50 protein-coding genes, 5 tRNA genes and 1 pseudogene (1 of these 56 running past the window's edge) are annotated in these 57671 nt (G+C 55.3%); 32 read left to right on the top strand and 24 right to left on the bottom strand.

Going from position 1 to position 57671, the window contains the following annotated elements; translation table 11 throughout:
- The 5 genes from ACMWL8_RS16430 to yiaK all read right to left on the bottom strand — a co-directional run.
- Positions 1 to 800 carry the 5' portion of an FGGY-family carbohydrate kinase gene (locus ACMWL8_RS16430; RefSeq protein WP_045260075.1) on the bottom strand. The gene continues 706 nt to the left of window position 1, outside the view, so only the first 800 of its 1506 coding nucleotides appear in the window; its start codon is at positions 798 to 800; the stop codon falls past the left edge of the window.
- A 76-nt stretch (positions 801 to 876) separates the two neighbouring features.
- Entirely contained in the window at positions 877 to 2196 is a 1320-nt protein-coding gene (locus tag ACMWL8_RS16425) for an MFS transporter (protein WP_045260033.1), read from the bottom strand.
- Positions 2197 to 2238: 42 nt separating this feature from the next.
- A complete protein-coding gene (locus ACMWL8_RS16420; protein WP_045260032.1) occupies positions 2239 to 3165 on the bottom strand; it encodes a DUF4862 family protein in 927 nt (308 codons plus the stop codon).
- 26 nt (positions 3166 to 3191) lie between these two features.
- A complete protein-coding gene (locus tag ACMWL8_RS16415; RefSeq protein ID WP_045260031.1) occupies positions 3192 to 3659 on the bottom strand; it encodes a YhcH/YjgK/YiaL family protein in 468 nt (155 codons plus the stop codon).
- A 10-nt stretch (positions 3660 to 3669) separates the two neighbouring features.
- Positions 3670 to 4668: a 3-dehydro-L-gulonate 2-dehydrogenase gene (gene yiaK, locus ACMWL8_RS16410; protein WP_045260030.1), complete on the bottom strand. Its 999-nt coding sequence runs from the start codon at positions 4666 to 4668 to the stop codon at positions 3670 to 3672.
- Between the two features lie 224 nt (positions 4669 to 4892).
- Here yiaK and yiaJ point away from each other — a divergent pair, with 224 nt between their 5' ends.
- Complete coding sequence (gene yiaJ, locus ACMWL8_RS16405; RefSeq protein WP_041911625.1) at positions 4893 to 5711, top strand: IclR family transcriptional regulator YiaJ; 819 nt, start codon at positions 4893 to 4895, stop codon at positions 5709 to 5711.
- A gap of 4 nt (positions 5712 to 5715) precedes the next feature.
- On the opposite strand, the gene avtA is transcribed toward yiaJ, so the two are convergent.
- Positions 5716 to 6972, bottom strand: a complete 1257-nt coding sequence (gene avtA, locus ACMWL8_RS16400) for a valine--pyruvate transaminase (protein WP_045260029.1) — start codon at positions 6970 to 6972, stop codon at positions 5716 to 5718.
- 201 nt (positions 6973 to 7173) lie between these two features.
- Positions 7174 to 9204, bottom strand: coding sequence for an alpha-amylase (locus ACMWL8_RS16395; protein ID WP_045260028.1), 2031 nt, complete (start codon positions 9202 to 9204; stop codon positions 7174 to 7176).
- 314 nt (positions 9205 to 9518) lie between these two features.
- Here ACMWL8_RS16395 and ACMWL8_RS16390 point away from each other — a divergent pair, with 314 nt between their 5' ends.
- Positions 9519 to 10343, top strand: a complete 825-nt coding sequence (locus tag ACMWL8_RS16390) for a protein bax (protein WP_045630274.1) — start codon at positions 9519 to 9521, stop codon at positions 10341 to 10343.
- A 38-nt stretch (positions 10344 to 10381) separates the two neighbouring features.
- On the opposite strand, the gene xylR is transcribed toward ACMWL8_RS16390, so the two are convergent.
- The 4 genes from xylR to xylF all read right to left on the bottom strand — a co-directional run bounded on the left by xylR (position 10382) and on the right by xylF (position 15359).
- Positions 10382 to 11560 carry a D-xylose utilization transcriptional activator XylR gene (gene xylR / locus ACMWL8_RS16385; protein WP_041911622.1) on the bottom strand — a complete coding sequence of 393 codons (1179 nt, stop codon included), beginning with the start codon at positions 11558 to 11560 and terminating at the stop codon, positions 10382 to 10384.
- A 33-nt stretch (positions 11561 to 11593) separates the two neighbouring features.
- A complete protein-coding gene (xylH, locus tag ACMWL8_RS16380) occupies positions 11594 to 12775 on the bottom strand; it encodes a xylose ABC transporter permease XylH (RefSeq protein ID WP_028015066.1) in 1182 nt (393 codons plus the stop codon).
- Positions 12753 to 14294 (bottom strand): xylose ABC transporter ATP-binding protein, encoded by a 1542-nt coding sequence (locus tag ACMWL8_RS16375; RefSeq protein ID WP_063155184.1) that lies wholly within the window; start codon positions 14292 to 14294, stop codon positions 12753 to 12755. The genes xylH and ACMWL8_RS16375 overlap by 23 nt, the downstream gene beginning before the upstream one ends.
- A 72-nt stretch (positions 14295 to 14366) precedes the next feature.
- Positions 14367 to 15359, bottom strand: coding sequence for a D-xylose ABC transporter substrate-binding protein (gene xylF / locus ACMWL8_RS16370; RefSeq protein ID WP_045260026.1), 993 nt, complete (start codon positions 15357 to 15359; stop codon positions 14367 to 14369).
- A 371-nt stretch (positions 15360 to 15730) separates the two neighbouring features.
- Here xylF and xylA point away from each other — a divergent pair, with 371 nt between their 5' ends.
- The 4 genes from xylA (at position 15731) to ACMWL8_RS16350 (ending at position 20132) form a co-directional block, all read left to right on the top strand.
- Positions 15731 to 17053: a xylose isomerase gene (gene xylA / locus ACMWL8_RS16365; RefSeq protein WP_088204493.1), complete on the top strand. Its 1323-nt coding sequence runs from the start codon at positions 15731 to 15733 to the stop codon at positions 17051 to 17053.
- A gap of 61 nt (positions 17054 to 17114) precedes the next feature.
- Positions 17115 to 18569 carry a xylulokinase gene (xylB, locus tag ACMWL8_RS16360; RefSeq protein ID WP_045260024.1) on the top strand — a complete coding sequence of 485 codons (1455 nt, stop codon included), beginning with the start codon at positions 17115 to 17117 and terminating at the stop codon, positions 18567 to 18569.
- A gap of 103 nt (positions 18570 to 18672) precedes the next feature.
- Positions 18673 to 19212, top strand: coding sequence for an isochorismatase family protein (locus tag ACMWL8_RS16355; protein WP_028015071.1), 540 nt, complete (start codon positions 18673 to 18675; stop codon positions 19210 to 19212).
- Positions 19212 to 20132: a GlxA family transcriptional regulator gene (locus ACMWL8_RS16350; protein WP_045260023.1), complete on the top strand. Its 921-nt coding sequence runs from the start codon at positions 19212 to 19214 to the stop codon at positions 20130 to 20132. The genes ACMWL8_RS16355 and ACMWL8_RS16350 overlap by 1 nt, the downstream gene beginning before the upstream one ends.
- Here ACMWL8_RS16350 and ACMWL8_RS16345 read toward each other — a convergent pair.
- Complete coding sequence (locus ACMWL8_RS16345) at positions 20125 to 21120, bottom strand: acyltransferase (RefSeq protein ID WP_045260022.1); 996 nt, start codon at positions 21118 to 21120, stop codon at positions 20125 to 20127. The two genes, ACMWL8_RS16350 and ACMWL8_RS16345, sit on opposite strands and share 8 nt — an antisense overlap.
- A gap of 182 nt (positions 21121 to 21302) precedes the next feature.
- Here ACMWL8_RS16345 and ACMWL8_RS16340 point away from each other — a divergent pair, with 182 nt between their 5' ends.
- From ACMWL8_RS16340 to glyS, 3 genes are all read left to right on the top strand, one after another.
- Complete coding sequence (locus tag ACMWL8_RS16340) at positions 21303 to 21608, top strand: YsaB family lipoprotein (protein WP_028015074.1); 306 nt, start codon at positions 21303 to 21305, stop codon at positions 21606 to 21608.
- Positions 21609 to 21768: 160 nt separating this feature from the next.
- The gene (gene glyQ / locus ACMWL8_RS16335; RefSeq protein WP_003860141.1) at positions 21769 to 22680 is read left to right on the top strand and encodes a glycine--tRNA ligase subunit alpha; all 912 of its coding nucleotides are present in this window, start codon (positions 21769 to 21771) and stop codon (positions 22678 to 22680) included.
- A 9-nt stretch (positions 22681 to 22689) separates the two neighbouring features.
- The gene (gene glyS, locus ACMWL8_RS16330) at positions 22690 to 24759 is read left to right on the top strand and encodes a glycine--tRNA ligase subunit beta (protein WP_028015075.1); all 2070 of its coding nucleotides are present in this window, start codon (positions 22690 to 22692) and stop codon (positions 24757 to 24759) included.
- A gap of 93 nt (positions 24760 to 24852) precedes the next feature.
- On the opposite strand, the gene ACMWL8_RS16325 is transcribed toward glyS, so the two are convergent.
- Both ACMWL8_RS16325 and ACMWL8_RS16320 read right to left on the bottom strand, forming a co-directional pair.
- A complete protein-coding gene (locus tag ACMWL8_RS16325) occupies positions 24853 to 25230 on the bottom strand; it encodes a hypothetical protein (RefSeq protein ID WP_301538619.1) in 378 nt (125 codons plus the stop codon).
- Positions 25191 to 25415: pseudogene (locus tag ACMWL8_RS16320) on the bottom strand (hypothetical protein); the annotation flags it as partial. The pseudogene ACMWL8_RS16320 and the gene ACMWL8_RS16325, both read right to left, overlap by 40 nt.
- Positions 25416 to 26210: 795 nt before the next feature.
- Here ACMWL8_RS16320 and ACMWL8_RS16315 point away from each other — a divergent pair.
- Entirely contained in the window at positions 26211 to 27830 is a 1620-nt protein-coding gene (locus ACMWL8_RS16315) for an ABC-F family ATP-binding cassette domain-containing protein (protein WP_045260021.1), read from the top strand.
- A gap of 38 nt (positions 27831 to 27868) precedes the next feature.
- On the opposite strand, the gene ACMWL8_RS16310 is transcribed toward ACMWL8_RS16315, so the two are convergent.
- Positions 27869 to 28156 (bottom strand): HTH-type transcriptional regulator, encoded by a 288-nt coding sequence (locus ACMWL8_RS16310; protein ID WP_028015078.1) that lies wholly within the window; start codon positions 28154 to 28156, stop codon positions 27869 to 27871.
- A gap of 331 nt (positions 28157 to 28487) precedes the next feature.
- On the opposite strand from ACMWL8_RS16310, the gene ACMWL8_RS16305 reads away from it, so the two are divergent.
- Both ACMWL8_RS16305 and cspA read left to right on the top strand, forming a co-directional pair.
- Positions 28488 to 29198, top strand: coding sequence for a DUF3053 domain-containing protein (locus ACMWL8_RS16305; RefSeq protein ID WP_045260020.1), 711 nt, complete (start codon positions 28488 to 28490; stop codon positions 29196 to 29198).
- A gap of 247 nt (positions 29199 to 29445) precedes the next feature.
- The gene (gene cspA, locus ACMWL8_RS16300; protein ID WP_003860775.1) at positions 29446 to 29658 is read left to right on the top strand and encodes an RNA chaperone/antiterminator CspA; all 213 of its coding nucleotides are present in this window, start codon (positions 29446 to 29448) and stop codon (positions 29656 to 29658) included.
- A gap of 58 nt (positions 29659 to 29716) precedes the next feature.
- Here cspA and ghrB read toward each other — a convergent pair whose 3' ends face one another.
- The 6 genes from ghrB to ACMWL8_RS16270 form a co-directional block, all read right to left on the bottom strand.
- Positions 29717 to 30691, bottom strand: a complete 975-nt coding sequence (gene ghrB, locus ACMWL8_RS16295) for a glyoxylate/hydroxypyruvate reductase GhrB (protein WP_045260019.1) — start codon at positions 30689 to 30691, stop codon at positions 29717 to 29719.
- Between the two features lie 26 nt (positions 30692 to 30717).
- The gene (locus tag ACMWL8_RS16290; protein WP_028015081.1) at positions 30718 to 31998 is read right to left on the bottom strand and encodes an MFS transporter; all 1281 of its coding nucleotides are present in this window, start codon (positions 31996 to 31998) and stop codon (positions 30718 to 30720) included.
- A 118-nt stretch (positions 31999 to 32116) separates the two neighbouring features.
- Entirely contained in the window at positions 32117 to 33055 is a 939-nt protein-coding gene (locus ACMWL8_RS16285; RefSeq protein WP_045260018.1) for a sugar kinase, read from the bottom strand.
- A gap of 3 nt (positions 33056 to 33058) precedes the next feature.
- The gene (locus ACMWL8_RS16280; protein ID WP_414751605.1) at positions 33059 to 33808 is read right to left on the bottom strand and encodes a sugar phosphate isomerase/epimerase family protein; all 750 of its coding nucleotides are present in this window, start codon (positions 33806 to 33808) and stop codon (positions 33059 to 33061) included.
- Between the two features lie 103 nt (positions 33809 to 33911).
- The gene (locus tag ACMWL8_RS16275; protein WP_028015084.1) at positions 33912 to 34928 is read right to left on the bottom strand and encodes a LacI family DNA-binding transcriptional regulator; all 1017 of its coding nucleotides are present in this window, start codon (positions 34926 to 34928) and stop codon (positions 33912 to 33914) included.
- 114 nt (positions 34929 to 35042) lie between these two features.
- Positions 35043 to 35705, bottom strand: coding sequence for an OmpA family lipoprotein (locus ACMWL8_RS16270; protein WP_008502762.1), 663 nt, complete (start codon positions 35703 to 35705; stop codon positions 35043 to 35045).
- A gap of 211 nt (positions 35706 to 35916) precedes the next feature.
- On the opposite strand from ACMWL8_RS16270, the gene ACMWL8_RS16265 reads away from it, so the two are divergent.
- The gene (locus ACMWL8_RS16265; RefSeq protein ID WP_045260074.1) at positions 35917 to 38196 is read left to right on the top strand and encodes a molybdopterin guanine dinucleotide-containing S/N-oxide reductase; all 2280 of its coding nucleotides are present in this window, start codon (positions 35917 to 35919) and stop codon (positions 38194 to 38196) included.
- On the opposite strand, the gene ACMWL8_RS16260 is transcribed toward ACMWL8_RS16265, so the two are convergent.
- Together ACMWL8_RS16260 and tag are read right to left on the bottom strand one after the other, a co-directional pair.
- Entirely contained in the window at positions 38159 to 38605 is a 447-nt protein-coding gene (locus tag ACMWL8_RS16260; RefSeq protein WP_028015086.1) for an N-acetyltransferase, read from the bottom strand. The two genes, ACMWL8_RS16265 and ACMWL8_RS16260, sit on opposite strands and share 38 nt — an antisense overlap.
- Complete coding sequence (tag, locus tag ACMWL8_RS16255) at positions 38583 to 39164, bottom strand: DNA-3-methyladenine glycosylase I (RefSeq protein ID WP_045260016.1); 582 nt, start codon at positions 39162 to 39164, stop codon at positions 38583 to 38585. Before tag ends, ACMWL8_RS16260 begins: the two co-directional genes overlap by 23 nt.
- A gap of 159 nt (positions 39165 to 39323) precedes the next feature.
- Between tag and ACMWL8_RS16250 the strand changes: the two genes are divergently transcribed.
- The 14 genes from ACMWL8_RS16250 (at position 39324) to dppF (ending at position 55597) form a co-directional block, all read left to right on the top strand.
- Positions 39324 to 39866 carry a lipase gene (locus tag ACMWL8_RS16250; protein ID WP_045260015.1) on the top strand — a complete coding sequence of 181 codons (543 nt, stop codon included), beginning with the start codon at positions 39324 to 39326 and terminating at the stop codon, positions 39864 to 39866.
- 236 nt (positions 39867 to 40102) lie between these two features.
- Positions 40103 to 41305: an MFS transporter gene (locus ACMWL8_RS16245; RefSeq protein WP_045260014.1), complete on the top strand. Its 1203-nt coding sequence runs from the start codon at positions 40103 to 40105 to the stop codon at positions 41303 to 41305.
- 355 nt (positions 41306 to 41660) lie between these two features.
- A complete protein-coding gene (gene lpfA / locus ACMWL8_RS16240) occupies positions 41661 to 42185 on the top strand; it encodes a long polar fimbrial major subunit LpfA (RefSeq protein ID WP_045260013.1) in 525 nt (174 codons plus the stop codon).
- A gap of 84 nt (positions 42186 to 42269) precedes the next feature.
- A complete protein-coding gene (gene lpfB, locus ACMWL8_RS16235; protein WP_045260012.1) occupies positions 42270 to 42968 on the top strand; it encodes a long polar fimbrial biogenesis chaperone LpfB in 699 nt (232 codons plus the stop codon).
- Between the two features lie 22 nt (positions 42969 to 42990).
- A complete protein-coding gene (lpfC, locus tag ACMWL8_RS16230; RefSeq protein WP_045260011.1) occupies positions 42991 to 45519 on the top strand; it encodes an outer membrane usher protein LpfC in 2529 nt (842 codons plus the stop codon).
- Between the two features lie 17 nt (positions 45520 to 45536).
- A complete protein-coding gene (lpfD, locus tag ACMWL8_RS16225; RefSeq protein ID WP_045260010.1) occupies positions 45537 to 46607 on the top strand; it encodes a long polar fimbrial protein LpfD in 1071 nt (356 codons plus the stop codon).
- Between the two features lie 5 nt (positions 46608 to 46612).
- Positions 46613 to 47140, top strand: a complete 528-nt coding sequence (gene lpfE, locus ACMWL8_RS16220) for a long polar fimbrial protein LpfE (protein ID WP_045260009.1) — start codon at positions 46613 to 46615, stop codon at positions 47138 to 47140.
- A gap of 253 nt (positions 47141 to 47393) precedes the next feature.
- On the top strand, positions 47394 to 49088 hold the full coding sequence (gene eptB, locus ACMWL8_RS16215) for a kdo(2)-lipid A phosphoethanolamine 7''-transferase (protein WP_045260008.1): 1695 nt from the start codon (positions 47394 to 47396) through the stop codon (positions 49086 to 49088).
- A gap of 91 nt (positions 49089 to 49179) precedes the next feature.
- Positions 49180 to 49256: transfer RNA gene (locus ACMWL8_RS16210), tRNA-Pro, on the top strand.
- 620 nt (positions 49257 to 49876) lie between these two features.
- Positions 49877 to 51484, top strand: a complete 1608-nt coding sequence (gene dppA / locus ACMWL8_RS16205) for a dipeptide ABC transporter periplasmic-binding protein DppA (protein ID WP_028015091.1) — start codon at positions 49877 to 49879, stop codon at positions 51482 to 51484.
- A gap of 177 nt (positions 51485 to 51661) precedes the next feature.
- Complete coding sequence (dppB, locus tag ACMWL8_RS16200) at positions 51662 to 52681, top strand: dipeptide ABC transporter permease DppB (protein WP_028015092.1); 1020 nt, start codon at positions 51662 to 51664, stop codon at positions 52679 to 52681.
- A 9-nt stretch (positions 52682 to 52690) separates the two neighbouring features.
- Positions 52691 to 53593, top strand: a complete 903-nt coding sequence (dppC, locus tag ACMWL8_RS16195) for a dipeptide ABC transporter permease DppC (protein WP_028015093.1) — start codon at positions 52691 to 52693, stop codon at positions 53591 to 53593.
- 10 nt (positions 53594 to 53603) lie between these two features.
- Positions 53604 to 54587 carry a dipeptide ABC transporter ATP-binding protein gene (gene dppD / locus ACMWL8_RS16190; RefSeq protein ID WP_041911597.1) on the top strand — a complete coding sequence of 328 codons (984 nt, stop codon included), beginning with the start codon at positions 53604 to 53606 and terminating at the stop codon, positions 54585 to 54587.
- On the top strand, positions 54584 to 55597 hold the full coding sequence (gene dppF / locus ACMWL8_RS16185) for a dipeptide ABC transporter ATP-binding subunit DppF (RefSeq protein WP_045260007.1): 1014 nt from the start codon (positions 54584 to 54586) through the stop codon (positions 55595 to 55597). The genes dppD and dppF overlap by 4 nt, the downstream gene beginning before the upstream one ends.
- Positions 55598 to 55640: 43 nt before the next feature.
- On the opposite strand, the gene coaA is transcribed toward dppF, so the two are convergent.
- Entirely contained in the window at positions 55641 to 56591 is a 951-nt protein-coding gene (coaA, locus tag ACMWL8_RS16180) for a type I pantothenate kinase (protein WP_032644951.1), read from the bottom strand.
- 317 nt (positions 56592 to 56908) lie between these two features.
- On the opposite strand from coaA, the gene ACMWL8_RS16175 reads away from it, so the two are divergent.
- From ACMWL8_RS16175 to ACMWL8_RS16155, 5 genes are all read left to right on the top strand, one after another.
- A tRNA-Thr gene (locus ACMWL8_RS16175) sits at positions 56909 to 56984 on the top strand.
- Positions 56985 to 56992: 8 nt separating this feature from the next.
- Positions 56993 to 57077, top strand: a tRNA-Tyr gene (locus ACMWL8_RS16170).
- Between the two features lie 117 nt (positions 57078 to 57194).
- A tRNA-Gly gene (locus ACMWL8_RS16165) sits at positions 57195 to 57269 on the top strand.
- A gap of 6 nt (positions 57270 to 57275) precedes the next feature.
- Positions 57276 to 57351: transfer RNA gene (locus ACMWL8_RS16160), tRNA-Thr, on the top strand.
- A 118-nt stretch (positions 57352 to 57469) separates the two neighbouring features.
- The coding region (locus ACMWL8_RS16155) for a GTP-binding protein (RefSeq protein ID WP_016946120.1) at positions 57470 to 57671 on the top strand (202 nt) is incomplete at its 3' end.

The following is a 57671-nucleotide window of genomic DNA, read 5'->3' as shown; positions in this document are numbered from 1 at the left end:
CCCATTACGGCATTCAACGTGTGTTCGTCGTGTAGCCCGGCGCAGATCGCGGTGGAAACCACATCAAACAGTCCACCAACGACGGGCGTACCCGCCGCGAGACCGGTCAGGGCGGCTGCCTGAGCGGTGATTTCCCCGCAAATTTCTGCTGAACCGACAATCGGCGGCAGGGCGCCGTCAATTTCGCTGATACCGAGCCAGCGTGTGAGCTGTGGGTCGTACTGGCCGGTATTCATATTGTAGAGATTGGACTCCGAAATGTTGCTCTCTTCGCAGGCTTTGGTGCCGGTGAGGCACCAGCGAAGATAATCGTGCGCCATCATCACGCAGCCAATTTTCTCGAAGCGCTGAGGCTCATTCTCTTTTACCCAGCGCAGAAGCGAGGCCGGATGCCCGGTCCACAGCGTCTGGCGCGTATGCGGATAGAGTTTTTCTGGAATGCCGTCCTGCTGCCAGCGTTGCACAATCTCCAGCGCCCGGCGGTCAGAAGAGAGCATGGCGTTGCCCAGGGGCCGATCCTGCTTATCGAGTAGAAACAGTCCTTTGCCCTGAGCAGAAATGCCGACGCCTTTGATCTGCTCTCCGTCTACGCCTGAACGTTTGAGCAGCGTGGCGACGGTAGCGTGGCAGTGCTGCCAGAGCTGGTGCATATCCCGCTCCGCATAGCCTGCGCGTGGGCTGAGCGTGGCAACCGAGCGACGTTCGATACACATTTCCTTTCCCTGGCGGTTGTATAACCCGGCTTTCAGATAAGTACCGCCACAATCGATACCCAGCCAGAAGGGCTCTTTTTCACTCATCTTCATCTCACTTATTCGCCGGGTGGCGCTTCGCTTACCCGGCCTACGGTTCGGTTTAGTGGGTTGGGTGAGGGCATCAGGCCGCACGTTTATGCGAATTCACCGTGGGATTGGGTTCTGCTCCGGCATCACATTTCGCTGGTAACAGCAGGGCCAGCAGCGCAGCCAGTGCCAGAGAAATCGCCAGGCAGTAAACTCCCGCGTCTTTGCTGTACAGCGTTATCAGTACGCCTACTGCATAAGGGCCGCAGAATCCGCCGAGGTTACCAAGCGCATTGATCACACCGCGCGCACCGCCTGCCATTTCGGCGCTAAACAGACGTGCAGGAATCGTCCAGAACACCCCAGCGGTGGACTGCAGGAAGAATCCGCAGCCGACCAACGCGGCATAGGCCAGCCAGGTGTTTGCCTTCAGCGCCACGGAGAGGAACATGCAAAGTGCGAAGCCAATCAGCGGCAGGGAGACAAACAGCTTGCGCTTGCCGGTGCGGTCAGAAAGCGTAGAGAACAGGAACATCCCCGCAATGGCACCGATGTAAGGCAGAATGGCGAGCACCCCGACCTGGCCGATGCTGGTGTGCGTCAGCTCTTTCAGGATGGTGGGCAGCCAAAGGGTATAACCGTAAATCCCGGTCTGGTAGAAGAAGTTCAGGGCGATTAATTGCCACATGGTTTTATCGGAAAGTACGGCGCTCAATGAGGCATTTTTCACCTCTTTTCCGGCGATGGCCTGCTGTTCAGCGGCCAGCGTTTGCACCAGATAGTTTTTCTCGGCCTCTGAGATCCAGCGTGCTTCCTGCGGACGGTCGTAAACGGTGAACGCCCACAGCACCAGCACCACTATGGACATCAAACCTTCAATGATAAAAAGCCAGCGCCAGTCGAGCGCGGTAATAATCCAGCCAGAAAGTGGCGCGGTGATGATCCCGGCAATCGGCACGAACATGATCACAATCGCGTTGGCGCGGCCACGTTCGGCATCCGGGAACCAGTTGCTTATCATCGTTAACACAACGGGCAGCATCCCGCCTTCCGCCACGCCGAGTAAGAAGCGCAGCACCAGCAACTGATACTGGTTTGTGACAATACCGGTCAGGACTGAGATGACTGCCCAGGCGACCAGGGACCAACCGATAAACTTCTTGCCGCTACCATGAACAGCAATCTTGCCGCCCGGAACCTGCAGGAACAGATAGCCGATAAAGAAGATCCCGCCTGCCAGGCCTGCCATGGTGGCGGAAATACCCAGTTCTTCATCCATACCTCCGGGCATCGCAAAGGCGATATTTACGCGGTCCATGTAAGAAATAATGCAGGCGATAAGAATAGGTGGAATGATTCTTAGCCAGCGCTGGCGCGGAATATCCGCATGTAGAGCATTCGTTGAAATATTCATAGTTAATGTCTCTGTGAATGTAATCGGAATATGTTTTTATTTTTATTGTGTCGCTTTATTCATAGCGCTAATGCCGTCACGCAAAATGGCGATGCGATGGCTGACATCAGCATTAGCATTTATTTCCAGTAATTTAATACCGGAGAATTTCAATGTTGCGGCGCTCGCCGCAGTAAAGAGTGATGTAGCCTGTTCAGTCGTCATTAAACTGTCGGCACAGAACGAAGAAAACGGCGCGTGCAGATCCTGCCACTCGCCATATTCGCCGCGTGTGGTGGTGCCAGAGAACATCAGCGCGCCCAATTTTCCGGCTTTACATGCGGCCTGAACGTGTTCAAGCGGAACGGTGGAATTACGGCCTTCAATGGCCGACCGTGCCCAGTTGATGCAGACGCTGATGTCGGTTCCGTTTACCACCTCCAGCACCTGTTCTAAGGGTAAAAAACCTTTACGCGGTGCAGGTCCGGTCATGGCATCGCAGTGTTCCAGCACCAGATCGCAGGACCAGTTCCAGCTCACAATTTCGCGGATTGAGCGGGAGAATGCCTCAGTGGCCTGTTCGACGGATGCGTTCCCGGCCTGCGGCGCCGCCTGCATCTCCAGGGCTATGACTTTTCCCGGAAAACGCACATTTACAGCGTCAATTTTCTGGTGCAGATGCCGGTAAAATTCAACGCATGCTTTACGTTGTTCTTCGTCTGCTGATGCCAGACCAAATGCGCCGTTCGTGCCACGACGGCGCATGGTTTCCATCACCGCCGTGACCACGATTTGCCACTCGTCCGGCGTATGACGGAACAGCCACTCGTCACCGAAAGGATGAAGATTTTCCAGGCAAGGTTGTTCCAGCCCGCGTATGTACGGTGTGTCGGAAAGTTCCCGCCAGAAGGATTGTTCTTCTTGTTCCCCTTTCTGGTGAAACGAGGGTGCGCAGGGGTACGCACCAATAATAAAACCGGTGTTGGTCATTTCGCGTTCCTGTATTCGTCAGAAAATTACAATAATTCGCTAATTGCCACTTTCACCACAATTTTACGAATTACCGTTTCCTTGTTTTTAATACAGGCAGGACGATGAATATCCTGCGGGAAAAATATGGCATAACTGCCAGGTACCATTTCTATAAACGACTCATTTTCGCTGTCGTGATAAAAAATAATATCTCGCTGTTCCAGTAATGATTCGCTTATTTTGTTATTGCCGGTATCAATAGCGATACCGATTTTCTCTTCACCCCAGGCCAGAAACTGAATATCCAGATAGCGGCGGTGCACTTCAGGACGGTTTTCGTGTTGTTCCTTTGTGGTGAGGTCGAGCACCTGGGCAAAAATAGTGCGGCCTTCAATTTCCACCACGCCTGGCTCCAGAGTGGTGAAATCCGTGGTGCGCAGAAAATGAAGCGCTTTTTCAATCGCCAGCGGCAGGCGACACGGATTGGGCTGCGAAATATGTCCGAATATCATCATCCCCTCCTTACAGAGACTGGATTTTCGCCCATACGCTGTCGTCAATGGTTATGCCGTTGCGACGGTTCTCTTCCTGCAGACGCGTGAATTCATGTCCCGGCAAACGAACGGCAACATTCTCATCAGCGCGTTCGGCGGTAGTGATGAAGTCCATGATGCGTTGCAGTTTGGCATCGCGGGTTGGCCCGTCGATCAGGCGATCCACTTCAATAGCGATAAAGATCTGCGATACGCCATATTCGTCGCTGTTGTCCTGGGTCACTTCTGCGACGGAAGAGCCGTTAGAGAGCAGGGTAGCGATCATGTCGAGCACGATGGATAAGCCTGAACCTTTCCAGTAGCCCATCGGCAGAATACGGCGGTTTTTCTCAATCATGCCAGGCTCTCGGGTGAGATTGCCCTCGTCGTCAAAGCCGCCATCTACAGGCAACTCGCGCCCGGCTAGGCGGTTCACTTCCAGCATGCCGTAGGAGAACATCGACATCGACATGTCGACCATGGTGATAGGATTCGACGGGATGGCGACGATCAGCGGGTTTGTGCCGATGCAGCATTCTTTTGATCCCCACGCAGGCATTACTGCAATGGAGTTGGTCCAGCAAATTCCAATGTAACCTTTCTCAGCCGCCTGCCAGCCGTAACTGCCGCCGCGCATCCAGTGGTTGGCGTTACGCAGCGCCACCAGACCGATACCGTGGTCGGATGCCAGTTCGGTGGCGCGATCCATCATCTTTTTCGCCGTCAGGTTGCCGATGGAGCGTCGGGCATCCCACTGTTCGATGGCACCCAATGAGGTCACCCGTTGTGGCTGGGCGTCAGGGATGATGTCGCCCGCATCCAGTTGCTGAATAAAACGCGGGAAGCGGTTTACGCCATGCGAGTAGACACCGGACTCGGTGGTGCGGGCAAACATCTCTGCGCAGGCATCGGCAGTCTCCACTTTTATGCCGCGATCGAGCAGAACCCGATTGAACGCCGCTTTCAACTCTTCGAAGGTCACTTTCATCCCTGTTCTCCTGTTTTTTAGGGGCAAGTGCGAATGCTTTTTTATCGTTAAATTTCACTATACGAAATCTGATTTCAAATATAGCGATCAATTTTTGTCAGATCAACGACATTCATGTTTTTCAAAAATCATTAAAATCAACTGGTTGTGTTTTTTCTGTTGAGATCGTGAACTAAACCACACTTTGCGCTACCATCAGGAGCGCGATAAAAAGGAGCGATTTGATGAGCATGAAAGAGAGCGAAATAACGCAGGAAAAAGAGAGGCCAGCAGGCAGCCAGAGCCTGTTTCGCGGCCTGATGCTGATTGAGATCCTCAGCAACTACCCGAACGGGTGTCCGCTTGCGCATTTATCGGAACTGGCAGGTTTGAATAAGAGCACCGTCCACCGGTTACTCCAGGGTCTGCAGTCGTGCGGGTACGTTACCCCGGCGCCAGCGGCGGGCAGCTATCGTTTGACCACTAAATTCATTGCTGTCGGGCAAAAGGCGCTGTCATCGCTCAACATTATTCACGTGGCGGCCCCGCATCTTGAGGCGCTGAACATTGCCACTGGCGAAACGGTGAACTTTTCCAGTCGGGAAGATGACCACGCGATCCTAATTTATAAGCTCGAGCCGACAACCGGCATGCTGCGTACGCGTGCTTACATCGGACAGCATATGCCGCTCTATTGTTCTGCAATGGGCAAGATCTATATGGCCTTTGGTCATCAGGATTACGTGGCCAGCTACTGGCAAAGCCATCAGGAACAGATTCAACCGCTGACGCGCAATACCATCACTGAACTGAGTGCTATGTACGATGAGCTGGCGGAAATTCGCGATCGCAGCATGGCAATGGATAAAGAAGAGAACGAGCTGGGTGTCTCCTGTATCGCCGTGCCGGTGTTTGATATTCATGGTCGCGTGCCGTATGCGATCTCCATTTCGCTGTCGACGTCACGCATGAAGCAGGTTGGCGAGAAAAACCTGCTCAAGCCTCTGCGCGAAACGGCAGAGGCGATATCAAAAGAGCTGGGTTTTAACGTGCGTGAGGGGTAGCGTGTTACTGGCTGCCTTCGTGCCACGCTTTTTCAATTTCTTCGGCGAGAATCTTGACGCCCGCTTCGATTTTTGCCGGATCGGGCACGTAGTTCATGCGCATGCACTGGTGCGTGTGCGGCCATGGCTTATCCAGACCCGGGAAGAAGTAATCGCCCGGCACCATCAGTACGCCACGCTTTTTCAGTCGCTGATAGAGCAGTTCTGTAGTGATCGGCAAATCCTTAAACCACAGCCACAGGAAAATCGCTCCTTCGGGTTTGTGGATCAGGCAGCGTTCTTCCGGTAAGTAGCGGCGAAGCGTCGCAATCGTCTCCTGAACGCGCTGGTAATAGAACGGTTTGATGACTTCATTAGACAGACGCAGCAGGTCGTTGCGCTTGATCATTTCGCACATCATCGCCGGGCCGATACCGCCCGGTGAAAGGCTGATAATGCCGTTCATATTGGTAATGGCGGTGATGATTTTCTCGTTGGCGATGATGATGCCGCAGCGGCTGCCCGGCAGACCCAGCTTGGAGAGGCTCATGCACAGGACAATGTTCGGATTCCACAGCGGACGAGCTTCGCTGAAGATAATGCCCGGGAACGGCACGCCGTAGGCATTGTCGATCACCAGCGGGATGCCGTGCTGGTTCGCCAGGACATCCAGCTTCATCAGTTCGTCGTCGGTAATCACGTTGCCCGTTGGGTTCGTCGGGCGCGATACGCAGATCATCCCCGTCTCTTCACCAATATGCAGGTGTTCAAAATCGACGTGATATTTGAACTGGCCTTCCGGCAGCAGCTCGATGTTCGGGCGCGCGGAGACGAACAGATCCTCTTCCAGGCCGGAATCAGCATAGCCGATATACTCCGGTGCCAGCGGGAACAGCACCTTTTTGGTGGTGCCGTCGGCACGACGCCCTGCGAAGAGGTTAAACAAGTAGAAAAACGCGCTCTGGCTGCCGTTTGTTAGTGCAATATTCTGTGGTTCGATATCCCAGCCCAGCTCTTCACGCAGCATTTTGGCAAGGAGAGTCAGTAGCTCGGTTTTACCCTGCGGACCGTCGTAATTGCAGAGCGCATCGGTCGCTTTGCCGTTTTCCAGCATCTGCGCGAGCAGCGTCTGGAAATAGGTTGTCATCTCCGGAATTTGCGCCGGGTTTCCGCCGCCGAGCATGATGGCACCCGGTGTGCGCAGCCCGTCGTTGAGGTCCTCCATCAGGCGAGTAATGCCTGAATGGCGGGTGAATTTGTCGCCAAAAAGTGAAAACGTCATAGCAGGTGTTCTATCGAGCTTATTTTGAAAGTGGGTAACCATAACGCTAGCACTGTGCTGGTGCAAATCGGGAGATGTGGTCGGATTTGTTGTTTTGTATGGCCGAGAGGGATTTGTGTAGTGAATAGTTCTGGTGGGTTTCACCCCTCACCCCCGGCTCACTCCCCATGCGGGAAAAGGGCCAGGGTGAGGGGGGGATAATTATTGATTACCCGCCCATACCACCATCACCTTATCGCCCTTGTGCTCGCGCACGAAGCCGTACGCCTCTTTCAGCGAAAGCGTGGTTTGCTTGCCTTCACCGATCGCCGGATGGCGGGCGCGGAACTGGCCCAGCGTTTGCCAGTGGGCGACGGTTAAGGCCTGCTTGCCCGTCACGTCCTGCCAGTTCATATCCGAGCGTGTACCCTGCAGCGGGTCAGACCCCGTCGGGCCAAACGGACGCTCGGATTCATCACCGTAATAGATTTGTACGCTGCCCGGTGCCAGCAGGAGCAGCTCCGCAGCGCGCTGGCCTCCTTCGCGGAACAGGCGTGTGTCATGGGAGGAGAGATAGCTCAGCACGTTGAAGCTTTGCAGCTTTTCCGCCATCTGCTGCCAGGTGAGATCCATATCGGCCAGGCAATCCACCGCTTTTGCCGCCTGCTCCTGATAATCAAAGTTGATCATCGCGTCGAAACCGTGGCGGTAATAGTCGCTTTGCATCACTCCGTGACCCCAGGACTCGCCGGTCATCCAGAACGGTGCGTTATCGAGCTTTTTGTCCGGGTTGGCCCCTTTCCACGCGGCCAGCGCCTGACTAGCCTGGTCCTTTAACTGTTGCCAGGCCGCAAGCTCGACGTGCTTCGCGGTATCCACCCGGAAACCGTCAATGCCGTAGTCGCGCACCCACTGGCTGAGCCAGTGGGTGAGATAGTCGCGCGGGGTATATCCCGGGATGGCTTTCGCGTGGGTATCGGGCTTATGCTGATAAAAGTTGGGTAATCCGGAAGGGGCGGTGGATTCCGTTTTCAGATCCGGTAGGAACGCCAGCGACATGGTTAAATCGTCGAAGCCGGGGTTGTCGTAATCACCAATGTCGGTGCGGATCCATTTCTTGCCCCACCATTTTTCCCATGCGGCTTTGTCGCTAAAGTTGATGTAATCGTTGAAGCTATGCCAGCTTTGGCCCGCGCCCGGCTTCCAGTCCGTCCAGCGGTCGCCCAGGGTCTTTTTCAGCTCATCACCCTGCAGATACAGCGCGCCAAACTGGTACTCCTGCATGTCCGCAAGTGTCGCGTAGCCCGCGTGGTTCATGACGATATCGAACAGGATGCGAATGCCGCGCCTGTGCGCTTCATCAACAAGATGGCGCAGATCATCCTCGGTGCCCATGTTGGCATCGAGCTTCGTCCAGTCCTGGGTGTAGTAGCCGTGATAGGCATAGTGTGGGAAGTCCCCTTTGGTGCCACCGCCTACCCAGCCGTGGATCTGCTCAAGCGGGGAACTTATCCAGAGCGCGTTCACCCCCAGCTGCTGTAAATAGTCGAGCCTGCTGGCGAGCCCTTTAAGATCGCCACCGTGGAAGGTGCCAATCTCCTGCATGCCGTCTTTGTGGCGACCGTAGCTGTTGTCGTTGCCCGGGTCGCCATTCACAAAGCGGTCGGTTAGCACAAAATAGACGGTGGCGTTTTGCCAGCTAAACGGCGCTGGTTTGTCGGTTTCGGCGCGCTCAAGCAGCAGCAGGCCACCACTGCTGGCGGCTGGCTGCAGGGTTATGTTTCCGTTCTGCACCGTCGCGGTCTGTTTGCTGTAGAAATCACGCACCACGGTGCCTTCCGGGAAGGTATGGCTGACGTCCAGCGTCAGCGGTTTACCGTCCCACTTCGGGCACTGGCGGATAACGCTTGCAACCGGCTGTTCTGCGGTGCTCTGAATTGTCAGCAACAGAGTGGGCGTGCCGGATCGGGTATCAATCCGCATCTGGTATTCACCGTCGCGGAAAAGGCGCCACTGCGGCGGAGACCCGTCGCAGGGCTTGAGCGACAGCATCTCATTGAGTTTTATCGCCTCCGAAGGCTGCCAGCACGTCTTGTCAAAACCCAGCGTCAGAGGACGCGTACCCTTCGTAAGCTTTGCCTGGCTGGTGAAAACACCGGTGCCTTCGGCGCGAAATGTGTTAAACCCCGGCGATGACCAGTCGGCATGTGCCAGAGCGGGTAACATCAGAAAAGCTAATGCGGTGCGTTTCATTCCATTTTCCTGTCGCGGCATTTTTGACCAGTGTGCCATCAGGTTGTGGTTAAAAACTCATCCCCCATCGCTTTCTGTCGGGAGGATCTGTGAGGATGAGTGATCCCGCGCGAAATGAGACAGTTATCTGCGATATCGCACACATTTTTTCAGGAATGATGTTTTTATGAGCAAGTTTCAGGTGACATAGTTTCGGATTTGGACTATTTCTATACGTGCTCTTGAAGTCTATTTTTGATATGATTTGAGATTCCGCTCTCAAATTTGTGAAAAAAATAAGGTGTTGGGATGATTACATCCGACCAGGAGACCTAATGATATCGACTCCCATTCGACGATATGGGGCCGCGATACTCATGTTACTCACCACGACATTTTCGGGTGGGGTGCTTGCGAAGACGCACACGGATACAACGAGTAAGAAAGCCCACGTAATAAAGACGACAAGTAGTAAGGTTAGCAGTAAACAAGAGTATTCTCGCAATAGTGCAAAGAGTAGTTCACTTCCTGATTTGCGAAAATACCCTTCCGGAACACCAAGAAAAAAAGCGTTTCTCCGGACGGTAATGCCTTACATAACAAGTCAAAATGCCGCGATTACGGCGGATCGTAACTGGTTAATTTCAAAACAGTACGATAGCCGCTGGTCGCCGTCTGAACGCGCGCGTCTGAAAGACATCACGAAGCGCTATAAACTGAGCTGGAACGGTAACACGCGTCGCGTACCGTGGAATGCTCTCCTTGAGCGTGTGGACATTATCCCAGGCAGCATGGTAGCGACCATGGCAGCAGCCGAAAGCGGCTGGGGAACGTCTAAGCTGGCGCGTAATAACAACAACCTGTTCGGCATGAAATGTGCGAAAGGGCGTTGTAATAATGCGCCCGGCAAAGTGAAGGGCTATTCTCAGTTTGAATCAGTAAAAGATTCCGTGAATGCTTACGCGGTGAATCTTAATACGCACCCGGCCTACTCATCGTTCCGTAAATCACGCGCTCAGTTGCGTAAAGCGGATCAGGAAGTAACGGCCAGCGCAATGATTCACAAGCTAAAAGGTTATTCGACGAAGGGAAATAGCTATAACAACTATCTGTTCGCTATGTACCAGGATAACCAGCGCTTAATTGCCGCCCATATGTAATCTCAAAAAACGCCTTCCAGTGGAAGGCGTTTCCTTTTCTAGATCAGCACCTCGCTGTGGCGATCCCGGTACTCTTTCGGCGTGGTGTCATACTCTTTGCGAAACACCGAATAGAAATACTGCAGCGACGGATAGCCGCACATCTGCGAGATTTCGTTGATCGACAGTGACGTGGAGACAAGCAGGCTGCGGGCCTTCTCCAGCTTTTCCGCATGAATGACGGCATGAATGGTTTCGCCCACCTCTTCTTTGAACCGCTTCTCCAGATTCGAGCGGGAAATGCCCACCGAGTCCAGGACCTGATCGACCTTAATCCCTTTGCAGGCGTGGTTGCGGATATAGTGCATGGCCTGAATGACGGCCGGGTCGCTTAGGGAGCGATAATCGGTTGAGCGACGCTCAACGACGCGGACGGGGGGAACCAGCAGGCGCTGAAGCGGCAGAGCCTCTTTATCCAGCAGACGGTGCAACAGCTTTGCTGCCTGATAGCCCATCTGACGTGTGCCCTGTGCTACGGAGGAGAGCGCCACGCGGGATAGGTAGCGGGTCAGTTCTTCGTTATCAATGCCAATCACGCACAGTTTTTCGGGCACCGGGATATGCAAATGTTCGCAGACCTGCAGCACGTGTCGGGCGCGGGCGTCCGTCACGGCAATAATGCCGGTTTGCGGTGGCAGCGTTTGCAGCCAGTCCGCCAGGCGGTTTTGCGCGTGCTGCCAGTTTTCCGGTGCGGTTTCCAGCCCCTGATAGACCACGCCGCGGTACTTCTCCTGTGCGACCAGCTGGCAAAACGCATGTTCACGCTCCACGGCCCAGCGCTTACCGCTGGTGGCGGGTAAACCATAAAACGCGAAGCGATGGACGCCTTTCTCCTTTAAATGGAGAAAGGCGGCCTCGACCAGGGCATGATTATCGGTGGCGATGTAGTGGACCGGCGGATAGTGTTCGGGTGAATGATACGAGCCGCCGACGCCCACAATCGGCACGTCGACGTCGGTTAGCAGCTGCTCGATGATGGGATCGTCATAGTCGGCGATAACGCCATCACCCAGCCAGTCTTTGATGTTCTCCAGACGGGTGCGGAAATCTTCTTCAATAAAAATATCCCATTCGGATTGCGACGCCTGCAAATATTCACCCACGCCTTCTACCACCTGACGGTCGTAGGCTTTGTTGGCATTGAATAACAACGTAATGCGGTGACGCTTTTCAAACATGGCTCGCTTCCCAATTAAGTCACAATGCGGTTATCAGGCTCGTCGCTTGGTGGCAGAGTCCATCCAGACTGCCAGTAAAAGAATGGCCCCCTTGACGATATACTGCCAAAACGTCGGGACGTCCATCATACTCATCCCGTTATCCAACGACGCCATGATAAATGCCCCCATGACCGCGCCCGCCACGCTACCGATACCGCCTGCGAGGCTGGTGCCACCGATGACGCAGGCAGCGATAGCATCCAGCTCGGCGATGTTACCGGCGGAAGGAGAGCCTGCCCCCAGACGCGAGCTGAGGATCAACCCGGCGATAGCGACCATCAGGCCGTTAATGGCGAAAACCGCCAGCTTGGTACGTTCGACGTTAATACCCGACAGGCGGGCAGCTTCAAGGTTGCCGCCGATGGCATAAATACGACGGCCAAACGCGGTGCGCGTCGCCATAAACATGCCGCCGAGCAGTAACAGCGCCAGCAGCAGTACCGGCGTCGGAACGCCGCGATAGTCGTTAAGAAGCCAGATGGCGCCCAGCACAATGACCGCCGTCAGCGCCTGACGTCCTACCACGGACGTTGACGCTGGCGACGCAAGACCCAGCGCCTGACGGCGCATACGTCCACGCCACTGCCACGCGACAAACGCCAGTAGTCCCACCACGCCGATCGTAAAGCCTATGCTGTCCGGGAGGTAACTCTGGCCAATTTGCGACATCGCCGCGCTGGTCGGGGAGACGGTCGTGCCGTTGGTGATACCGATCAAGATCCCGCGGAAGGCCAGCATTCCCGCCAGGGTGACGATAAACGATGGCACCTTCCGATAGGCAACCCACCAGCCGTTCCAGGCCCCTAAAACCAGCCCCAGTACCAGCGTCACCGCCACGGTCAGCGGCAGCGGCCAGCCGAGCCAGACGTCAAAAATGGCCGCTACGCCGCCGAGAAGACCCATCATCGACCCGACCGACAGGTCGATTTCCGCAGAGATGATCACGAACACCATGCCCACGGCCAGGATGCCGGTGATGGCGGTCTGGCGGAGCAGGTTTGAGACGTTACGCGCGCTTAAGTACGAGCCATCCGTCATCCACGTGAAGAACAGCATGATGACGATAATCGCCGCGATCATCACGAAAACCTGCAGGTTCAGCGCTTTTAGCCCCGCGAACGCGCCGGGCGTCGGAACAGCGACTTTGATATCAGACGGATTGCTTTTCGACATGACGTTCGCTCCTTAAAGCGGCTTCCATCACCTGCTCCTGCGTCAGGTTCTGGTTAATCAGGTTGGCTTTCAGTTTCCCCTCGTGCATGACCAGCACGCGGTCGCTCAGGCCGAGCACTTCGGGTAACTCAGACGAGATGACAATGACGGCAATCCCTTGCTGTACAAGCTGATTAATCAGTTTGTAGATTTCGTATTTGGCACCGATATCGATCCCGCGCGTCGGCTCATCAAGGATTAATATGCGTGGATTGAGGAGCAGACAGCGCGCCAGAATCGCCTTCTGCTGGTTACCACCGCTCAGTCGGCCAATCGCCAGTTCCGGCGAGGAGGTTTTGACCTTCAGCCGGGCAAGTGACTGAAGGATGCACTGCTGCTCGGCGGCATCATCCAGGCTGCTCAGCGCGCCGGAGAACCGATCGAGTGCCGCAAGGGTGATGTTTTTACCCACCGCCATGACCGGTACGATGCCGTCTTTTTTGCGGTCTTCCGGAACCATGGCAATGCCGCGGGCAATCGCCTGCTGGCAGTTGTCGATTCTCACGGGCTGGCCGTCTATATATATCGTGCCCTCCCAGCGCCCTGGCCACACGCCAAACAGGCACTGCACGGCTTCGGTACGCCCGGCACCGACGAGCCCAGCAATCCCAAGAATTTCGCCGCTGTGAAGGGAAAACGAAACGTTATTGACCCGCTTAATGTGGCGGTTAACGGGGTGCCACGCGGTCAGGTTTTCCACGCGCAGCACTTCATCGCCCTTAGTGTGGGGCTCATTCGGGTAGAGCGCGGTCAGCTCGCGGCCCACCATCATGGTGATGATGTCATCTTCACTCATGCCCGCAGCTTCACGCGTGCCAATGTGTTGCCCGTCGCGGATCACGCAGATGGTGTCCGAAATGGCTTTTACCTCGTTCAGCTTGTGCGAAATGTAGATGCAGGCGATACCGTGGTTTTGCAGATCGCGGATGATATTGAGCAGAACCGCAGTTTCCTGTTCGGTGAGCGACGCCGTTGGCTCATCGAGGATCAGCAGCCTGACCTGTTTATTCAGCGCCTTCGCAATTTCGACCAGCTGCTGTTGCCCCAGGCCCAGGTCGCCCACGCGGGTATCCGGTGAAATGTTGAGGCTCACCTGCGCCAGCAGCTTTTCACAGCGGAGCGTCATGGTGTCGTAATCCAGCACGCCGTGGCGGGAAATCTCGGCTCCGAGGAAGATGTTCTCCAGCACGGTGAGATGTTTCACCAGCGCCAGCTCCTGGTGGATGATGGCGATGCCTTTACGTTCGGTGTCGCGAATGTGCGTCGCCTGGATGACTTCACCGGCAAAGACAATTTCGCCTTCGTAACTGCCGTGCGGGTAGATCCCACACAGGACTTTCATCAGCGTTGATTTGCCCGAACCGTTCTCGCCACACAGCGAAACCACTTCGCCAGGGTTCAACCGGAGACTGACGTTGTCGACGGCTTTCACCGCGCCGAAGCGCTTGGTGATGCTTTTCATTTCAAGTAAATAAGGCATAACTGCTCCACATAACCCGAGGGAAGAACAGTACAACGTGATGCGCCCCCGCAGAGCAGGGGCAGCGCCGGATTACAGTTCGCTCTTCTTGTGGAAACCGTCTTTAATAACGGTGACGTCAATGTTCTCTTTATTGACTTCAATTGGCGTGAGCAGGCGAGCCGGAACGTCTTTCAGGCCGTTATTCAGCGTTGCATCTGCTTTAGGTTGCTTACCGTTGCCCAGCTCAACGGCAATTTCCGCCGCCGTATTGGCAAGTTCGGTAATCGGTTTGTAGACCGTCATGGTCTGAGTTCCTGCAATAATGCGTTTTACGCCCGCCAGATCCGCATCCTGACCAGAAATCGCGACTTTACCGGCCAGCCCCTGGGCACTCAGAGCCTGAATAGCCCCGCCTGCTGTGGCATCGTTGGAGGCCACGACAGCATCAATTTTGTTGTTATTGGCCGTCAGCGCATTTTCCATAATCTTCAGGGCATTTTCTGGTAACCATCCGTCGGCCCACTGATCGCCGACCACCTTAATTTTGCCGCTGTCGATGTACGGCTTAAGGACCTTCATTTGCCCTTCGCGGAACAGTTTGGCGTTGTTATCCACCGGCGAACCGCCCATCAGGAAATAATTGCCTTGAGGCACTTTGTCGATCAGGCTTTGCGCCTGTAATTCGCCCACTTTTTCATTGTCGAAGGAAATATAATAATCAATATCGGCGTTATTAATCATGCGGTCATAAGCGAGAACTTTTATGCCTTCCTGCTTCGCTTCTTTCACCACGTTACTTAATACCTGGCCGTTATAAGGGATAATGACCAGAACATCGACTCCCCGGTTGATCATATTCTCGATCTGCGACATTTGCGTTTCTTCATTGCCGTTAGCCGACTGAACAAACACATTCGCACCGAGTGATTCCGCTTTTTTCACAAAAATATCGCGATCTTTTTGCCAGCGCTCCAGACGCAGGTCATCAATCGCCATACCAATTTTGACCTCCTTGGCATGTCCTGCAAAGCTTACAAGGAGGAGCGTAGTGCAGAGCGTTAGGGTCAGGTTCTTTATCTTCATAATTATTAGGCCTTTTTGTAGGGGTATGTGTTGCTGAGATAAAAGAAACATTCACTGCTGGGTCGCAGCAAATTTTTAACGCGGAAAGGCGGGCTGGCAATTACAGATTTTTATCTTCTCATTACGATATTTGGTTTATTTCTGAATTTATGACCGCGATCGGATTTTAAAATTCGTAACGCCTTAATTACATTTGATTCTGGAATGCGCGCCGAAAAATAGTTTGTCTGCGCATTATTTTGCGAGCCAGCGCACAGTTGTGCATTCTCTCAATAGCAGTGTGAAATAACGTAATTGAGCAACCCAAAATGTCTATTCACTATTACTCCTGAATCAACGACTCGCCGCATACCCTGATTATGGAGCTCAATATGCAAGCTTATTTCGACCAACTCGATCGCGTTCGTTACGAAGGCCCAAAAACGACCAATCCTTTAGCATTTCGTCACTACAATCCGGATGAGCTGGTGCTGGGTAAGCGCATGGAAGATCATCTGCGCTTTGCCGCCTGTTACTGGCATACCTTCTGCTGGAACGGCGCCGATATGTTCGGCGTGGGTTCCTTTGACCGTCCGTGGCAACAGCCGGGTGAGGCCATCGAGCTGGCGAAACGCAAAGCCGACGTGGCGTTTGAGTTCTTCCACAAGCTGAACGTGCCGTACTACTGCTTCCATGATGTTGACGTATCGCCGGAAGGGGCGTCGCTGAAAGAGTACCTGAACAATTTTGCGCAGATGGTGGACGTGCTGGCAGAAAAACAGCAGCAAAGCGGCGTGAAGCTGCTCTGGGGTACGGCAAACTGCTTCACCAACCCACGCTACGGTGCGGGTGCGGCCACCAACCCGGATCCGGAAGTGTTTAGCTGGGCGGCTACGCAGGTGGTGACGGCAATGAACGCTACGCATCAGCTGGGCGGCGAAAACTATGTCCTGTGGGGCGGCCGTGAAGGCTATGAAACCCTGCTCAATACCGACCTGCGCCAGGAGCGCGAGCAGATTGGCCGCTTTATGCAGATGGTTGTCGACCATAAGCACAAAATCGGCTTCCGCGGCACGCTGCTGATCGAGCCTAAACCGCAGGAACCAACCAAGCATCAGTACGACTACGATGTCGCCACCGTGTATGGCTTCCTGAAGCAGTTTGGTCTGGAAAAAGAGATCAAAGTGAATATTGAGGCTAACCACGCTACCCTGGCGGGCCACTCATTCCATCACGAAATTGCCTCTGCGATTGCGCTGGGCATCTTCGGATCGGTAGATGCGAACCGCGGCGATCCGCAGCTGGGCTGGGATACCGACCAGTTCCCGAACAGCGTGGAAGAGAATGCGCTGGTGATGTACGAGATCGTCAAAGCGGGCGGTTTCACCACCGGCGGCCTTAACTTTGACGCCAAGGTGCGTCGCCAGAGCACCGACAAATACGATCTGTTCTACGGCCACATTGGCGCGATGGACACCATGGCGCTGGCGCTGAAAGTGGCGGCGCGTATGATTGAAGACGGCGAGCTGGATAAGCGCGTGGCGAAGCGCTACAGCGGCTGGAACAGTGAGCTGGGCCAGCAAATTTTGAAGGGTCAGTTATCGCTTGCGGACATCGCGAAGTACGCTGAACAACAGCAGCTGGCGCCGCAGCACCAGAGCGGGCATCAGGAACTGCTGGAAAACCTGGTTAATCACTACCTGTTCGATAAATAACAGCATCCAGGCCCGGTAAGCGGAAGCGCCACCGGGCATTTCTGTCAAAGGAGTCACCACAATGTATATCGGGATCGATCTTGGCACATCGGGTGTGAAAGCCATCCTGTTAAGCGAGCAGGGCGACGTGTTAGCAACGCAGACTGAAAAGCTGCAGGTTTCACGCCCGCATCCGCTGTGGTCGGAGCAGGACCCGGAGCAGTGGTGGCAGGCGACGGATCGCGCGATGAAAGCCTTAGGCGAGCAGCACAGCCTGCGCGACGTGAAAGCGCTGGGCATTGCCGGACAAATGCATGGTGCAACGTTGCTGGATAGCCAGCATCGCGTTCTGCGCCCGGCTATTCTCTGGAACGATGGCCGCTGTGCGGAAGAGTGCGCAATCCTTGAAGCGCGTGTGCCCACGTCCCGCGAGATTACGGGCAACCTGATGATGCCGGGCTTCACCGCACCAAAACTTTTGTGGGTACAGCGCCACGAGCCGGAGATTTTCCGTCAGGTGGCGAAAGTCCTGTTGCCAAAAGACTATCTGCGTTTTCGCATGACAGGCGATTTCGCCAGCGACATGTCCGATGCCGCGGGCACCATGTGGCTCGACGTGGCGAAGCGCGACTGGAGCGAGGCGATGCTGGATGCCTGCCATCTGACCCGGGAACATATGCCCGCGCTGTTCGAAGGCTGTGAGGTGACGGGTACGCTGCTGCCAGACGTTGCGGAACGCTGGAATATGCCTGCCGTACCGGTGGTGGCCGGGGGCGGCGATAACGCGGCGGGTGCCGTGGGTGTCGGGATGGTTGAGGCGGGGCAGGCGATGCTGTCGCTGGGAACCTCTGGGGTCTATTTTGCCGTCAGCGACGGCTATCGCAGCAATCCCGAAAGCGCTGTGCACAGTTTCTGTCATGCGCTTCCGGGAAAATGGCATTTGATGTCGGTGATGCTGAGCGCGGCATCCTGCCTGGACTGGGCGGCGAAGCTTACCGGCATGGCGGACGTTCCGGCACTCATTGCGGCAGCGCAGCAGGCGGATGACGCGGCGAGTACCGTCTGGTTTTTACCCTATCTTTCTGGCGAGCGTACGCCGCACAACAACCCGGAAGCGAAAGGGGTATTCTTTGGCCTAACCCATCAGCACGGCCCGGCAGAGCTGGCGCGTGCGGTTCTGGAAGGTGTGGGGTATGCGCTGGCCGACGGAATGGATGTGGTGCACGACTGCGGCCTGAAACCGGCGAGCGTCACCCTGATTGGCGGCGGCGCGCGAAGCCCTTACTGGCGACAGATGCTGGCGGATATCAGCGGGTTGCAGCTGGATTTCCGCACGGGAGGGGATGTAGGCCCCGCGCTCGGCGCCGCGCGTCTGGCGCAGATCGCTATGAACCCGGACAAGCCGCTTTCGCAGCTGCTGCCGCAGCTTACGCTTGAACAGGCGCATGTGCCTGACGCGGCAGGACATGCCCGTTATGCCGAAAGGCGCGAGGTGTTCCGCAAAATCTATCAGCAATTGCTGCCGCTGATGTCATAAACTCGCTTGTCCGACAGAGGCACGAAGATGTCCTTTTTTGGTCTGTGCGTGCCTCTCTTTCCTTGCCAGTATGGTGACACACCCACTGGCGAGGAGATTTATCATGTCACGCATTGCACTCATCAATATTGATACTCAGCAGTCCTTCCATCATCGCCCTTACTGGCAGGAGGGCGACATTCCTGCCTTTCAGCAGGCGATGCTGGGGCTGATTGAAGGCTGCCAGGCGCGCGGTATTCCAGTCGTTGATATTTTTCATGTGGATGAAGACGGCCCCTTCACGCTGCAAAGCGGCTATGTCAAACCGATGGCCTTTTTGCGTCATCAGCCGGATGTGGTTTTCCAGAAACACGTCCATAATGCCTTCACGGATACCGGGCTTGACCGCTGGCTGCGCGAGCGTGATATCAACCAGCTGATTATCTGCGGCATTCGCACGGAACAATGCTGTGAAACCACCGCTCGGGTAGCATCCGATCTGGGTTATGCTGTGACGTTTGTGAGCGAGGCAACGCTGACGTTTCCCATGATGTACAAGGGCATTACCCTGAGCGCAGCGGAAATTCGCCATCGTACCGAGACGGTACTGGCCGGGCGTTTTGCCGAAATTAAAACGGTAGCGGAGACGCTGGAGTCACTATAATGCGCATCGACGTCTGGTTCGTGATGTTACCCGGGGTACTGGCACTGGATATGTCAGGCCCGGCGGAGACCTTTGTGCTGGCTGGCGACGCGTTTCGTCTGCATTACATTGGGCCGCAACCGGACGTGCCGACGTCGATAGGCCTGACGATGGGCGGCATCCAGCCGTTGCCGGAAAGTCTGCCTCCGGGGAGTCTGCTGGTCCTGCCGGGGGTGAGCGACTCCCGCGTTCAGTTCTCAACGCCGCAGGCGCAGCAGATCCAGCACTGGCTAATGCGTCTGCAGCCGGTCATTCAGCGCCGGGATATCACGGTGATGTGCGTCTGTTCTGGTGCACTGCTGGCGGCGAAATCGGGCCTGCTGAATAACAAACAGTGCACAACCCATCATGACGTTATCAGCCGTTTACGCACTGTGGCTCCCACGGCGACGATTAAAGAAAACCGCATCTTTGTACAGGACGAGAATATCTGGACCAGCGCGGGGATCACGTCGGGCATCGATCTGGCGCTGCATATGATTAACCGCCTGTGCGGTCCCGAAAAGGCGCTGGCCGTGGCGCGCGAGATGGTGGTCTGGTTCCGCCGTTCCGGTGACGATCCCCAGCTTTCACCGTGGCTGCGCTATCGCAACCATCTTCATCCGGCGATCCATCGGGCGCAGGATGCGCTCACCGCCGAGCCGCAAAAAACGTGGAGCTTGCCTGATATCGCCGCACTGGCGCACGTCAGCCCGCGCCATCTCACCCGGCTTTTCCAGACGCATTTAGGGATTAGCGTCCGCGATTATCTGGAGCAGCTGCGTCTGGCGGTGGCGGAGCAGTGGCTGATGCAGGGGCGCGGCGTGGAACAGGCCTCGCTGGCGGCAGGGTTTTCCTCCCCGCGCCAGTACCACCGCGCCCGGCAGCGCAGCGTTAGCTGACGAAGCGGCGCGTGTCGATTTTTTGCAGCAGCACCGACAGCAGCAGGCTGATAACCAGCGTAGCGGCAAAAATCCAGACGATATCCAGCACCGGCCAGTTTTTGAGCTCAACGCCCCTTGTTCGCAGGGCGTGGATCACCAGCGCGTGAAAACCGTAAATTCCCAGCGAGTGCCGCGAGATAAAGCCCAGCACGGGAAGGGGACGCGCATTCAGGGTGTTTTTAACGAGCGTGAGCAGCGATACGGCACAGATAAAGACCATCGGCCCGCAATACAGATACCAGGTATCGGCAAAATTGCCGCGCCACTGAAGCTCATGTAGCGTCCCGCGTGAAATCACCGCCACGCCGGCGATAAACAGCGCTCCGCAGAGCCAGTTCAGACCGCGCTTTTGCGTGTCCATCATCCCGATGGCGCGCCCCAGCATGCCGTAAAGCACGTAGTAGAAGGTGTCGCCGTTGATATAGAGGTTTACCGGCAACCATTCGAAACCGTCGATTTTCTGCGAGACCGTGTTCGGGTTGGCGACAATGCCAATCACCACCATCAGGGCCAGAAGCATTTTCCCGCTGACGTTTTTCACCTGAATGAGCGGAGAGACCAGATAGATAACGATGATGGCGAAGAAGAACCACAGGTGGTAGAAAACCGGTTTTTGCAGCAAATATTTGAGGGATAACCCGGCGTTAATGGAGGTAAACAGGGTGATATAGAGCAGGGCAACGGCGCTGTAGAACCCCAGACAGGCCGCAATGCGGATGAAGTGCCTCGGCTGCGTGCTTCGCTCGCCAAAAAAGAGAAAGCCGGAAATCATAAAAAACAGCGGCACGCTGACGCGCGACGCGGAGTTGAGGATATTGGCAATATCCCAGTTAACGTGGCTGATGCTGTGGGCATTCGTGACATACCAGGTCGTCGTGTGGATCATGACCACCATCAGACACGCTATTCCGCGCAGGTTATCAATCCAGTTAATTTTTGACGGCATCAGTTCCTCGTATTCCCTTTAAAGTGAGTGGGACTCCCATTGTCCAAAAGTCTTCGTTTGGAAAATTCTGAGTTTTATGCGCAGGCTTGCCGGGAGACCGCGAGATTCGCAGAATGGCAGACCTTAATCTATAAAAGTGTTGATATTAAAAATAACAGCCGCTGACCAGGACGGTAATAAAAATGATGATGAAGCGTGTGGCATCACTCTTTCTGCTGTTGATGCTGGCAGGATGCAGTGCGCCACAGGAAGTCCCCGTGCAAAAAGCGCAGCAGGGGAAAATAAGCCCGGAGCGTTCGCTGAATATGGAAGCGCTCTGTAAAGAGCGGGCCGCTCGGCGCTATAACTCGGACGTTCAGAAAATTAACGTCATCGGATTCGAGCGCTTTCAGGGCAGCTATGAGCTTAGAGGGTATACGGCGCGTAAAGAGGGCTTTGTCTGCTCGTTTGATGCGGACGGTCAGTTTTTACATCTCTCCATGCGCTAGCCTGCTCGCATAATCAACAACCAGACGCCGCCAGCGTTCTGGCCGGAAGGCTTATTTCCCAATTTTCCCTAAACAACCCCGTTTCGTACTGTATATCTTGCAGCCAGCGGGTATACTGGTCCCTTCCATTTAAAACCACACGTATCCAGCACGAAATACTATGCAAAAGTTTGATACCAAGACCTTCCAGGGCCTGATCCTGACCTTACAGGATTACTGGGCTCGTCAGGGCTGTACCATTGTTCAACCTTTGGACATGGAAGTCGGCGCCGGCACTTCACACCCGATGACCAGCCTGCGCGCGTTGGGCCCAGAGCCAATGGCGACCGCGTATGTGCAGCCTTCCCGTCGTCCGACCGATGGTCGTTACGGTGAAAACCCGAACCGTCTGCAGCATTACTATCAGTTCCAGGTGGTGATTAAGCCATCACCCGACAACATTCAGGAACTGTATCTCGGGTCGCTGAAAGAGCTGGGTATGGATCCAACCATCCACGACATCCGTTTCGTGGAAGACAACTGGGAAAACCCAACGCTGGGTGCCTGGGGTCTCGGTTGGGAAGTGTGGCTGAACGGCATGGAAGTGACCCAGTTCACCTACTTCCAGCAGGTTGGCGGTCTGGAATGTAAGCCAATCACCGGTGAAATCACCTACGGTCTGGAACGTCTGGCCATGTACATTCAGGGCGTAGACAGCGTTTACGACCTGGTCTGGAGCGACGGCCCGCTGGGTAAAACCACCTACGGCGACGTGTTCCATCAGAACGAAGTGGAGCAATCCACCTATAACTTCGAATACGCGGACGTGGACTTCCTGTTCACCTGCTTCGAGCAGTACGAGAAAGAGGCACAGCAGCTGCTGGCGCTGGAAACTCCGCTGCCGCTGCCTGCTTACGAGCGTATTCTGAAGGCCGCCCACAGCTTCAACCTGCTGGACGCCCGCAAAGCCATCTCCGTGACTGAACGTCAGCGCTACATTCTGCGTATTCGCACCCTGACCAAAGCCGTTGCAGAAGCTTACTACGCGTCCCGTGAAGCCCTTGGCTTCCCGATGTGCAACCGAAACAAATAAGAGGCGGCCATGTCTGAGAAAACTTTCCTGGTGGAAATCGGCACCGAAGAGCTGCCACCAAAAGCCCTGCGCAGCCTGGCTGAATCTTTTGCTGCGAACGTGACCGCCGAGCTGGATAACGCTGGCCTGGCGCACGGTAAAATTGAGTGGTTTGCTGCACCGCGTCGTCTGGCGCTGAAAGTGGCAAATCTGGCGGCGTCTCAGCCGGATCGTGAAGTTGAAAAACGTGGCCCGGCGATTGCCCAGGCGTTTGACGCGGAAGGCAAGCCAAGCAAGGCTGCCGAAGGCTGGGCGCGCGGCTGCGGCATCACCGTCGATCAGGCCGAACGTCTGACCACCGATAAAGGCGAATGGCTGCTGTATCGTGCCCACGTGAAAGGCGAAAGCGCGGAAGCGCTGCTGCCAAACATGATCGCCACTTCTCTGGCGAAGCTGCCGATTCCTAAGCTGATGCGCTGGGGCGCGTCTGACGTACACTTCGTGCGTCCGGTACACACCGTGACCCTGCTGCTGGGCGACACCGTTATTCCGGCGACCATTCTGGGCGTGGCGTCCGATCGCGTGATCCGCGGCCACCGCTTTATGGGCGAGCCAGAGTTCACCATCGACAATGCCGACCAGTACCCGCAGATCCTGCTGGAGCGCGGTAAAGTGATTGCCGACTACGAACAGCGTAAAGCCAAAATTAAAGCGGACGCGGAAGAAGCGGCGCGTAAGATTGGCGGTAATGCCGACCTGAGCGACAGCCTGCTGGAAGAGGTCACTTCTCTGGTGGAATGGCCGGTTGTGCTGACCGCGAAATTCGAAGAGAAATTCCTGGCCGTTCCGGCAGAAGCGCTGGTTTACACCATGAAGGGTGACCAGAAGTACTTCCCGGTTTACGCCAACGACGGCAAGCTGCTGCCAAACTTCATCTTCGTGGCGAACATCGAATCGAAAGATCCGAGCCAGATTATCTCCGGTAACGAGAAAGTGGTGCGCCCGCGTCTGGCGGATGCCGAGTTCTTCTTCAATACCGACCGTAAAAAGCGTCTGGAAGATAACCTGCCGCGCCTGCAGACCGTGCTGTTCCAGCAGCAACTGGGTACGCTGCGCGACAAAACCGACCGTATCGCGGAGCTGTCCGGCTGGATCGCCCGTGAAATCGGTGCCGACGTTAACCACGCGACCCGCGCGGGCCTGCTCTCCAAATGCGACCTGATGACCAACATGGTGTTCGAATTCACCGACACCCAGGGCGTAATGGGCATGCACTACGCGCGTCACGATGGCGAAGCGGAAGACGTGGCCGTAGCTCTGAACGAGCAGTATCAGCCGCGCTTTGCGGGCGACGATCTGCCGTCCAACCCGGTTGCCTGCGCTGTAGCGATTGCCGATAAGATGGACACCCTGGCGGGTATCTTCGGCATCGGCCAGCATCCGAAAGGCGATAAAGACCCGTTTGCGCTGCGTCGTGCCGCGCTGGGCGTGCTGCGCATCATCGTTGAGAAGAACCTGAACCTTGATCTGCAGACCCTGACCGAAGAAGCGGTGCGTCTGTACGGCGACAAGCTGACCAACGCGAACGTTGTGGATGACGTGATCGACTTTATGCTCGGCCGTTTCCGCGCGTGGTATCAGGACGAAGGTTACACCGTCGACACCATTCAGGCGGTGCTGGCGCGTCGTCCAACCCGTCCGGCTGATTTCGATGCGCGTATGAAGGCGGTTTCCCACTTCCGTACCCTGGAAGCGGCATCTGCCCTGGCGGCGGCCAACAAGCGTGTATCCAACATCCTGGCGAAATCCGACGAGACGCTAAACGAGCGCGTAAACGCCGCGACGCTGAAAGAGCCGGAAGAGATTGCTCTGGCGATGCAGGTTGTGGTGCTGCGCGACAAGCTCGAACCGTACTTCGCGGAAGGTCGTTACCAGGAAGCGCTGGTGGAGCTGGCGGAGCTGCGTGACGTGATCGACGCCTTCTTCGAGAAAGTGATGGTGAACGTAGAAGATAAAGAACTGCGTATTAACCGTCTCTCCATGCTCGAAAAACTGCGCGAGCTGTTCCTGCGCGTGGCGGATATTTCGCTGTTGCAGTAATGTGCCCGTTGTAACCAATGCTAAAAACCCGCTTCGGCGGGTTTTTTTATGGGTCTTTTGTAGACCGGATAAGCGCAGCGCCATCCGGCAGGTTTAGCCGATCGCGATTGTGCCTTCGTCTGTCTGCAGCCAGCGCGGTGCCTTCAGCGTATCAGCAAAGTAGCTGACCAGCTCGCACAGCAAATCTTCCATCACGATTTCAGATTGTCGCGGCAGTGAGCCGTTCATCAGCATCTGCGTAAGCTCCTGACAGTAGCGCCCCAGCTGATCGCATTCGGGTTCGAAAGCCGGAACGCGTGACGGGAGTTCCTTCACGGTCAGGCTGGCTTTTAAAGCGTCCGGAACAGGTTCCAGAAGCGTGGGTTGCAGAAGATTCAGACAGGCATAAAGTCTGCCGTAAAGCGCCATTTTTGGGGCGGGTTCTTCGCAATCTACCAGTGCGTCGGTAAAACGTTCGCAGTTATCCGCCAGTTCGGTGAAGTCGGTGGCGTGGTTAAAGGGCAGGGTGAATAAAGAATGAGCTTGGGTTGGGGTAGTAGCCATATTGGCAGCCTCCGATAAGTGATAAAGCTTCCACCACCGGAAATGCTAACTTCGCTGGTGGTGGACTGAACAGAGTTAGCATTACCGGCCTTATCGGATACCGGCGCATCTTTCGATGCCCCTGCTCAGCCCACCATTGAGATGTAGCAAAGCATGCTGCACATAATGTGCCGCCGATAAGATAAGCCAGGATGCTAAACCCGGCACCTGATTTTGCAGGTGCAAAGAGAACTTACTGCTCATCAAAACAGGCGGCAATAGATTTGAGCTATGCCACTGAGGATATTACCATTTCTGGAAAGAGACTCGCAAAATTACCGCAATGAAAAACATATTGCGGGCAGAGGTCTTACAGCGACGCTATGGTCCGGCTGTAAATCGCTGAGGCGTTTCCTGCAGGCCGGGGCGAGGCGCATGGATGCGCTGAGAGGGCGGGCTTTACAGGGATGTTACCTCCGCCCGTCCCCGATAAGCCGGAAGGAATAAGCCGAAGGTACCGCGTAGCGGCGATTTACCGCCGGGAGCCCGGGTAGCCAGGGTGGTGGCGACTGAGCCACCCTGGCACGTTCACGGGTATTGTCGTTACAGAGTAGCAAGGAACATAAAGTGAACGGAATGACCACCAGAGTCGTATGCTTCCCCTCACCCCAGCCCTCTCCCTCAAGGGAGAGGGGGCCGTCTGTGCAGGCAATATTTGGTGGGGATCCCTCAGCCCAAAGGGAGAGGGAGTACAAATCGTCCAAAATTTAACCTTGAAATGGTCAACCCATTACCGCTATCCTTATCTCCGTTAAATTTCTCGCTCTGGAGCGCCCCCCAAAAATGAATAAACACGACTGATGAATTTCGATCCTTGCTAAACGCCACCGCGTGGGCAGGGGATGTTTTGATTTCATTCAGGAGTGCTTATGGCTCATTTTGCGCAGCCCCCTTCTTTTATTTTGCATCAGGTCACCTGTCAGTTTCCGACGGGAGATACCCTTTTTGGTCCGCTGAGTTTTTCTCTGGAGCCGTCTCTGTGCGCTCTGGTTGGCCGTAACGGCAGCGGGAAAACGCGTCTGCTGCGTCTGCTGGCGGGGCTTGATGAGCCTGCAAGCGGGCATATTGAACGTACCGGAACACATGTCTATGTGGCTCAGCAGCAGGACATTTTGCCGCACACGACGCTGGCTGAGCTGCTCGGGTACGAGGCCATCTTCGCGGCGCGAGCGCGTATCGACAGCGGCGATTACCAGCCTGACGATCTGGAAATGCTTGATGGATTCTGGGATTTAGCTGAACGTCTTGGCGAGGCGTTTGCCCGGGCGAAACTTCCGCCGTTTGATCCAGATAAGCCAGCCGGTGAGCTCAGCGGCGGCGAGCGTATTCGTGCGCTGCTGTGCGGGGCATTTACGGCTGAAGCGGATTTCCTGCTGCTGGACGAACCGACTAACCATCTGGATCGACAAGGACGGGCGTGGTTCTACGACCAGCTTGCCCGTTATCAGGGCGGCGTGCTCGTCGCCTCCCATGACCGTGAGCTGCTGGCGCAGGTGCCGCGTATTCTTGAGCTGAGCAGCGGTGGCCTGCGCAGCTACGGCGGGAATTATGCGGATTATCAAACCCAGCGCGATGCCGAACAGCAGGCGGCCCGCGCGGCGCTGGAACATGCGGCCACGGAGCGCAAACGCACCCGCGCTCGTATGCAAAAAGAGCATGACGACAGCCAGCGGCGCTCGGCAAAAACATTACGCACCGTCGATACCCTGAATATCGCGTCGTTTGAACGCGTCAAATACAAAGGCGCGGCAAAGGAACGTATCGGCGCCTGGAAAAAACAGCACAGCGAGCAAAATGAAGCCCTGAATGCCGCGGTAAACAAGGCGCGTGAGCGGGTTGAAGAAGATAACCCGGTGATGTTTACCCTGCCGGGGAGTCAGATCCCGGAAGGTAAACAGGTGCTGGTGCTGGAAGATCTGGTGCTGCCGCATGTGCCTGTTCCTCCGCTTAGCTGGCGGATGGACGGGCCAATGCGGGTGGCGCTAAAAGGTCCGAACGGCTGCGGGAAATCGACGCTGTTGAAAGCCATCCTCGGCGACATTAGTCCACGCTCAGGAACCTGCAAGGTGTCGGTCAGCTGTGCTTATCTCGATCAGCATCTTTCCCGGCTCGATCTGTCGCAGTCGGTCATGACGCACCTCAACCTGGGCAATACGCCCCTGGAAGAGGGTATGTTACGCACCCGTTTAGCCCAGCTTCAGCTGGGGGCCGACAAAGTCTCGCTCCCGCTGGCGGAACTGAGCGGTGGTGAGCGTTTGAAGGCTGCGCTGGCCTGCGTGCTTTGGCGCGGGGAGGCCACGCAGCTCCTGTTGCTGGATGAACCGACCAACCATCTGGATCTGGCTTCAGTGCAGGCTATTGAAGCGGCGCTGGCTGGTTTCCCCGGCGCGCTGCTGGTGGTGTCACACGATGATGCGTTTTTAAAAGGGTTAACGTTGACGCACGAGATGGTGTGGGAAGAGACGGGCTGGCGTTTCGAGAGCCTATAAACACAAGCCCCCGCAGAGGCGGGGGCGTTCAAACTTTACTACGCTATCTGTTTGCTGAGTGCAGGGTTGGCCTGAATCAGGCGCATCAGCTTTAACTCGGTTGGGGTGGGTTTCTCTCGTTTTGACTCCCACTCCAGCACCATAGCTACGCTGACACCCATCGCTCTGGCGAATTCTTCAGTTTTCAGTCCTGTCCCTTTGCGCAATTGCTCATATTCTGTAAAGGGATTGGATTTTTGTTGCAGGGTAATGGCCTGCGGTACATCTTTAAAAACGATCTGTTCCAGACTGCTCAGCAGCTCAAACTCAGGATCTTTATATTCCATTGAGAACTCCTCTTAAATCTCACATCGTGATCAAGAACATCAGAGAGCCAATTAAGAATAGTCCCTAATACAAACCAAGGATCGTCACGGCTGTGATTAATCGTGCGATAACGATCGCTTTACGCGATTCAGCTATCTGGATAGTTATGCTAATTCCCTGATTAACCATATGTCGGCTTCGCCAGGTATTTTTTTGTAAATAGTAAGAAATAAATCGGCAATAGCCGTTTTACATGAAAAGAGTATCTTGCAAGGCTGACCTGGACTATCCTTGTCAGCGTCGGGCACGCGTGTGCCGGTGTGCGCTTTTTTGGGTGAAAGGAGTAATAAAATGGCGACAGGAAAGTCCTGCTCTCGCTGGTTTGCGCCTATTGCGGCGTTGTTGATGGTTGTTAGCCTGAGTGGGTGTTTTGATAAAGAAGGCGATCAGCGCAAAGCGTTTATCGATTTTCTGCAGAATACAGTGATGCGCAGCGGCGAGCGGTTGCCGACGCTGACTGCGGATCAGAAAAAACAGTTTGGCCCCTTTGTGTCCGATTACGCCATTCTTTATGGGTATTCACAGCAGGTGAGCCAGGCGATGGACTCCGGTATCCGCCCGGTAGTGGATAGCGTGAACGCCATCCGTGTTCCCCAGGATTATATGACTCAGCGCGAGCCGCTGCGCCAGTCCAACGGTGCGCTCGGCGTGCTGAGCCAGCAGCTGCAAAATGCGAAAATGCAGGCTGACGCGTCACGTTCTGCGCTGAAGCAGGGCGAGGATCTCAAACCGGTCTTCGATAAAGTGTATGAGAAAGTAGTGACGAAACCGTCTGAAGCGATACAACCGCTGATTCCGGCCGCGCAGGTCTTCACTCAGCAGCTGGTTCAGGTCGGGGATTTCATCTCGCAGCAGGGGACACAGGTGAGCTTTGTTGCCAACGGCATTCAGTTCCCAACCTCGCAGCAGGCAAGTCAGTACAATACGCTGATTGGGCCGCTGGCCGCCCAGCACCAGGCCTTTAGCCAGGCGTGGGGCGCAGCAGTCGCTGCCACAGAATAAACCGAAAAACCCCGCCTCAGGCGGGGTTTTTTTTCGGCATTCAGAAAATAACGCTTGTCATTCCTCTACCACATCGGTATAAATGTTCGCGTCGGTTTGTTACACAGACCTAAAGCAGTTTAGTAAAGCAGTCCAGATTGTTATCCATAGATACCCTTCGTAGTGACCCTTCCTTCATCGCTTAAAAATCTGTAACGCAATCCATCAAGCCGGAAGGCACAATATATTTGTTAATAAGGTAATTTCTATGTCTGCTAAAATGACTGGTCTGGTTAAATGGTTCAACGCTGATAAAGGTTTCGGCTTCATCACTCCTGACGATGGCTCTAAAGACGTGTTCGTACACTTCTCTGCTATCCAGAACGATGGCTACAAATCTCTGGACGAAGGTCAGAAAGTTTCCTTCACCATCGAAAGCGGCGCTAAAGGCCCAGCGGCTGGTAACGTTGTAAGCCTGTAAGCTTCCAACCCAGTAGCACAAAATTCAAAAACCCGCCTTCTGGCGGGTTTTTTCGTTTCTACTGTTGGATCTGCGGGTTAACGCAGTTCCTGTCTACTTTTCCAGCAAGCGCGGCTATCAGGTTTTCTACTGCCGTCGCCGCCATATTGTAGCGCGTCTCGTGGGTAGCAGAGCCGATGTGTGGCAGGGCGACGACGTTTGGCATGCTCAGCAGTGGGGAATCCACCGGAAGCGGCTCCTGCTCAAACACGTCCAGACCCGCGGCGTGGATATCGCCGCTTTGCAGCGCTTCAATCAGCGCCTGCTCATCCACCACCGGGCCGCGACCCGCGTTGATGAAGATGGCGGATTTCTTCATTTTTTCAAACGCTGATTTGCCAATCAGATGGCGCGTTTCATCCGTCAGCGGCAGGATCAGGCAAACAAAATCGGCTTCCTGCAGCAGCGTATCCAGCTCGCAGTAACGCGCGTTGAAGCGTTCTTCTGCTTCGCTGTGATGACGGCGCGCGTTATACAGAATCGGCATGTTGAAGCCGAAATGCGCGCGCTGCGCCAGCGCCAGCCCGATACGCCCCATACCCACGATGCCCAGCGTTTTGCCATGCACATCCACGCCGAACCAGTCCGGCCCAATGCTTTTCGTCCATTCGCCGGCTTTCACACGCTCGGCCACTTCCACCACGCGACGGGCCGTGCTGAGCACCAGCGCCATCAGCGTATCTGCCACGGTTTCCGTCAGGGCATGCGGCGTGTGCATCAGCAGGATTTTACGGGCGTTCAGGGCATCCACGTCGAAATTGTCATAACCCACGGAAACGGTTGAGGTAGCACGAAGCTTCGGCATTTTCTCCAGCAGGGCGACATCCACTTTTTCGCTTGAACCCAGCAGGCCTTCGGCGCTGGCGAACGCATCGGCGTGCTGCGCCACGGTCTCCGGGCTCAGGTTCTTCACCTGCGTAACGGTGAAGTGTTCTTCCAGGCGTTTCTGCAGATCTTCCGGCAGAGCTTTATACAAAATGACGGACGGCTTCATGCTAATCTCCGTTGATTTTTAAGGATTCAGGCGTGGCGTGCGCCGACGAGGTGCTGTTGATTATTAGCAGGCTTAACAATCAAAGTAAGCCACACGGAGGCGAAAAGCGCTACCCCCATAAAGATGTACGACGCGGATGGGCTGCCGGTCACACCGTTCAGGTAGCCGACGAACCAGGATCCGCAGAACGACCCCAGCGCGCCCATACTGTTAATCAATGCCATTGCACCGCCCGCGACGTTACGCGGCAGCATTTCCGGGATGATGGCAAAAAACGGACCGTACGGGGCGTACATGGCGGCACCGGCAATCACCAGCAGGGTATAAGAGGCCCAGAAGTGATTCGCGCCCACCGCCCACGAGCCGATGAAGGCGAAAGCGGCAATCAGCAGCAGCGGCCAGACAAACAGCTTGCGGTTTTGCAGCTTGTCCGACGCCCAGGAGACAACGATCATCGCGATGGTCGCCGCGAGATACGGTACGGAAGAGAGCCAGCCCACTTCCACCATGCCGAGGTTCTCGCCGCCGCTGCGGATAATCGACGGCAGCCACAGCACAAACCCGTACACGCCGATACTCCAGGTAAAGTACTGCGCGCAGAGCAGGATAACGTTGCGGGAGCGGAACGCTTCGCCGTAGTTGCGTACCGCCTTCAGCCCCTGCTGCTCTTTATCCAGCTGCGCCTGCAGCGCCGCTTTTTCATCTTCGGAAAGCCACTTCGCCTGGGCAGGCTTATCTTTTACCAGCACCCACCAGCAGAATGCCCAGATAATTGCGGGTACCCCTTCGATGATAAACATCTCGCGCCAGCCGAAGGACTGGATCAGGTAGCCGGAGACCACCGACATCCACAGTACGGTGACCGGGTTACCGAGGATCAGGAAGGTGTTCGCGCGTGAACGTTCAGATTTGGTAAACCAGTTGCTGATGTAAATCAGCATCGCCGGCATGACCGCTGCCTCAACGACGCCGAGAATAAAGCGAATGGCGGCCAGGGCAGGAATATTGTTCACCACGCCGGTCAGTGACGCGCAGGCGCCCCACAGGATCAGACAGATGAAGATCAGCTTACGCACGCTGCGGCGTTCCGCGTAAATCGCGCCGGGGATCTGGAAGAAGAAGTAGCCCAGGAAGAAAAGGGCACCCAGCAGGGATGAAATACCTTTGGTGATGCCGAGGTCTTCGGTGATCCCCGCCGCGGACGCGAAGCTGAAGTTGGCACGATCGAGGTACGCCAGGCTGTACGTGATAAACACGATTGGCATGATGTACCACCAGCGTTTTACTGCATTGGTCGAACTGTTCATAGGCTTGCCTCTGTTGTTGAGGTTGTTACCGCCGTTGTCTGTAGGGTACACGGTGGCTTAATTATTTGGTGTGGCATGCTGCCCTCACCCTGGCCCTCTCCCTCGCGGGAGAGGGAATTTAAACGCCGAGCTCTGCTCGCGTTGGCAATCCTTCGCTGTCGCCCTGCACCTGAATCGCCAGCGAGCCAATCTTATTGCCCCGCGCGACGGCCTGCTGCAGCGGTTTGCCTTCCAGCAGGGCGCTAATGACGCCTACGGCAAAGCCATCGCCCGCGCCGACGGTGTCGACAACGTTCTCAACCTTCACCGCCGCGACCGCGCCCTGTTCGCCGTCTGCCGTTTTGAACCATGCGCCATCGGCGCCGGTCTTCAGCACCACCGCTTTTACCCCTTGATTCAGATAGAAATCAGCAATGCCTTCCGGCGTATTTTCACCCGTCAGAATCATCCCCTCTTTCAGGCCCGGCAGAACCCAGTCAGCCTGGAACGCAAGGCGGTTCAGCTTCTCGACCATTTCCGCTTCGCTTTTCCACAGCACCGGGCGCAAATTCGGATCGAAAGAGATCGTTTTGCCCAGCGACTTCATGGTCGTTGCCGCATGGTCCAGCAGTTCATAGGAACTGTCAGAGAGCGCCGCCGCCACGCCGCTCAGGTGCAGATGGCGCGCGGAGGCAAAATAGCCGGCGTGGTAATCTTCCGTTGAGAGATGGCTTGCAGCCGAACCTTTGCGGAAATACTCCACGATGGGATCGGTTCCATTTTCGACCTTCGATTTAAGCTGAAAGCCGGTAGGAAAGCGTCCGTCCAGGGTGACGCCTGCGGCATCAATATTCTCTTTTTTCAGCGAGTCGAGAACGAAATGGCCAAAGCTGTCATCTCCCACGCGGCTGACCCAGCCGACGTTCAGACCGAGACGCGCCAGGCCGGTCGCGACGTTCAGCTCTGCGCCCGCTACGCGTTTGATAAAGTGCTCTACCGCGCTCAGTTCGCCCGTTTCGGTCGCGACAAACATCGCCATAGCCTCGCCGATCGTGATGACATCCAGCGTCTTGTGCATGATTTACTCCTCGCGCAGCAGGTTGACGTAATGACGGGTAACGGCGGTTAAATCCGCCCCTTCCAGCGGGAACTCAATACCGCGCGGAGCATCTGCAGGCAGCTGGCCGAGCAGATCCAGCCAGCGCGCGTCTGCGCGGTCCGGCGCCACGGCGCGGAAGTTATCTTTATGCGGCACGGCGGCTTTAACGTGGATATAGCTCACCGCAGGGGCCAGGTGACGTGCGGCCTCTTCGGGGGAGTCGCCGACCCACAGCCAGTTGCCCATGTCGAAGGTCAGCGTGACGGGCAACGCCATTTCCCGACAGGCGGCCTGGAAGCGCCGCATGGGCGCGAGCTGCCCGCAGTCGGTCTGATCGTTCTCCACAACAAGCGCCATACCGCTGGCATTCAGCAGGGCGCGCAGGGCCTCGAGAGGCTGTGTGTCGCTGAAATGGCCGAGGGAAACCTTCAGCCACAGGGCGTTAAGGGTGTTTGCCTCAGAGAGATAGCGGGGCAGGTCCGGGTTAAGGGTGCCGTCGGGCATAAACAGGGCGGCGGGCGCGGAGTAGCACGCCAGCAGACCCATTAGCTCGATGGATTCGCTCAGTGCAGGCAGCGCCAGCAGCTCTTCGCTGTTAAACAGTTCGCGGCGGATCTCCACGCCGTCTGCCCCTGCGCCTGCAATAACGGGGAGCATCGCCCGCTGACCGCCTGCCTGTCGCACCTGTTCCGCGCCATACGCGGCGGTGACCACCATGATTTTCCTGCCCATCTTCGGACTCCATCGCAACATATGAATACTATTACGCTAGATGGAACCGGTTCCAAAGAAAAGATCAGGATGTCGAATTTATGATCGCTATCACAAGGGGGAATTAACGGGCGGTGGAGCCGCGAACGATCAGCTCGCCGGAGAAGACCTGCTCGCGTACGGCATCGCGGGTGCCTTCAATACGACGAATCACTTGTTCTACAGCGGCATAGCCAATCTGCCAGGTGGGTTGTTTAAGGGTCGTAATACCTACGCCAGCCAGCTCCGCCCACTCCAGTTCATCAAAGCCCAGCAGACCGATATCGCTGCCCCAGTGCAGGCCAATGCGCTTGAGCGAGCGGGCGACCTGAAGCGTCAGCGCCCCGTTGGCGGAGATAACGGCTTTGCGCATCCCGCGATGGCGGGTATGGAACTGGCGCAGGGTGTTGTCGATCTGGTCGGCTTCGTGAAGCGGCGTTTCGGCATTTTCGGCGATCGCACCGGGATAACGCGCAAGCGTGGCGCGAAATGCCGCCAGGCGGTCGCGTCGGGTATTTACCATGCCCAGCGGTTCGCTCAGGAAAAGAATCGCTTCGAAGCCCTGTTCGATCAGGTGCTCGGTCGCGGTTGTGGCTGCCTGGGTGTTATCCAGCCCGACGACATCGCAGGCGAATTCCGGGATTTTACGGTCGATGAGGACCATTGGCAGGGAGGACTGCTGCAGGCGGTTCAGGCCCTCTTCACGCATGCCTACTGCGTTAACCACAATCCCTTCCACCTGGTAGCTGCGCAGCAGATCGAGGTAGTGCAGTTCCTGGTCGACTTCGTTGTTGGTATTACAGACCAGCGGCGTGAAGCCCTTCTCGCGGCAGGCGGCCTCGATACCGCTGAGGACGTTGACGGAGTAAGGGTTGGTGATATCGGCGATAATAAGGCCGATCAAACGGGTGCGACCGCGTTTGAGCCCGCGCGCCATCAGGCTGGGACGATAGTCGAGATCGGCAATGGCCTGTTCAATTCGCGCCAGCAATGCGTCGGACAGCAGATGTTTCTCGCCGTTAAGGTAGCGCGAAATGCTGGTTTTACCGGTTTTGGCGGCTTTCGCCACGTCGCTGATGGTGGCCCGGGCTGGTTTGCTCATCACTGATTTCCCTGAATTTAGTGAGAATACCTTAGCGGGAAAATCAACGATGGCAAGTGGTTCATGCCGGGGTGTGCGGTCTGTTGCCCTCACCCCGGCCCTCTCCCTCGGGGATTACTGAATCGGGCTCAACGTAATCTCTACGCGACGGTTTTGCGCTTTACCTTCCGCCGTGCTGTTGCTGGCGATAGGGTTGGCAGGGCCCATGCCGCTGGTGCGGATGCGGTTTGCTTCAACGCCCTGGGTTATCAGGGAGCTGGCCACGGAATCGGCACGCTGCTGAGACAGACGCATGTTCAGATCCTGGCTGCCGGTGCTGTCGGTGTAGCCAATCACGTTCACGGCGGTCTTGTTGTACTCTTTCAGCACCATCGCCACGCCGGTAAGGGTGTTCGCGCCCGCAGGTTTCAGCGTGGCGCTGCTGCTGTCAAAGGTCACGTTGTTCGGCATGTTCAGGATGATGTTATCGCCGCTGCGGGTGACGCTCACGCCGGTTCCCTTCATTTTGTCGCGCAGTTTTGCTTCCTGCACGTCCATGTAATAACCGACGCCGCCGCCCAGCGCCGCACCTGCCGCTGCGCCAATCAGCGCACCTTTGCCGCGGTCTTTCTTGGAGGAGGAGAGCGCCCCAACGCCTGCGCCGACCAGCGAGCCGATACCTGCGCCGATTCCGGATTTACCCGCTTCGCGCTCACCGGTGTAAGGGTTGGTTGTGCAGCCTGAAACAGCCAGTGCACCGCTCACCAGAGCGGCAATAACGAGTACGCGTTTTTTCATCTTCTTTCCTTAATCCTTTTTATTCTTTGCCACGGCGAGCGTGGCAGTTGATTATGACGTCCAGATACGGAGAAAATTCCGGGTATAACTCTGAAATTTGTGACAAACCATAAACGGCCTCAACGAGAAGGCCGTAAACCTGCACGCAACCAGGAGCGCACGCTTGAGCACCTCAACAAAAACCATTCTGACCGCCGCCCACTGGGGGCCGATGCTGGTCGAAACCGATGGCGAAAATGTTCTGTCGTCCCGTGGGGCACTGCCAACGCAACATCCCAATTCGTTACAGACCGTCGTACGCGATCAGGTGCACAGCAAAACGCGCGTGCGCTGGCCGATGGTGCGCAAAGGTTTTCTGGCCTCGCCGGATAAGCTGCAGGGGATCCGTGGTCAGGATGAGTTTGTTCGCGTGAGCTGGGACGATGCGCTGGCGCTGATCCATACGCAGCATAAGCGCATTCGCGACAGCTATGGCCCATCGTCCATTTTTGCCGGCTCCTATGGCTGGCGCTCGAACGGCGTGCTGCACAAGGCCTCGACCCTGCTGCAGCGCTACATGAGCCTGGCCGGGGGCTATACCGGTCATCTGGGAGACTATTCGACCGGCGCGGCGCAGGCGATCATGCCGTACGTCGTGGGAGGAAACGAAGTGTACCAGCAGCAGACCAGCTGGCCGCTCGTGCTGCAGCACTCCGACGTGGTGGTGCTGTGGAGCGCCAACCCGCTGAACACGCTGAAAATTGCCTGGAATGCCAGCGACGAGCAGGGGATGGGGTATTTCGACGCGCTGCGCAAAAGCGGCAAACGCATCATCTGCATTGATCCGATGCGTTCTGAAACCATGGATTTCTTCGGCGACAGCGCCGAGTGGATTGCTCCTCATATGGGCACCGACGTGGCGATGATGCTGGGTATCGCCCATACGCTGGTGGAGAACGGCTGGCACGACCGCGATTTCCTCGCCCGGTGCACCTCCGGCTTCGACAAATTCGCCGACTACCTGACGGGCGAATCTGATGGGGTAGTGAAAACGGCAGAGTGGGCCGCGGAAATTTGTGGCGTTCCAGCCGCTAAAATCCGCGAACTGGCGGCACTGTTCCGTAAAAATACCACGATGTTAATGTCCGGCTGGGGGATGCAGCGCCAGCAGTTCGGCGAGCAGAAACACTGGATGCTGGTGACGCTTGCCGCGATGCTAGGACAGATTGGTACGCCGGGCGGCGGTTTTGGTCTTTCCTATCATTTTGCGAACGGCGGTAACCCAACGCGTAAAGCGGCGGTGCTGGCGTCCCTGCAAGGCTCGGTGCAGGGCGGCGTGGATGCCGTGGATAAAATCCCGGTGGCACGAATCGTTGAAGCCCTGGAAAACCCGGGCGGTTTTTATCAGCATAACGGTCTGGACCGCCACTTCCCGGACATTAAGTTTGTCTGGTGGGCGGGCGGGGCAAACTTCACGCACCATCAGGATACCAATCGCCTGATCCGCGCCTGGCAAAAGCCGGAGCTGGTGGTGATTTCCGAGTGCTTCTGGACCGCCTCGGCCAAACATGCCGATATCGTGCTGCCGGCGACCACGTCGTTTGAGCGTAACGATCTCACCATGACCGGCGATTACAGCAACCAGCATATGGTGCCGATGAAGCGCGTGGTGGCCCCGCGTGATGAAGCGCGTGATGATTTTGACGTGTTTGCTGAACTGAGCGAGCTCTGGGAAGCGGGCGGTCGCGAACGCTTTACCGAAGGGAAAAATGACCTGCAGTGGCTGGAGAGTTTCTACCAGATCGCCGGACAGCGCGGTGCGGCGCAGGGCGTGACGCTTCCGCCATTTGCTGAATTCTGGGAGGCGAACCAGATTCTCGAAATGCCGGAAAGCGAACAGAACGCCCGATTTGTCCGTTTCGCCGATTTCCGTCGCGACCCGGAAAACCATCCGCTGAAAACCGAGAGCGGCAAGATTGTGATCTACAGCGAGCGCATCGCCAGCTTTGGATATGCCGATTGTCCGCCACACCCTTCGTGGCTGGAGCCGGACGAGTGGCACGGCAACGCTCAGCCGGAGCAACTGCAGGTGCTGTCTGCCCATCCGGCGCATCGTCTGCACAGTCAGCTTAACTACACCTCTCTGCGCGAGCAGTATGCGGTCGCCGGGCGGGAGCCAATTACGCTGAATACTTTTGACGCCAAAGCGCGTGGGATTGCGGACGGTGACGTGGTGCGCGTCTGGAACGCACGTGGACAGGTGCTGGCAGGGGCGGTGGTCAGCGACGGGATTAAGCCAGGCGTGATCTGTATTCATCAGGGCGCATGGCCCGACCTTGAGCCCACCGAAGGTGGGATCTGTAAAAACGGGGCGGTTAACGTGCTGACCAAAGATCTCCCCAGCTCGAAGCTGGGGAATGGTTGCGCAGGGAACACGGCGCTGGCCTGGGTAGAGAAATATCAGGGCCCGGCGCTTACCTTAACGGCGTTTGATCCGCCTGCCAGCTCATGATCCACGTCGGGTGTTGGGTGTCATCCTGCCAGGCGCTGTCTTCAATGCGAAAGCCCTGAGCATGATAGAAATTCACCGCCCGGACGTTTTTCTGATACACCTCCAGGGTTAAGTGCGGGAAGCGCTGTTGAACATGGTTCAGCAGCGCGCGCCCGATGCCTTTTCCGATATACGCTGGCGTAACGAACAGCGCCCCCACAAACTGCGACTGTATGACGCTGATAAAACCGCGCGGCGTGCCGTTCTCCTCCCAGACCCAGGTTTCGGCGGCGGGAAGGTATTCATCCCGCACCAGCGCTTCGTTCGCTTTCCAGTAGTCGGCGTCGATAAACGGATGCGCCTCGGTGGTGCTCTCAAGCCACAGTCTCAGGAGCTGAGCGGTATTCTCACTGTGCCATTTGCGGATCATGGTTGCCCTCCGGGTGGCAGATGCAGCCCGTAATATGGTCATTGACCAGCCCGCAGGCTTGCATAAAGGAGTAACAGATGGTGGTGCCCACAAACTTGAAGCCGCGTTTTTTCAGCGCTTTCGACAGGGCATCCGAGGCGGGGGTCGAAGTTGGGATATCTGCAAGCGTGGCGGCCCGCGTCACCTTCGGCTCGTTATCCACAAACGACCAGACAAATGCTGAGAAGGGTTCGCCGTTTTGCTCCATCGCCAGATAAGCCCGCGCGTTACCGATAATGGCCTGAATTTTACCGCGATGGCGGATGATACCGGGATTCAGAACCAGCCTTTCCACGTCGTCGTCGGTCATGGCGGCTACCGCAGCCGGATTGAACCGGTGGAAGGCGTTGCGGTAGTTCTCACGCTTTTTCAGAACGGTGATCCACGACAGACCGGCCTGCTGGCCTTCGAGGCAAATCATTTCAAACAGTTTTTCACCGTCGGTTTCCGGTACGCCCCATTCCTTGTCGTGATAATCGATATAAAGCTGATCCTGGCTTACCCAACCGCAACGTTGCATAGGTCATCTCCCTTCCTGATACGATAAACGCAAAAATTTCAATCTGCCCGGCTTGACGTGTCTGCTAAAGAGACAATAGTTAATACAGGGCTATATGCCCAATACCTCTTCGAACAATGACATATATCGCCGAACTCGGCTCTTTCTGGAGTCGCTTTGATGATGATAAAAAAAATCAGTGGTCGCCATGCTGCTTCTGGCCTGGTGGGCGTTTCAGCCTGCCTGCTTATATGTAACACCGCTTTTGCGTGGCAACAGGAATATATCGTTTCAGATGCACAAAGTAATACGACAGAACGCTATACATGGGACGCCGATCACCAACCTCGTTATGAAGATATTCTCGCGGAGCGTATTAACCATTCGCAGAATGCTGCGGGCTTTGCGCTGAACGACCCATCCGGGTCGGATGCGGAAACCGTTCTGAGCGTTGGCTGGAATTTTCCCGTGGCGGGGCATATCACAACCGGGCCGGTCATGGCGTGGCGCACAGAGGGCACTCCACCCTCAACGGTAAATACGTTTAGTGATACAACCACCGCGCAGTCGCTTACCGAACCCCTCTGGCATGCCAGCGTGAACTCGCTGGGGTGGCGTGTTGATACCCAGTACGGCGATTTACACCCCTGGGCGAAGATCAGTTACAACCAGCAGTCGGAGGAAGAATATTTATATACCCTGGGCTTAAGCGCCAAATTTTAGGGTTGTTAGTTTTTTAAACGCTGCGGTAACATATTTAATACAATAACGGCGAGGGGTGTGGTGATAGTGGTCACTCACCTTTAAACGTTTTCTTCTCCGGCAAGGTCGTTCATTCCCGCTTCCAGGCATTTCATTCCGTTTCTCCTGCATTTCATGCCGTTTTACCCCTGGCGTTTTGGGGTTTTGTTTATCGTGTCCTCAGCGAATTTCCTTAATTTCTCTTGCAGGATACTGCCATGAACACCTCAACCTATAACCGCACGCGCTGGCTGACGCTATTCGGCACCATCATCACCCAGTTCGCACTGGGTTCGGTCTATACCTGGAGTCTGTTTAACAGCGCCTTGTCTGATAAGATCGGCGCGCCGATAAGCCAGGTGGCATTCTCCTTCGGCTTACTGAGTCTTGGATTAGCGATTTCCTCTTCCGTGGCGGGCAAACTTCAGGAACGCTTCGGCGTGAAGCGCGTGACCATGGCCTCCGGCATTCTGCTGGGCCTGGGCTTTTTCCTGACGGCGCATTCCAGCAACCTGATGATGCTGTGGCTGAGCGCCGGCGTGCTGGTGGGGCTGGCGGACGGCGCAGGTTACCTGCTGACGCTGTCGAACTGCGTGAAGTGGTTCCCGGAGCGTAAAGGCTTAATCTCCGCGTTTGCTATCGGCTCCTATGGCCTGGGCAGCCTTGGCTTTAAATTTATCGACTCTCAACTGCTGGCGTCCGTTGGCCTCGAAAAAACGTTCATGATCTGGGGGGCTATTGTCCTGGTGATGATTCTGTTTGGCGCCACGCTGATGAAAGATGCCCCGCAGCAGGAAGTGAAAACCGTTAACGGCGTGGTGGAGAATGATTTCACCCTCGCGCAGTCCATGCGTAAACCGCAGTACTGGATGCTGGCGGTGATGTTCCTGACGGCATGCATGAGCGGTCTGTATGTCATCGGCGTGGCAAAAGATATCGCGCAGGGGATGGTAAAACTGGATGCCGCGACGGCGGCGAATGCGGTGACGGTCATCTCCATTGCTAACCTCTCGGGTCGTCTGGTGCTCGGTATCCTGTCTGACAAAATCGCCCGCATCCGCGTGATTACGCTGGGGCAGGTCATCTCTCTGGTAGGCATGGCGGCGCTGCTGTTTGCTCCGCTGAACGAGGCGACCTTCTTTGCGGCGATTGCCTGCGTCGCCTTTAACTTCGGCGGCACCATTACCGTTTTCCCGTCGCTGGTAAGCGAGTTCTTCGGCCTCAACAATCTGGCGAAAAACTACGGCGTCATTTATCTCGGCTTCGGGATCGGCAGTATCTGCGGTTCGCTGATTGCTTCCCTGTTCGGCGGGTTCTACGTGACCTTCTGCGTGATATTTGCCTTGCTGATAATTTCCCTGGCGCTGTCCACGACGATTCGCCAGCCGCAGCGCGAGATGTTAAGCGAAGCGCATGCGTAACGCCTGATGCACCCGTTGTAAAAAAGCGCCCGAGGGCGCTTTTTTTATTTAGCATAAAAACGTAATTAATTGTAACATAAGGAACGGCGGATAAATATGGCGAAGCATTACGCTGCTTTATGAATTGGCAAAAATAATAAATCAATTATATTGATTTATTCCTAATGAAAAGGGTGTTTTTACCCGTTGTTTTATAGCTTTATGATTTTTCTTATTTTTAAGCTCACCTGAAAATTAGCTTTATTTATTCTAATTTTAAAATCTGATTTTCGCTCTATATACTCCATTCCCTCACAGAATGCAGGTTATTCCTAAGGATGCGTTCTGTCATCTCTCGACATAAATGGAGTTTTTAATGAAAAAGGTTATTTTTGCACTGTCTGCTCTCGCTGTTGTTTCCACTTCTGCTTTCGCGGCTGAGTCTGGTGACGGCACCATCAAATTCACTGGCGAAATCGTTGACGCGCCATGCGTAGTTTCTACTGACACTCAGAACCAGGAAGTTGTGTTGGGTCAGGTTAAGAAATCAGTCTTCAAAGCGGTTGGCGACAAGTCTGTTTCCAAACCTTTCCAGATCAAACTGGAAGATTGCGATATTTCCAGCAAAACCAAAGTTAACGTGAGCTTCAATGGCGTAGCGGATGCAGACGACGCGAAACTGGTTTCTGTAAGCACTGAAGCAGGCGCAGCATCTGGCGTGGGCATTGGTATCTACGACAACGCAAACCAGCTGGTTGATATGAACAGCGGTAAATCCACCACCACGCTGTCTGCTGGCCAGACCGTGCTGTACTACACCGCTAACTACGTTGCGACCAAAGCTGCTGTAACTACCGGTTACGGCAACGCAGAAGTTGACTTCAACCTGTCCTACGAATAATCGAATTTTCGTTAATACAGACAATCACAATGGCAACGGAAACCCCGTTGCCATTTTTTCCAGCGGAGACTCAGGGAGAGAATCATGAACCGCTCACGTTTGATATCTTGCGCAGCACTGGCGCTGGCGCTGATTGCTCAAAACAGTTTTGCAGGCGGCGTGGCATTAAGCAGCACGCGCGTTATTTATGACGGCAGCAGAAAGGAAGCTTCTCTGACGGTCAATAATAAAAGTACCACGGATGAATTCCTTATCCAGTCATGGATTGATGATGCTAGCGGTAATAAAAAGACGCCATTTATCATCACCCCGCCATTATTTAAATTAAGCCCGACGAAAAATAACGTCTTACGTATTGTGAATACGTCTAATACGTTACCGCAGGATCGTGAATCTGTTTACTGGGTTAACGTGAAGGCGATTCCTGCCAAAAGTGAAAACGCAGAGAATAAAAACGTGCTGCAAATTGCCGTGCGTACCCGCTTAAAACTGTTCTATCGCCCGGCGGGCCTGAAAGGCAACAGCATGGACGGCTGGAGCAAACTGAAGTTTACAAGTGCAGGGGCTAACCAGATCAAAGTGGAAAACCCATCCGCCTTTAACCTGACGTTTAATAAATTTTATGCCAACGGCCGCGAAATTGAGAAAGCGGGAATGGTTCCGGCGAAAGGCTCATTAAATATTGAACTGCCAGCCAACTCCGGCAAGGTAAGCGAAGTTAAATACAACATTATTAATGACTTCGGTACGGCTGGCGACATGCTTACACAGCGCGTTAATTAACACGTTTTAAAGGTTTATTACTATGCCATGGACGCATCTTCCTCTGGTCAATAAGACCCCGCGTTTCCCGCTCTCTGCGCTTGCGCTGATGATCGCGGGTACGCTCCCCGCCTATGCGGGAACATTTAACCCGCGCTTTCTGGAGGATGTGCCGGGTATTGATCAGCACGTTGACCTTTCAATGTATGAATCCAATAAAGCCGAACAGCTGCCGGGTAAATACCGCGTGTCGGTAGTGGTCAACGATAAAAAAATGGAGTCGCGCACCCTGGAGTTTAAGGCCGCGACAGAGGCGCAGCGCGCAAAAATGGGTGAGTCCCTGGTGCCGTGCTTAAGCCGCGTGCAGCTTGAGAATATGGGCGTGCGCATTGATAGCTTCCCGGCGTTGAAAATGGCGCCGCCGGAAGCCTGCGTCGCTTTTGATGACATTATTCCTCAGGCCGCCAGCCATTTCGATTTTGCGGATCAGACGTTAATCATGAGCTTCCCGCAGGCCGCGATGAAGCAGACCGCGCGCGGTACGGTGCCGGAATCACAGTGGGACGAGGGGGTGAATGCCCTGCTGGTGGATTATAACTTCACCGGCAGCAACGCCAGCTATGACGCGCATGACAGCGATTCCAGCTATAACAGCGACAGTTACTATCTGAACCTGCGCAGCGGCGTGAACCTGGGGGCGTGGCGGTTACGTAACTACAGCACCTGGACGCGAAACGATGGCAATAACCGATGGGATAACATCGGCACCTCGTTAAGCCGTGCCATTGTGCCGTTGAAATCACAGCTGACGTTAGGGGATACCTCCACAGCCGGTGATATTTTTGACAGCGTTCAGATGCGCGGCGCGCAGCTAACCTCTGATGAAGAAATGCTGCCTGACAGTCAGCGCGGGTTTGCGCCCGTTATCCGCGGTATTGCCAAAAGCAACGCCGAAGTTACCGTTGAGCAGAACAACTACGTGATTTACCGTACGTTTGTTCAGCCAGGCGCGTTTGAAATTAATGATCTGTACCCAACCTCGAACAGCGGCGACCTGACGGTCACCATTAAAGAGGCGGACGGCAGCGAGCAGAAGTTTGTTCAGCCGTTCTCCGCGGTGGCGATCCTTCAGCGTGAAGGCCATCTCAAGTACAGCCTCTCTGCCGGGGAATACCGCGCCGGGAACTACAGCAGCGCCGAGCCGAAGTTCGGGCAGCTGGACGCCATGTACGGTCTGCCGTACGGCTTTACCGTTTACGGTGGTTCGATCTTCTCGGAAAACTATTACTCACTGGCGGGGGGATTAGGTAAAAACTTCGGCTATATCGGTGCGGTCTCCATCGACGTAACCCAGGCGAAAAGCAACCTGGCCAATGACGATAGTTCGGAAGGTCAGTCTTATCGCTTCCTCTACTCCAAGAGCTTTAACAGCGGCACCGATTTCCGTCTGCTGGGTTACAAGTATTCGACCAGCGGCTATTACACCTTCCAGGAAGCGACGGATGTCCGTAGCGATGCGGACAGCTCGTATAGCCAGTACCACAAGCGTAGCCAGATCCAGGGCAACGTGACGCAACAGCTGGGCACCTGGGGCTCGGTCTATTTCAACGTCACGCAGCAGGACTACTGGAACGATGAAGGTAAGCAGCGTTCGCTAAATGCCGGTTATAACGGCCGTATTGGTCGCGTGAACTACAGCATTGCCTACACCTGGACGAAAAGCCCGGAGTGGGATGAGAGCGATCGTCTGCTGTCCTTCTCCATGTCGATTCCGCTGGGACGTGCATGGAGTAACTACCATCTCACCACCGATCAGCATGGCCGCACAAACCAGCAGCTGGGCGTCAGCGGTGCCGTGCTGGAAGACCGCAACCTGAACTATAGCGTGCAGGAAGGCTACGGCAGCAACGGCGAGGGTAACAGCGGCAGCGTGAACCTGGATTACCAGGGCGGCGTAGGAAGTGCCAGCCTGGGCTACAACTACAACCGTGATGGTCAGCAGGTGAACTACGGCCTGCGCGGCGGCGTGATTGCCCACAGTGAAGGCGTTACGCTTTCCCAGCCGCTGGGCGAGTCGATGGCCATTATCTCTGCACCGGGCGCACGCGGTGCGCACGTTATTAACAACGGCGGTGTGGAAGTGGACTGGATGGGTAACGCGGTGGTGCCGTACCTCACGCCGTACCGTGAAACGGAAGTCTCACTGCGAAGCGACAGCCTGAACAGCCAGGTTGACCTGGACACCGCCTCCGTCAACGTCGTGCCGACGCGCGGCGCGATTGTCCGGGCGCGTTTCGACACCCGCGTGGGCTATCGCGTGCTGATGAACCTGACGCAGGCGAATGGCAAAGCGGTACCGTTTGGTGCGACCGCCACGCTGTTGGATACCAAAAAAGAGTCCAGCAGTATCGTGGGTGAAGACGGCCAGCTTTATATCAGCGGGATGCCGGAGAAAGGTGCGCTCCAGGTGAACTGGGGTAAAGACCAGGCACAGCAATGCCGCGTGGCGTTTACGCTACCGGAACAACAGGATAATACCGGCGTGGTGATGGCGAATGCCGTCTGCCGGTAACAGGGAAGGATACGATTATGTTGAAAAAGTTAATTACGATTGCTGGCCTGTTGGGTGGGTCAGCATTGTTTGCCGGGCAGGCCATGGCTGCGGCAGACTGGGGACCGTGTTCGCCTAATGGTGGCACACATGAATTTTCTGCCAATATCAGCCAAACAATAACTGACACATCACGAAATGTATCCGGGAGTATATTTCCTGATTTTTATAGCTGGTCTTTATCGGGTGGCTATCAGGCTACTTGTGAATGTCCACCAGGTACTGAAGGGATGGCAATTTACTATTCAGCAAAATCACCGTTAACGCCAGGGCATACAGAAGGAACAGATCAGTATTACGTTGTTAATAACAATATTCAGATAAATGCAAAAATATGGGTTGCTGGTGGACATGGGCTCTCTGCAGTGCCATTTACTAATCTGGATGTGCTGGCAGGTAATGGCAGAGGTGCCTGCGATGTAGATGGCGCTCCTTTAACATTTGTTACGGGAGCTACTGGGGCGATGTCATTGTATATAAACAAACCTTTTGTTGGTCAGTTAGACATTCCGTCAACAAAGATAGCAGAGTTATATGCTTCAAAAAAGGCAAACGTGTACGGTTCAACACCAATGGCATCGGTATATCTGAGTGGTCAAATTACTGTCCCTCAGGGCTGCGAACTCTCCAGCGGCAGCACGCTTGAAATCCCCTTTGGTGAATTTAAGGCCAGTGATTTTAAAGATCGCAAAGGCCAAATTGCCAAGAACGCGACGATTTTTACCAAAGAGTTGCAGTTTAAATGCACCAATATTTCCGATGGCGTAAAGATCTTCCTACATATTGAGGGCATGCCAAACGCCAATGATTCGAACGCTATCGACATGGGGAACCCGGATATTGGTGCCGTTATTAAAGGCGAAAACGGTAAGATTTTGGTGCCTAATGATATCAACGCGAATCAGGAGCTGAGCGTAACGACTCTTGTTGACGAGACGCACCGCACTGCCTCGGCGAAAATTTCGGCTTACCCCATCAGCACCACCGGCAAATTGCCGGCCGCCGGGGAGTTCGAAGGGATCGCCACCATGCGTATTGATGTGGAGTAAGCCGGATGAAAACAATGAATGCGTTTTTGCCAGCGTGTTTGCTGCTCACCGCATCAGCGATGGCGGCGCCGGTAAATATCGGTTCCGCAGGGGATATCCACTTTACCATCACCATTAAGGCGGCCACCTGCGAGCTGGAAAACGACAGTATTGACGTCGATATGGATACCGTGGTGCTCCAGCGCCCGGTAAAAGTGGGTAAAGAGCTTAACCAGAAAAGCTTTAGCATCGGCTTGAAAGACTGCGCGTATGCCACTAAGGCCTACGTCACGATGGACGGTACGCCAGATGCGACAAACGCTTCACTCTTTGCCCTGGACAGCGGCGGCGCGACGGGCGTGGCGTTAAAAATTAAAACGTCGGGCGGGGTACAGCAGCTCCCCTCCAGTACCGATTCTACGCCCGTGGAGCATACCATCTGGTTTGATGGTACGAACAAGCTGAACTATATCGCCAGCTACGTGCCTGTTAAACCGGATGCCACCGTGGGCGCGGCAAATGCGACGGTGAATTTTAGCGTGGTATACGAGTAATCACCGAGGGCCAGTTCGCTGGCCCTTTGCCCATTTTCCGGGGTTGCATCAGCGTACGGCTTCTCCAGACGCGGTTTTTTTGTAAAAATCTTCCTCGATCACACTCTCTGCTGCCACTTTTCTCTCCCGCTGTGGTCTACTTACCGCGCTTGTAGACGTTTCTCATAACGCTTCCTGACGCATTTACTTACTCTGTCCGCTTTCTGTTTGAGATTCGGCGGGTCTTTATACCCCTTCCCCCAGGGTTGTTTGCATGAAATATATTAGGTCTCTTACCCAGCAACGTTTGTGTCTGATGCTGGCTGTCTATATCGGTTTGTTTCTGAATGGCGCGGTGCTGTTCAGAAGAGTGGAAGGTTATTTTGAGCACCTCACCGTAAGAAATGGAATTTTTGCCGCGATTGAAGTGTTCGGCTCCATCCTCGCCACATTCTTCCTGTTACGCCTGCTCTCACTTTTTGGCCGACGTACATGGCAAATTCTGGCCTCGCTGGTGGTGATTATCTCTGCCGCCGCAAGTTATTACATGACATTTATGAACGTGGTCATTGGCTACGGTATCGTTGCCTCAGTGATGACCACGGACATCGACCTCTCGAAAGAGGTGGTGGGTCAAGGGTTCATCATATGGACGATTTTGACCTGCCTGATCCCGCTCTTCTTTATCTGGAGTAATACCTGCCGTTATACCCTGTTACGCCAGCTGCGTACCCGGGGACAGCGCATCCGCAACGTCGCCGTCGTTCTGCTGGCGGGCCTGCTGGTGTGGGCGCCGATTCGCCTGATGGAAAAACAGCAAAAACGGATCGAAAAAGCAACGGGCGTGGATATGCCGAGCTATGGCGGCGTGGTGGCTAACTCGTATCTGCCGTCCAACTGGCTGTCCGCGTTAGGTCTTTACGCCTGGGCGCAGGCGGACGAATCCAGCGATGTGAAATCGCTGATTAACCCGACCAAAAAGTTCACCTACCAGGCGCCGGCTGACGGGCTGGATGATACTTACGTAGTCTTTGTCATAGGTGAAACGACGCGCTGGGATCATATGGGTATCCTCGGTTATGACCGCGATACCACGCCGAAACTGGCGCAGGAGAAGAATCTGGTGGCTTACCGCGGCTATTCCTGCGATACCGCCACGAAGCTCTCGTTGCGCTGTATGTTTGTGCGTGAAGGCGGGGCGAGCGATAACCCGCAGCGTACCCTCAAAGAGCAAAACGTCTTTGCCGTGCTGAAGCAGCTTGGATTTAGCTCCGATCTGTTCGCCATGCAAAGTGAGATGTGGTTCTACACCAACACGCTGGCAGATAACATCGCGTATCGTGAGCAGATAGGTGCCGAGCCTCGCAACCGCGGGAAAAACGTTGACGACATGCTGCTGCTTGAGGAGATGTCCCAGTCTCTGAAGAATCACCCGCAGGGCAAACATCTCGTCATTCTGCATACCAAAGGGTCGCATTACAGTTATTACCAGCGTTACACGCGCGATTTCGCGAAATGGCAGCCTGAGTGCGTAGGCATTAATAAAGACTGCAGCAAGCAGGAGCTGATCAACGCCTACGATAACTCGGTACTGTATGTGGATACCTTCCTGAGCCGCGTGATTGACCAGCTGCGTGATAAAAAAGCGATTGTTATCTACGCCGCAGACCACGGTGAGTCCATTAATGAGAAAGAGCACCTGCACGGTACGCCGCGCAAGCTGGCACCGCCGGAGCAGTTCCGCGTGCCGATGATCATGTGGATGTCGGATAAGTATCTTGAAAATCCGGAGAAAGCGAAGATGTTTGCTCAGCTTAAGAAAGAGGCGGAAATGAAGGTGCCGCGTCGTCACGTTGAGCTGTACGACACCATTATGGGTTGCCTCGGCTATACCTCACCGAACGGTGGGATTAACGAAAACAACAACTGGTGTAAACTCCCTGATAACACCGCAAAAGCCGCGCAGTAGCTGCTCTGGCGAGAATATCGCCAGTTGAATGGCTTTTTGAAAATAAGGGATTGACGGGGGCGCACCTCAGCAGTAAGATGCGCTCCGCATTCGGCGAGTAGCGCAGCTTGGTAGCGCAACTGGTTTGGGACCAGTGGGTCGGAGGTTCGAATCCTCTCTCGCCGACCACATTCTGAAAAGGGCTAACCGCAAGGTTAGCCCTTTTTGCATTAACGGCTTACTCATCCTGATTCAGTAAAATGCCCCTTATCCCCGCTTCTTCCTGCCTGTTAACGATTTTGTGACATAATCCATTGTATTTTTTTATATATAGATTGATCTTTTTTCGCGTTGCTTATGGATAACCTCAGCATTTTTCGCTGTGCGTTTTAACGTTCGCGGTATTTAGTGCTCAGATAATCACCATTCTGCAAGAAAATTTACCCATTCTGAATAAAAGTTAATCACTGATTGTTGCGAAATATGAAGATATTTGTGCTGCAAGTTGGCGAGTAGCATAAATTTCCCTGCTGAAAACTGGCGTTCAGGGTTTTTTTAATCTTTGTTTGCGGTTTCTCACACTCGGCGCAAATCCCCGTCACCTGTATTGACGTTTTCACATTCTGTTGACAGATTGTAGGGCATGAGGGGCATTTCAGGGACGATCTGCGCTGCAACTCAAACGCTCTTCTGAAAGGATTCTCCATCCCTTTAACGCCTTCGGGCACCTCCGACCGGACCGGGTAAAAAATAAATAAAGGTCTGGCGGCGTAACACAACAAAGCAAAACATCACATTGGAGCAGAATAATGAGTATTTCCTTGAAGAAGTCAGGGATGCTGAAGCTTGGTCTGAGCCTGGTGGCTATGACCGTGGCAGCAAGCGTACAGGCAAAAACCCTGGTTTACTGTTCTGAAGGCTCGCCGGAAGGCTTTAACCCACAGCTCTTTACCTCTGGTACGACTTACGACGCAAGCTCTGTACCGATCTATAACCGTCTGGTTGAATTCAAAACCGGCACCACGGAAGTGATTCCGGGTCTGGCCGAGAAGTGGGACATCAGCGAAGACGGCAAAACCTATACCTTCCACCTGCGCCAGGGCGTGAAGTGGCAGGACAGCAAAGAATTCAAACCAACGCGCGACTTTAACGCCGACGACGTTGTGTTCTCCTTCGACCGTCAGAAAAACGCCCAGAACCCGTACCACAAAGTGTCTGGCGGCAGTTACGAATACTTCGAAGGGATGGGTCTGCCGGACCTGATCGCCGAAGTGAAAAAAGTAGACGATAAAACCGTTCAGTTCGTGCTGACCCGTCCGGAAGCGCCATTCCTGGCTGACCTGGCCATGGACTTCGCCTCTATTCTCTCTAAAGAGTATGCGGACAATATGCTGAAAGCCGGCACGCCGGAAAAAGTGGACCTGAACCCAATCGGTACCGGCCCGTTCCAGCTGCTGCAGTACCAGAAAGACTCCCGTATTCTGTATAAAGCCTTCCCGGGCTACTGGGGCACCAAGCCGCAGATCGACCGTCTGGTCTTCTCCATCACGCCTGATGCGTCCGTACGTTACGCTAAACTGCAGAAAAATGAATGCCAGGTGATGCCGTACCCGAACCCGGCAGATATCGCGCGCATGAAGCAGGACAAGAACATCAACCTGATGGAGCAGGCGGGCCTGAACGTAGGCTATCTCTCCTTCAACACCGAGAAGAAACCGTTTGATGACGTGAAAGTACGTCAGGCGCTGACCTACGCGGTGAACAAAGAAGCGATCATCAAGGCCGTTTACCAGGGCGCGGGCGTTGCTGCCAAGAACCTGATCCCACCAACCATGTGGGGCTATAACGACGACGTTAAGGACTACAGTTACGATCCTGAGAAAGCGAAAGCGCTGCTGAAAGAAGCGGGCCAGGATAAAGGCTTTACCGTCGAGCTGTGGGCGATGCCGGTACAGCGTCCGTACAACCCGAACGCACGCCGTATGGCGGAAATGGTCCAGGCTGACTGGGCGAAAATTGGCGTTCAGGCCAAGATTGTGACCTACGAGTGGGGCGAGTATCTGAAGCGCGCCAAAGCGGGTGAGCACCAGGCGGTAATGATGGGCTGGACCGGTGACAACGGGGATCCGGACAACTTCTTCGCCACCCTGTTCAGCTGTGCGGCAGCGAAAGACGGCTCTAACTACTCTCGCTGGTGCTACAAGCCGTTTGAAGACCTGATCCAGCCGGCGCGTGCGACCGACGATCACAACAAACGTATTGAACTCTACAAGCAGGCTCAGGTTGTTATGCACGATCAGGCTCCGGCGCTGATTGTTGCTCACTCCACCGTGTATGAGCCAGTGCGTAAAGAAGTGAAGGGCTACGTGGTTGATCCACTGGGCAAACACCACTTCGAAAACGTATCGGTTGAATAATTAAAAGCAACGTCAGGCGGCGCTGCGCTTGCACTGGCCTACGGTATGTAGGCCGGGTAAGCGTAGCGCCACCCGGCAGCAGTGCTTTATTGCCTCTCTGAAAGGGGAGGGAATAAGATTTGTGAGCAATACAGACGTCACGCCACTGGCCGTGCGTCATCAGAGAGAATCCGGGTTATGTTGCAGTTCATCCTCCGACGTCTGGGACTTGTTATCCCGACGTTTATCGGTATCACCCTTCTCACTTTTGCCTTCGTCCATATGATCCCCGGCGACCCGGTAATGATTATGGCGGGTGAGCGTGGTATCTCCCCTGAACGTCATGCGCAGCTGCTGGCTGAACTCGGCCTCGATAAGCCGATGTGGCAGCAGTACCTCCACTATATCTGGGGCGTGATGCACGGTGACTTAGGGATTTCGTTAAAAAGCCGTCTTCCGGTGTGGGACGAGTTCGTGCCGCGTTTTAAAGCGACGCTGGAGCTTGGCATCTGCGCCATGATTTTCGCCACTGCGGTGGGTATTCCTGTTGGGGTACTGGCTGCCGTTAAGCGTGGCTCTATTTTCGACCATACCGCCGTGGGTCTGGCGCTGACCGGTTACTCCATGCCTATCTTCTGGTGGGGCATGATGCTGATCATGCTGGTCTCGGTGCAATTGAACCTGACGCCGGTCTCCGGACGCGTCAGCGATATGGTCTTCCTTGATGATACCAATCCGTTAACCGGCTTTATGCTGATCGACACGGCCATCTGGGGCGAGGAGGGCAACTTCATTGATGCCGTCGCGCACATGATCCTGCCTGCCATGGTGCTGGGCACCATTCCTCTGGCGGTGATCGTGCGTATGACCCGTTCCTCCATGCTGGAAGTGCTGGGTGAAGATTACATCCGTACCGCGCGCGCCAAAGGTTTAACCCGCATGCGCGTCATCATCGTCCACGCGCTGCGTAACGCCATGCTGCCGGTGGTGACCGTTATCGGCCTCCAGGTGGGTACGCTGCTGGCGGGGGCGATCCTGACGGAAACCATCTTCTCCTGGCCGGGCCTCGGACGCTGGCTGATTGATGCGCTGCAACGCCGTGACTATCCGGTGGTGCAGGGTGGGGTGCTGCTGGTCGCGACGATGATTATCCTCGTCAACCTGCTGGTCGATTTGCTGTACGGCGTGGTGAACCCGCGTATTCGTCATAAGAAGTAAGGGGCCATCATGTCACAGGTTTCTGAAAACAAAGCTGTTGCTGCACCGGTTCCAATGACGCCGCTGCAGGAGTTCTGGCACTACTTCAAGCGCAATAAAGGCGCGGTAGTCGGGCTGGTGTATGTCGCTATCATGATCCTGATTGCGGTGTTTGCGAACTTTCTGGCGCCGTATAACCCGGCGGATCAGTTCCGCGATGCGCTGCTGGCACCTCCTGCCTGGCAGGACGGCGGTAGTCTGGCGCACCTGCTGGGTACCGATGATGTGGGCCGCGATGTGCTGTCGCGTCTGATGTACGGCGCGCGTTTGTCGCTGCTGGTTGGCTGTCTGGTGGTGGTGCTCTCCCTGATTATGGGGATCATCCTCGGCCTGGTTGCCGGTTACTTCGGCGGCATCGTTGATAACATCATTATGCGTATCGTCGACATCATGCTGGCACTGCCAAGCCTGCTGCTGGCTCTGGTGCTGGTGGCGATCTTCGGCCCGTCGATCGGTAACGCCGCCCTGGCGCTGACCTTCGTGGCGCTTCCTCACTACGTGCGATTAACACGCGCGGCGGTGCTGGTGGAAGTGAACCGCGACTACGTCACCGCCTCTCGCGTGGCGGGTGCCGGTGCGATGCGCCAGATGTTCGTTAATATCTTCCCTAACTGCCTTGCGCCGCTGATCGTTCAGGCGTCGCTCGGTTTCTCTAACGCCATTCTTGATATGGCCGCTCTTGGCTTCCTGGGCATGGGTGCGCAGCCGCCAACACCGGAGTGGGGCACCATGCTCTCCGACGTGTTGCAGTTCGCACAAAGCGCCTGGTGGGTTGTCACCTTCCCGGGTCTGGCAATCCTGCTGACGGTGCTGGCATTTAACCTGATGGGTGATGGCCTGCGTGATGCGCTTGATCCCAAACTGAAGCAGTAAGAGGCACGAGATGGCGTTATTAAATGTAGATAAATTATCGGTGCACTTCGGCGACGAAGGCACCCCGTTTCGCGCCGTGGACCGCATCAGCTACAGCGTCAATCAGGGCGAAGTGGTTGGTATCGTCGGGGAGTCCGGTTCCGGTAAGTCGGTGAGTTCACTGGCAATCATGGGGCTGATTGATTACCCGGGCCGCGTGATGGCGGAAAACCTGCAGTTCAACGGTCAGGACCTGAAGCGCATTTCTGAGAAACAGCGCCGCCAGCTGGTGGGCGCCGAAGTGGCGATGATCTTCCAGGATCCGATGACCAGCCTGAACCCGTGCTACACGGTCGGCTTCCAGATTATGGAAGCGATTAAGGTGCACCAGGGTGGTAACAAGAAAACCCGTCGCCAGCGCGCGATCGACCTGCTGAACCAGGTGGGTATTCCTGACCCGGCATCGCGGCTGGACGTATACCCGCACCAGCTTTCCGGTGGGATGAGCCAGCGCGTGATGATTGCCATGGCGATTGCCTGTCGACCAAAACTGCTGATTGCGGATGAACCGACAACGGCGCTGGATGTGACCATTCAGGCGCAAATCATCGAGCTGCTGCTGGAGTTGCAGCAGAAAGAGAACATGGCGCTGGTGCTGATTACGCACGATCTGGCGCTGGTGGCCGAAGCGGCACACAAGATCATCGTGATGTACGCGGGCCAGGTGGTTGAGACCGGAAATTCGCACGATATCTTCCGCGCGCCGCGTCATCCGTATACGCAGGCACTGCTGCGCGCGCTGCCGGAGTTTGCTCAGGACAAAGCGCGTCTGGCGTCGCTGCCGGGCGTGGTTCCGGGCAAATACGACCGTCCGCAGGGCTGTCTGCTTAATCCGCGCTGCCCGTATGCCACGGACAAATGCCGCGTTGAGGAGCCAGAGCTGAATCTGCTGGCCGACGGTCGACAGTCAAAATGCCACTACCCACTCGATGATGCCGGGAGGCCAACACTATGAGTACGCAACAGGCCACCACGCAGCAGCCGCTGTTGCAGGCCATCGACCTGAAAAAACACTACCCGGTGAAAAAGGGGATTTTTGCCCCTGAGCGCCTGGTGAAAGCGCTGGACGGCGTCTCCTTTAACCTCGAACGCGGTAAAACGCTGGCGGTGGTGGGGGAGTCAGGTTGCGGGAAATCGACGCTGGGCCGTCTGCTGACGATGATTGAAGTCCCGACCGGCGGTGAGCTTTATTATCAGGGCCAGGATCTGCTCAAGCACGACCCGCAGGCGCAGAAGCTGCGCCGCCAGAAAATCCAGATTGTGTTCCAGAATCCGTACGGTTCTTTGAACCCGCGTAAAAAAGTGGGACAGATCCTGGAAGAGCCCCTGCTGATTAACAGCAATCTGAGCAAAGAGCAGCGCCGTGAAAAAGCGCTGGCGATGATGGCGAAGGTTGGGCTCAAAACCGAGCATTACGATCGCTACCCGCATATGTTCTCCGGCGGCCAGCGTCAGCGTATCGCCATCGCCCGCGGGCTGATGCTTGACCCGGACGTGGTGATTGCCGATGAGCCGGTTTCGGCGCTCGACGTGTCCGTGCGCGCGCAGGTGCTGAACCTGATGATGGATCTCCAGCAGGATCTGGGGCTGTCTTATGTGTTCATCTCTCACGACCTGTCGGTGGTGGAGCATATTGCCGATGAAGTGATGGTGATGTACCTGGGGCGCTGCGTGGAGAAGGGGACCAAAGAGCAGATCTTTAGTAATCCTCGTCATCCGTACACCCAGGCGCTGCTGTCTGCGACGCCGCGTCTGAACCCGGACGATCGTCGCGAGCGCATTAAGCTGACGGGTGAACTGCCAAGTCCGCTGAATCCGCCGCCGGGGTGTGCCTTCAACGCGCGCTGCAGCCGCCGCTTTGGCCCGTGCACCCAGCTTCAGCCGCAGCTGAAGGATTATGGCGGTCAGCTGGTCGCCTGCTTTGCGGTCGATCAGGATGAAAATGGCGAGAAGCCGCACGCATAACGAAAAAAACCGGCGCGAAGCCGGTTTTTTTATGTCTGCCTGACTATTTTCGCAGGCGAATCTGGTCGACGGCGTGCTTCTCGCTCTTGGTGAGGATCAGGCTCGCACGCTCGCGCGTCGGGAGGATGTTCTCTTTGAGGTTCACGTAGTTGATCTCATTCCACAGCCCCCTGGCCACATTAATCGCCTCTTCTTCAGAAAGCTGAGCGTAGTGGTGGAAATAGGAGTCCGGGTCGGTGAATGCCCCTTCGCGGAACTTCAGGAAGCGGTTGATATACCAGTTCTGCAGCAGATCTTCCGGCGCATCAACATAGATAGAGAAATCGACGAAATCCGAAACGAACACATGATGCGGGTCATGAGGATAGTCCATGCCGCTTTGCAGCACGTTCAAACCTTCAAGGATCAGGATATCCGGCTGGACTACCGTTTTATCCCCATCCGGGATGCGGTCGTAAATCAGGTGTGAATAGACCGGCGCCGTGACGTGCGGCACGCCAGATTTCAGGTCAGAGACAAATTTTACCAGACGGTGCATATCATAAGAGAGCGGGAAGCCCTTCTTCTTCATCAGCCCGCGTTCTTTTAAGACCTCATTCGGGTGCAGGAAGCCGTCGGTGGTGATCAACTCAACGCTGCGGTGTTCCGGCCAGCGGCTCAGCAGCGCCTGCAGCACGCGTGCGGTAGTGCTTTTACCCACGGCCACGCTGCCCGCAATACTAATGATATAAGGAATGCGCTGACCATTGGTTCCGAGGAACTGCTCCAGCACCGCCTGACGGCGCAGGTTGGAGCTGATATAGAAGTTAAGCAAGCGAGAGAGGGGGAGATAAATTTCTGCCACCTCTTCCAGGGACAGATCTTCGTTTATCCCTTTTAACCGTGCGATTTCACCTTCCGTCAGCGTCATAGGGACGGAATCACGCAGGGCAGCCCACTGGCTGCGGTTAAAGTGAAGATAAGGCGTCATTAACGTTTGCTCTTTTTTGCTCATAAGCATGCTTCAGTGAGCCAGCGCTATGCTGCCGGGACGTGGCTCATCACACAGTTAATTTTGGACAATGGGCAGGAGGTTAACACCAGATGGCGGGAATAATAAGAAAAAAGATGGAAAGCGCTGCGTTACGCGGAAGCCGTCACGCTACGGTGTATGCGATGTAAATCATGCCTGTATGTTGATTATTTGACCCGGAATGGCTACTTTTACATCGCTTAGCGCTGCGTTCGCATAAAATGTGAGCGAAAGAACGTTTTATGCAAATTTTTAGTTGCATGACCGCGCAGGTATCCATAGAATGCGCGCTACTTGATGCCGACTTAGCTCAGTAGGTAGAGCAACTGACTTGTAATCAGTAGGTCACCAGTTCGATTCCGGTAGTCGGCACCATCAAGTCCGGTGGGGTTCCCGAGCGGCCAAAGGGAGCAGACTGTAAATCTGCCGTCACAGACTTCGAAGGTTCGAATCCTTCCCCCACCACCACTTTCTGGCAGCGTAAATGCCGCCGGAGCTGGTTGGAAAAATTAGCCAGCTCAAACTGAAAAAGAGAGAAATCTCTTTTTTTGTTACAGAAAGAACTGGGTAGCCGAGTTTCAGGATGCGGGCATCGTATAATGGCTATTACCTCAGCCTTCCAAGCTGATGATGCGGGTTCGATTCCCGCTGCCCGCTCCAATACGTGCTGATATGGCTCAGTTGGTAGAGCGCACCCTTGGTAAGGGTGAGGTCCCCAGTTCGACTCTGGGTATCAGCACCACTTCACTTCTCCTTCCCGTTTCTCTCTGTTTCAATTTTACTGTATTCAACAATTCAGGCATTTCGCCTGGTTGATGTGGTGATATCACCGATTTATCCGTGTCTTAGAGGGACAATCGATGTCTAAAGAAAAGTTTGAACGTACAAAACCGCACGTTAACGTCGGTACTATCGGCCACGTTGACCATGGTAAAACAACGCTGACCGCTGCAATCACTACCGTTCTGGCTAAAACCTACGGTGGTTCTGCTCGTGCATTCGACCAGATCGATAACGCACCAGAAGAAAAAGCTCGTGGTATCACCATCAACACCTCTCACG

The sequence above is a fragment of the Enterobacter sp. 04-C-12-SI-ECC genome (assembly GCF_047530715.1).
In the GTDB taxonomy this organism is placed as follows: Bacteria; Pseudomonadota; Gammaproteobacteria; order Enterobacterales; family Enterobacteriaceae; genus Enterobacter; species Enterobacter bugandensis.
Note: the sequence above shows the minus strand (reverse complement) of the source record. Positions and strands in the feature narration are given on the sequence as shown.

Bases quoted from the DNA above. Each gene is read 5' to 3' on its own strand.
- ACMWL8_RS16285 (WP_045260018.1), bottom strand. From the start codon at position 33,055: ATGCACAAGACGCTGGATGTCATCACGATCGGCGAGGCTATGGCGATG.
- xylB (WP_045260024.1), top strand. From the start codon at position 17,115: ATGTATATCGGGATCGATCTTGGCACATCGGGTGTGAAAGCCATCCTG.
- dppB (WP_028015092.1), top strand. From the start codon at position 51,662: ATGTTGCAGTTCATCCTCCGACGTCTGGGACTTGTTATCCCGACGTTT.
- ghrB (WP_045260019.1), bottom strand. From the start codon at position 30,691: ATGAAGCCGTCCGTCATTTTGTATAAAGCTCTGCCGGAAGATCTGCAG.
- glyQ (WP_003860141.1), top strand. From the start codon at position 21,769: ATGCAAAAGTTTGATACCAAGACCTTCCAGGGCCTGATCCTGACCTTA.
- ACMWL8_RS16290 (WP_028015081.1), bottom strand. From the start codon at position 31,998: ATGAACAGTTCGACCAATGCAGTAAAACGCTGGTGGTACATCATGCCA.
- glyS (WP_028015075.1), top strand. From the start codon at position 22,690: ATGTCTGAGAAAACTTTCCTGGTGGAAATCGGCACCGAAGAGCTGCCA.
- dppD (WP_041911597.1), top strand. From the start codon at position 53,604: ATGGCGTTATTAAATGTAGATAAATTATCGGTGCACTTCGGCGACGAA.
- lpfD (WP_045260010.1), top strand. From the start codon at position 45,537: ATGTTGAAAAAGTTAATTACGATTGCTGGCCTGTTGGGTGGGTCAGCA.
- ACMWL8_RS16310 (WP_028015078.1), bottom strand. From the start codon at position 28,156: ATGGAATATAAAGATCCTGAGTTTGAGCTGCTGAGCAGTCTGGAACAG.
- ACMWL8_RS16355 (WP_028015071.1), top strand. From the start codon at position 18,673: ATGTCACGCATTGCACTCATCAATATTGATACTCAGCAGTCCTTCCAT.
- ACMWL8_RS16415 (WP_045260031.1), bottom strand. From the start codon at position 3,659: ATGATATTCGGACATATTTCGCAGCCCAATCCGTGTCGCCTGCCGCTG.
- avtA (WP_045260029.1), bottom strand. From the start codon at position 6,972: ATGACGTTTTCACTTTTTGGCGACAAATTCACCCGCCATTCAGGCATT.
- cspA (WP_003860775.1), top strand. From the start codon at position 29,446: ATGTCTGCTAAAATGACTGGTCTGGTTAAATGGTTCAACGCTGATAAA.
- xylA (WP_088204493.1), top strand. From the start codon at position 15,731: ATGCAAGCTTATTTCGACCAACTCGATCGCGTTCGTTACGAAGGCCCA.
- ACMWL8_RS16340 (WP_028015074.1), top strand. From the start codon at position 21,303: ATGATGATGAAGCGTGTGGCATCACTCTTTCTGCTGTTGATGCTGGCA.
- yiaK (WP_045260030.1), bottom strand. From the start codon at position 4,668: ATGAAAGTGACCTTCGAAGAGTTGAAAGCGGCGTTCAATCGGGTTCTG.
- lpfA (WP_045260013.1), top strand. From the start codon at position 41,661: ATGAAAAAGGTTATTTTTGCACTGTCTGCTCTCGCTGTTGTTTCCACT.
- xylH (WP_028015066.1), bottom strand. From the start codon at position 12,775: ATGTCGAAAAGCAATCCGTCTGATATCAAAGTCGCTGTTCCGACGCCC.
- ACMWL8_RS16425 (WP_045260033.1), bottom strand. From the start codon at position 2,196: ATGAATATTTCAACGAATGCTCTACATGCGGATATTCCGCGCCAGCGC.
- eptB (WP_045260008.1), top strand. From the start codon at position 47,394: ATGAAATATATTAGGTCTCTTACCCAGCAACGTTTGTGTCTGATGCTG.
- dppF (WP_045260007.1), top strand. From the start codon at position 54,584: ATGAGTACGCAACAGGCCACCACGCAGCAGCCGCTGTTGCAGGCCATC.
- xylF (WP_045260026.1), bottom strand. From the start codon at position 15,359: ATGAAGATAAAGAACCTGACCCTAACGCTCTGCACTACGCTCCTCCTT.
- ACMWL8_RS16270 (WP_008502762.1), bottom strand. From the start codon at position 35,705: ATGAAAAAACGCGTACTCGTTATTGCCGCTCTGGTGAGCGGTGCACTG.
- ACMWL8_RS16350 (WP_045260023.1), top strand. From the start codon at position 19,212: ATGCGCATCGACGTCTGGTTCGTGATGTTACCCGGGGTACTGGCACTG.
- coaA (WP_032644951.1), bottom strand. From the start codon at position 56,591: ATGAGCAAAAAAGAGCAAACGTTAATGACGCCTTATCTTCACTTTAAC.
- yiaJ (WP_041911625.1), top strand. From the start codon at position 4,893: ATGAGCATGAAAGAGAGCGAAATAACGCAGGAAAAAGAGAGGCCAGCA.
- ACMWL8_RS16305 (WP_045260020.1), top strand. From the start codon at position 28,488: ATGGCGACAGGAAAGTCCTGCTCTCGCTGGTTTGCGCCTATTGCGGCG.
- ACMWL8_RS16275 (WP_028015084.1), bottom strand. From the start codon at position 34,928: ATGAGCAAACCAGCCCGGGCCACCATCAGCGACGTGGCGAAAGCCGCC.
- ACMWL8_RS16280 (WP_414751605.1), bottom strand. From the start codon at position 33,808: ATGGGCAGGAAAATCATGGTGGTCACCGCCGCGTATGGCGCGGAACAG.
- lpfB (WP_045260012.1), top strand. From the start codon at position 42,270: ATGAACCGCTCACGTTTGATATCTTGCGCAGCACTGGCGCTGGCGCTG.
- ACMWL8_RS16390 (WP_045630274.1), top strand. From the start codon at position 9,519: ATGATATCGACTCCCATTCGACGATATGGGGCCGCGATACTCATGTTA.
- xylR (WP_041911622.1), bottom strand. From the start codon at position 11,560: ATGTTTGAAAAGCGTCACCGCATTACGTTGTTATTCAATGCCAACAAA.
- tag (WP_045260016.1), bottom strand. From the start codon at position 39,164: ATGCAACGTTGCGGTTGGGTAAGCCAGGATCAGCTTTATATCGATTAT.
- dppA (WP_028015091.1), top strand. From the start codon at position 49,877: ATGAGTATTTCCTTGAAGAAGTCAGGGATGCTGAAGCTTGGTCTGAGC.
- dppC (WP_028015093.1), top strand. From the start codon at position 52,691: ATGTCACAGGTTTCTGAAAACAAAGCTGTTGCTGCACCGGTTCCAATG.
- lpfC (WP_045260011.1), top strand. From the start codon at position 42,991: ATGCCATGGACGCATCTTCCTCTGGTCAATAAGACCCCGCGTTTCCCG.
- ACMWL8_RS16315 (WP_045260021.1), top strand. From the start codon at position 26,211: ATGGCTCATTTTGCGCAGCCCCCTTCTTTTATTTTGCATCAGGTCACC.
- ACMWL8_RS16395 (WP_045260028.1), bottom strand. From the start codon at position 9,204: ATGAAACGCACCGCATTAGCTTTTCTGATGTTACCCGCTCTGGCACAT.
- lpfE (WP_045260009.1), top strand. From the start codon at position 46,613: ATGAAAACAATGAATGCGTTTTTGCCAGCGTGTTTGCTGCTCACCGCA.
- ACMWL8_RS16250 (WP_045260015.1), top strand. From the start codon at position 39,324: ATGATGATAAAAAAAATCAGTGGTCGCCATGCTGCTTCTGGCCTGGTG.
- ACMWL8_RS16265 (WP_045260074.1), top strand. From the start codon at position 35,917: ATGCTGGTCGAAACCGATGGCGAAAATGTTCTGTCGTCCCGTGGGGCA.
- ACMWL8_RS16245 (WP_045260014.1), top strand. From the start codon at position 40,103: ATGAACACCTCAACCTATAACCGCACGCGCTGGCTGACGCTATTCGGC.
- ACMWL8_RS16260 (WP_028015086.1), bottom strand. From the start codon at position 38,605: ATGATCCGCAAATGGCACAGTGAGAATACCGCTCAGCTCCTGAGACTG.
- ACMWL8_RS16375 (WP_063155184.1), bottom strand. From the start codon at position 14,294: ATGCCTTATTTACTTGAAATGAAAAGCATCACCAAGCGCTTCGGCGCG.
- ACMWL8_RS16345 (WP_045260022.1), bottom strand. From the start codon at position 21,120: ATGCCGTCAAAAATTAACTGGATTGATAACCTGCGCGGAATAGCGTGT.
- ACMWL8_RS16420 (WP_045260032.1), bottom strand. From the start codon at position 3,165: ATGACCAACACCGGTTTTATTATTGGTGCGTACCCCTGCGCACCCTCG.